Annotated in this window: 43 protein-coding genes (2 of these 43 cut by a window edge); 20 read left to right on the top strand and 23 right to left on the bottom strand. The window is 71.4% G+C overall.

Going from position 1 to position 57,671, the window contains the following annotated elements; all coding sequences use genetic code 11:
* Together AQJ46_RS43025 and AQJ46_RS43020 are read left to right on the top strand one after the other, a co-directional pair.
* Positions 1-1,447, top strand: the 3' portion of a protein-coding gene (locus tag AQJ46_RS43025; protein WP_059210804.1) for a glycoside hydrolase family 15 protein. It extends 374 nt beyond the left edge of the window; 1,447 of the gene's 1,821 nt are visible here — the last part of the coding sequence; its start codon lies beyond the left edge, outside the window; the stop codon is at positions 1,445-1,447.
* Positions 1,448-1,483: 36 nt separating this feature from the next.
* A complete protein-coding gene (locus AQJ46_RS43020; protein WP_059210803.1) occupies positions 1,484-2,362 on the top strand; it encodes a PhzF family phenazine biosynthesis isomerase in 879 nt (292 codons plus the stop codon).
* A gap of 13 nt (positions 2,363-2,375) precedes the next feature.
* On the opposite strand, the gene AQJ46_RS43015 is transcribed toward AQJ46_RS43020, so the two are convergent.
* Positions 2,376-3,347: a hypothetical protein gene (locus AQJ46_RS43015; RefSeq protein ID WP_059210802.1), complete on the bottom strand. Its 972-nt coding sequence runs from the start codon at positions 3,345-3,347 to the stop codon at positions 2,376-2,378.
* Positions 3,348-3,508: 161 nt separating this feature from the next.
* Between AQJ46_RS43015 and AQJ46_RS43010 the strand changes: the two genes are divergently transcribed.
* Complete coding sequence (locus tag AQJ46_RS43010) at positions 3,509-5,749, top strand: heavy metal translocating P-type ATPase (RefSeq protein ID WP_059210801.1); 2,241 nt, start codon at positions 3,509-3,511, stop codon at positions 5,747-5,749.
* Positions 5,750-5,806: 57 nt separating this feature from the next.
* Here AQJ46_RS43010 and AQJ46_RS43005 read toward each other — a convergent pair whose 3' ends face one another.
* The 9 genes from AQJ46_RS43005 to AQJ46_RS42965 all read right to left on the bottom strand — a co-directional run bounded on the left by AQJ46_RS43005 (position 5,807) and on the right by AQJ46_RS42965 (position 14,022).
* Positions 5,807-6,409 (bottom strand): hypothetical protein, encoded by a 603-nt coding sequence (locus AQJ46_RS43005; RefSeq protein WP_059210800.1) that lies wholly within the window; start codon positions 6,407-6,409, stop codon positions 5,807-5,809.
* Complete coding sequence (locus AQJ46_RS43000) at positions 6,406-7,272, bottom strand: carbohydrate ABC transporter permease (RefSeq protein ID WP_059210799.1); 867 nt, start codon at positions 7,270-7,272, stop codon at positions 6,406-6,408. The genes AQJ46_RS43005 and AQJ46_RS43000 overlap by 4 nt, the downstream gene beginning before the upstream one ends.
* Entirely contained in the window at positions 7,269-8,207 is a 939-nt protein-coding gene (locus tag AQJ46_RS42995; protein WP_059210798.1) for a carbohydrate ABC transporter permease, read from the bottom strand. The genes AQJ46_RS43000 and AQJ46_RS42995 overlap by 4 nt, the downstream gene beginning before the upstream one ends.
* The gene (locus AQJ46_RS42990) at positions 8,204-9,487 is read right to left on the bottom strand and encodes an ABC transporter substrate-binding protein (protein ID WP_059210797.1); all 1,284 of its coding nucleotides are present in this window, start codon (positions 9,485-9,487) and stop codon (positions 8,204-8,206) included. Before AQJ46_RS42990 ends, AQJ46_RS42995 begins: the two co-directional genes overlap by 4 nt.
* A 71-nt stretch (positions 9,488-9,558) precedes the next feature.
* Complete coding sequence (locus AQJ46_RS42985) at positions 9,559-10,329, bottom strand: cupin domain-containing protein (protein ID WP_225887552.1); 771 nt, start codon at positions 10,327-10,329, stop codon at positions 9,559-9,561.
* Positions 10,305-11,231, bottom strand: a complete 927-nt coding sequence (locus tag AQJ46_RS42980; RefSeq protein WP_059210796.1) for a DUF6807 domain-containing protein — start codon at positions 11,229-11,231, stop codon at positions 10,305-10,307. The genes AQJ46_RS42985 and AQJ46_RS42980 overlap by 25 nt, the downstream gene beginning before the upstream one ends.
* A complete protein-coding gene (locus tag AQJ46_RS42975; protein WP_059210795.1) occupies positions 11,228-12,340 on the bottom strand; it encodes a Gfo/Idh/MocA family protein in 1,113 nt (370 codons plus the stop codon). Before AQJ46_RS42975 ends, AQJ46_RS42980 begins: the two co-directional genes overlap by 4 nt.
* Positions 12,341-12,566: 226 nt before the next feature.
* Positions 12,567-13,184, bottom strand: coding sequence for a TOPRIM nucleotidyl transferase/hydrolase domain-containing protein (locus AQJ46_RS42970; protein ID WP_059210794.1), 618 nt, complete (start codon positions 13,182-13,184; stop codon positions 12,567-12,569).
* A 52-nt stretch (positions 13,185-13,236) separates the two neighbouring features.
* Complete coding sequence (locus AQJ46_RS42965) at positions 13,237-14,022, bottom strand: class I SAM-dependent methyltransferase (protein WP_059210793.1); 786 nt, start codon at positions 14,020-14,022, stop codon at positions 13,237-13,239.
* A 159-nt stretch (positions 14,023-14,181) separates the two neighbouring features.
* Here AQJ46_RS42965 and AQJ46_RS42960 point away from each other — a divergent pair, with 159 nt between their 5' ends.
* The 5 genes from AQJ46_RS42960 to AQJ46_RS42940 all read left to right on the top strand — a co-directional run bounded on the left by AQJ46_RS42960 (position 14,182) and on the right by AQJ46_RS42940 (position 20,189).
* Complete coding sequence (locus AQJ46_RS42960) at positions 14,182-15,396, top strand: sensor histidine kinase (RefSeq protein ID WP_059210792.1); 1,215 nt, start codon at positions 14,182-14,184, stop codon at positions 15,394-15,396.
* Entirely contained in the window at positions 15,393-16,040 is a 648-nt protein-coding gene (locus tag AQJ46_RS42955) for a response regulator (RefSeq protein ID WP_059210791.1), read from the top strand. The genes AQJ46_RS42960 and AQJ46_RS42955 overlap by 4 nt, the downstream gene beginning before the upstream one ends.
* A 160-nt stretch (positions 16,041-16,200) precedes the next feature.
* Positions 16,201-17,343 carry a GNAT family N-acetyltransferase gene (locus AQJ46_RS42950; RefSeq protein ID WP_059210790.1) on the top strand — a complete coding sequence of 381 codons (1,143 nt, stop codon included), beginning with the start codon at positions 16,201-16,203 and terminating at the stop codon, positions 17,341-17,343.
* 94 nt (positions 17,344-17,437) lie between these two features.
* Positions 17,438-18,667 (top strand): DegT/DnrJ/EryC1/StrS family aminotransferase, encoded by a 1,230-nt coding sequence (locus tag AQJ46_RS42945; protein ID WP_059210833.1) that lies wholly within the window; start codon positions 17,438-17,440, stop codon positions 18,665-18,667.
* A 76-nt stretch (positions 18,668-18,743) separates the two neighbouring features.
* The gene (locus AQJ46_RS42940; RefSeq protein ID WP_059210789.1) at positions 18,744-20,189 is read left to right on the top strand and encodes a glyceraldehyde-3-phosphate dehydrogenase; all 1,446 of its coding nucleotides are present in this window, start codon (positions 18,744-18,746) and stop codon (positions 20,187-20,189) included.
* A gap of 27 nt (positions 20,190-20,216) precedes the next feature.
* Here the strand turns inward: AQJ46_RS42940 and AQJ46_RS42935 are convergent, their stop codons facing one another.
* The 4 genes from AQJ46_RS42935 to AQJ46_RS42920 all read right to left on the bottom strand — a co-directional run bounded on the left by AQJ46_RS42935 (position 20,217) and on the right by AQJ46_RS42920 (position 23,718).
* Positions 20,217-20,837 carry a DinB family protein gene (locus AQJ46_RS42935; protein WP_059210788.1) on the bottom strand — a complete coding sequence of 207 codons (621 nt, stop codon included), beginning with the start codon at positions 20,835-20,837 and terminating at the stop codon, positions 20,217-20,219.
* A 76-nt stretch (positions 20,838-20,913) separates the two neighbouring features.
* Positions 20,914-22,554: a thiamine pyrophosphate-binding protein gene (locus tag AQJ46_RS42930; protein WP_059210787.1), complete on the bottom strand. Its 1,641-nt coding sequence runs from the start codon at positions 22,552-22,554 to the stop codon at positions 20,914-20,916.
* Positions 22,551-23,339 (bottom strand): cyclase family protein, encoded by a 789-nt coding sequence (locus AQJ46_RS42925; protein ID WP_059210786.1) that lies wholly within the window; start codon positions 23,337-23,339, stop codon positions 22,551-22,553. Before AQJ46_RS42925 ends, AQJ46_RS42930 begins: the two co-directional genes overlap by 4 nt.
* A gap of 160 nt (positions 23,340-23,499) precedes the next feature.
* Positions 23,500-23,718 carry a hypothetical protein gene (locus AQJ46_RS42920; protein ID WP_225887551.1) on the bottom strand — a complete coding sequence of 73 codons (219 nt, stop codon included), beginning with the start codon at positions 23,716-23,718 and terminating at the stop codon, positions 23,500-23,502.
* Positions 23,719-24,000: 282 nt separating this feature from the next.
* On the opposite strand from AQJ46_RS42920, the gene AQJ46_RS42915 reads away from it, so the two are divergent.
* Entirely contained in the window at positions 24,001-25,026 is a 1,026-nt protein-coding gene (locus tag AQJ46_RS42915; protein WP_057617812.1) for a LacI family DNA-binding transcriptional regulator, read from the top strand.
* Here the strand turns inward: AQJ46_RS42915 and AQJ46_RS42910 are convergent.
* Complete coding sequence (locus AQJ46_RS42910; protein WP_059210784.1) at positions 25,009-28,962, bottom strand: glycosyl hydrolase; 3,954 nt, start codon at positions 28,960-28,962, stop codon at positions 25,009-25,011. The genes AQJ46_RS42915 and AQJ46_RS42910 overlap by 18 nt on opposite strands.
* Before the next feature lie 240 nt (positions 28,963-29,202).
* Between AQJ46_RS42910 and AQJ46_RS42905 the strand changes: the two genes are divergently transcribed.
* Both AQJ46_RS42905 and AQJ46_RS42900 read left to right on the top strand, forming a co-directional pair.
* Positions 29,203-30,501, top strand: a complete 1,299-nt coding sequence (locus AQJ46_RS42905) for an MFS transporter (RefSeq protein ID WP_059210783.1) — start codon at positions 29,203-29,205, stop codon at positions 30,499-30,501.
* Between the two features lie 25 nt (positions 30,502-30,526).
* Positions 30,527-31,999, top strand: a complete 1,473-nt coding sequence (locus AQJ46_RS42900; protein ID WP_059210782.1) for an L-fucose/L-arabinose isomerase family protein — start codon at positions 30,527-30,529, stop codon at positions 31,997-31,999.
* A 5-nt stretch (positions 32,000-32,004) separates the two neighbouring features.
* Here AQJ46_RS42900 and AQJ46_RS42895 read toward each other — a convergent pair whose 3' ends face one another.
* Positions 32,005-32,715, bottom strand: a complete 711-nt coding sequence (locus AQJ46_RS42895; protein ID WP_225887550.1) for a FadR/GntR family transcriptional regulator — start codon at positions 32,713-32,715, stop codon at positions 32,005-32,007.
* A 288-nt stretch (positions 32,716-33,003) separates the two neighbouring features.
* Between AQJ46_RS42895 and AQJ46_RS42890 the strand changes: the two genes are divergently transcribed.
* Genes AQJ46_RS42890 through AQJ46_RS42865 form a run of 6 tightly spaced genes read left to right on the top strand, consistent with a single transcriptional unit; the run spans position 33,004 to position 39,643 of the window.
* On the top strand, positions 33,004-33,900 hold the full coding sequence (locus AQJ46_RS42890) for a proline iminopeptidase-family hydrolase (RefSeq protein WP_059210780.1): 897 nt from the start codon (positions 33,004-33,006) through the stop codon (positions 33,898-33,900).
* A gap of 18 nt (positions 33,901-33,918) precedes the next feature.
* Positions 33,919-35,640, top strand: coding sequence for an ABC transporter substrate-binding protein (locus tag AQJ46_RS42885; RefSeq protein WP_059210779.1), 1,722 nt, complete (start codon positions 33,919-33,921; stop codon positions 35,638-35,640).
* Positions 35,637-36,653 (top strand): ABC transporter permease, encoded by a 1,017-nt coding sequence (locus tag AQJ46_RS42880; RefSeq protein ID WP_059210778.1) that lies wholly within the window; start codon positions 35,637-35,639, stop codon positions 36,651-36,653. The genes AQJ46_RS42885 and AQJ46_RS42880 overlap by 4 nt, the downstream gene beginning before the upstream one ends.
* Before the next feature lie 2 nt (positions 36,654-36,655).
* Positions 36,656-37,624, top strand: a complete 969-nt coding sequence (locus AQJ46_RS42875; RefSeq protein WP_037707443.1) for an ABC transporter permease — start codon at positions 36,656-36,658, stop codon at positions 37,622-37,624.
* Positions 37,617-38,624, top strand: a complete 1,008-nt coding sequence (locus tag AQJ46_RS42870) for an ABC transporter ATP-binding protein (protein WP_059210777.1) — start codon at positions 37,617-37,619, stop codon at positions 38,622-38,624. The genes AQJ46_RS42875 and AQJ46_RS42870 overlap by 8 nt, the downstream gene beginning before the upstream one ends.
* The gene (locus AQJ46_RS42865; RefSeq protein ID WP_059210776.1) at positions 38,621-39,643 is read left to right on the top strand and encodes an ABC transporter ATP-binding protein; all 1,023 of its coding nucleotides are present in this window, start codon (positions 38,621-38,623) and stop codon (positions 39,641-39,643) included. Before AQJ46_RS42870 ends, AQJ46_RS42865 begins: the two co-directional genes overlap by 4 nt.
* 71 nt (positions 39,644-39,714) lie before the next feature.
* Here the strand turns inward: AQJ46_RS42865 and AQJ46_RS42860 are convergent, their stop codons facing one another.
* From AQJ46_RS42860 to AQJ46_RS42850, 3 genes are all read right to left on the bottom strand, one after another.
* A complete protein-coding gene (locus AQJ46_RS42860) occupies positions 39,715-40,185 on the bottom strand; it encodes a carboxymuconolactone decarboxylase family protein (RefSeq protein ID WP_059210775.1) in 471 nt (156 codons plus the stop codon).
* A gap of 104 nt (positions 40,186-40,289) precedes the next feature.
* Entirely contained in the window at positions 40,290-40,982 is a 693-nt protein-coding gene (locus AQJ46_RS42855; protein ID WP_225887549.1) for a restriction endonuclease, read from the bottom strand.
* A gap of 147 nt (positions 40,983-41,129) precedes the next feature.
* Entirely contained in the window at positions 41,130-42,188 is a 1,059-nt protein-coding gene (locus tag AQJ46_RS42850; protein ID WP_059210774.1) for a glycoside hydrolase family 5 protein, read from the bottom strand.
* A gap of 149 nt (positions 42,189-42,337) precedes the next feature.
* On the opposite strand from AQJ46_RS42850, the gene AQJ46_RS42845 reads away from it, so the two are divergent.
* Genes AQJ46_RS42845 through AQJ46_RS42835 form a run of 3 tightly spaced genes read left to right on the top strand, consistent with a single transcriptional unit; the run spans position 42,338 to position 45,255 of the window.
* A complete protein-coding gene (locus AQJ46_RS42845) occupies positions 42,338-43,384 on the top strand; it encodes a LacI family DNA-binding transcriptional regulator (RefSeq protein WP_059210773.1) in 1,047 nt (348 codons plus the stop codon).
* 47 nt (positions 43,385-43,431) lie between these two features.
* Entirely contained in the window at positions 43,432-43,962 is a 531-nt protein-coding gene (locus tag AQJ46_RS42840) for an AAA family ATPase (protein WP_059210772.1), read from the top strand.
* 33 nt (positions 43,963-43,995) lie between these two features.
* Positions 43,996-45,255, top strand: coding sequence for an MFS transporter (locus AQJ46_RS42835; protein WP_059210771.1), 1,260 nt, complete (start codon positions 43,996-43,998; stop codon positions 45,253-45,255).
* A gap of 3 nt (positions 45,256-45,258) precedes the next feature.
* Here AQJ46_RS42835 and AQJ46_RS42830 read toward each other — a convergent pair whose 3' ends face one another.
* The 4 genes in view from AQJ46_RS42830 to AQJ46_RS51390 are tightly spaced (at most 23 nt apart) and all read right to left on the bottom strand, a layout consistent with a single transcriptional unit that may run on beyond the window.
* A complete protein-coding gene (locus AQJ46_RS42830) occupies positions 45,259-46,479 on the bottom strand; it encodes a cytochrome P450 (protein WP_059210770.1) in 1,221 nt (406 codons plus the stop codon).
* An 18-nt stretch (positions 46,480-46,497) separates the two neighbouring features.
* Positions 46,498-46,710 carry an MbtH family protein gene (locus tag AQJ46_RS42825; RefSeq protein WP_059210769.1) on the bottom strand — a complete coding sequence of 71 codons (213 nt, stop codon included), beginning with the start codon at positions 46,708-46,710 and terminating at the stop codon, positions 46,498-46,500.
* A complete protein-coding gene (locus AQJ46_RS42820; protein ID WP_059210768.1) occupies positions 46,707-50,687 on the bottom strand; it encodes a non-ribosomal peptide synthetase in 3,981 nt (1,326 codons plus the stop codon). Before AQJ46_RS42820 ends, AQJ46_RS42825 begins: the two co-directional genes overlap by 4 nt.
* Before the next feature lie 23 nt (positions 50,688-50,710).
* Positions 50,711-57,671, bottom strand: partial view of a non-ribosomal peptide synthetase gene (locus AQJ46_RS51390; RefSeq protein WP_063803920.1) — the 3' portion only. Its footprint extends 725 nt past the window's final position; the window shows 6,961 of its 7,686 coding nt (coding positions 726-7,686); the start codon falls outside the window, past its right edge; it ends in the stop codon at positions 50,711-50,713.

The raw sequence follows: 57,671 nt of genomic DNA, 5'->3' as shown, positions 1-57,671 counted from the left end.
GTTCCGGACACGCGTGGCCCCGCGTTTCGACTACGGCGCCCAGCCGCACACCCTCCGCATGGTCGGGGACGTCGCGGTCTTCGAGTCCCCCAAGCTGACGCTGGGCCTGACCGCGACCGTGCCGCTGGAGACCGAAGGCCTCGACGTACGCGCCGACTTCAAGCTCTCCGAGGGTGAGTCGACGGTGTTCGCGCTGGACCAGGTCGGCGGCGAGGTGACCCCGCGCCGGTGCGCGCGCACCGAGGCCGAGGAGCAGTTCACCAGCACGGTCGCCTACTGGCGGCACTGGCTGTCCGCCTCCAAGTACCGGGGCCGCTGGCGGGAGATGGTGCACCGCTCCGCCCTCACCCTCAAGCTGCTCACCTACGCGCCCACCGGCGCCATCGTGGCCGCGCCGACGACGAGCCTGCCCGAACAGCTCGGCGGCGAGCGCAACTGGGACTACCGGTACGTGTGGGTGCGCGACGCCGCCTTCTGTGTGTACGCGCTGCTGCGGCTCGGCTTCACCAGCGAGGCCGAGCAGTTCATGGACTTCCTCATCCGGCACGTCAGTCCGGACGGCCACGGCCCCTCCGGGCCGCTCCAGATCATGTACGGCATCGATGGCCGCACCGACCTGACGGAGCGTGAACTCGGCCATCTGGAAGGGCATCAGGGCTCCGCGCCGGTCCGGGTCGGCAACGCCGCCGCCGACCAGCTCCAACTCGACATCTACGGCGCCCTGATCGACTCGATCTACCTGTACGACAAGTGGGCCAAGCCGATCTCCAGCGACCAGTGGGACGACGTGTCCGCGCTGGTGGACTGGGTGTGCGAGAACTGGGACCAGCCCGACGAGGGCATCTGGGAGACCCGCGGCGGCCGCAAGAACTTCCTGTACTCACGGCTGATGTGCTGGGTGGCGATCGAGCGGGCGATCCGCATGGCCAACCGGCGCGGGCTGCCCGCCGACCTGAACCGCTGGCGGGAGTGCCGCGACACGATCTACCGGCGGATCATGAAACGCGGCTGGTCGGAGACCCGGCAGGCGTTCGTCCAGCACGAGGACGGCGATGTGCTCGACGCGGCCGTACTGATGATGCCGCTGACCAAGTTCATCGCGCCGACCGACCCCAAGTGGCTGTCCACGCTGGACGCGCTGACCGAGGAGCTGGTGTCGGACTCCCTCGTCTACCGCTACGACCCCACGGCGAGCCCCGACGGACTGCGCGGGGACGAGGGCACCTTCTCCATCTGCTCGTTCTGGTACGTCGAGGCGATGGTGCACGCCGGCCGGATCGACGAAGCACGGCTGGCCTTCGAGAAGATGCTCACGTACGCCAACCATCTGGGCCTGTACGCCGAGGAGATCAGCAACACCGGCGAGCAGCAGGGCAACTTCCCGCAGGCGTTCACCCATCTCGCCCTGATCAGCGCGGCCTTCAACCTGGACCGGGCCCTCGGCTGAGGAATAGCCGTCGGCCGGTCCCACGTTGCAGCCGGCATGACGACGAACGCGCCGCGGCCCGAGGTCCTGCGATACACCGCCTTCTCCACCACTCCCGAGGGCGGCAACCCCGCCGGCGTCGTCCTGGACGCCACCACCCTGGACGACGGCGACATGCTGGCCATCGCCGCCGAGCTCGGTTACTCGGAGTCGGCGTTCCTGACCCCGCCCCCGGAGGGACTGGACGGGCCGGAGGGACGGACGTTCACCATCCGTTACTTCAGCCCCAAGGCCGAGGTGTCGTTCTGCGGGCACGCCACGGTCGCGACCGCCGTCGCGCTGGCCGAGCGGATCGGCCCGGGCGAGCTGGTGTTCGCCACCCGCGCCGGCACCGTGCCCGTGTCGGTGGCCGAGGAGGACGGGACGGTCAGGGCCACGCTCACCAGTGTCGAGCCGCACGTCGAGGACGTCGCCGAGGCCGACCTCACGGAGGCGCTCGCCGCGCTCGACTGGCCGGCCACCGATCTCGACCCGGCGTTTCCGCCCCGGATCGCGTTCGCCGGCGCCCGCCATCTCGTCCTCGCGGCGGCGACACGCGCCCGCCTCGCGGATCTGGCGTACGACTTCCCGCGCCTCGAAACCCTGATGCACCGACTGGACCTGACCACGGTCCAGCTGGTGTGGCGGGAGTCGGCGACCGTGTTCCACGCCCGTGACCCGTTCCCGGTCGGCGGCGTGGTCGAGGACCCCGCGACCGGCGCCGCGGCCGCCGCGTTCGGTGCGTACGCCCGTGACCTCGGCCTGGTGCCGGAGGACGCCGTCCTCACCCTGCACCAGGGCGAGGACCTGGGCCGCCCCGGCGAACTCACGGTGACCCTGCGCGCGGGCGACCCCCGGGTCCGGGTCGGGGGCGCCGGGGCCCTCATCGGCCAGTGAGCCGCGAGACTCGTCAGTGACCGTGCCCGGCCGACGACTCATGGGGGGCCTCTTCGGAAGCCTCTTCCTCTGTCACCGCTCCGCCCGCACGGACCGTGAACGCGGCGGTGTGCACCTTGCCCTCGTGCTTGAAGTCGAGGAAGAGCCGGTAGGTGCCGCTGCTGGGCGCCGTGGCCGTGAAGGAGATGTCCGGGCCGGGCTCGGTCGAGCCGTCGCCGGGTTCGCCGCCCGGGTGGACGTGGAGGTAGGCGAGGTCGCCGGAACGCAGGGCGACCAGGTGGCCGTAGGCGCCGAGATAGGGCTGGAGATCGGTGACGGGCCTGCCGCCCCGGGAGACCGTCAGCTTCAGCTCGCGGGCGGCGCCGGGGCGCAGGGCTCCGCCCAGCTTCACCTCGTAGCCCTCGGTCGCGGCGGTGGTGTTCGGCGCCGGCAGGTTCTGCGGTGCGTAGGTGCCCGACACGGCCAGATCCGCGCCGAGGGTGAGGTTCTCGGCGCCCTTCTTCTCGGGGGTGAAGTCCGCGAAGACCCGGTAGCCGCCCGCGCGGGGCAGCGACACGGGGATGCTCCAGGTTCCGTCGGCGGCCCGGGTGGGATGCAGATGGCGGTAGGTGTTCAGGTCGCGTGAGGCGACGATGAGGTGGAGTTCCTTGTCGTGCTCCCGGCGGAAGGCGGTGACCGCGCGGCCGTCCTCGCCCCGGATGGCGAAGCGGAGGTCGGCGGTGCGTCCGGCCGTGAGGCGAAGGGTCTGCAGGTCGAGGGTGTAGCCGTTCTCGGAGATCTGGAGTCCGCCGGCCGGGGGCGACTCGTGGCCCGAATGCCCGGGGCTCTCCGAGTGCCCCGACTCGCTGTCGCCCGTGTGCGCCTCATGGGGGGCGGGCGTCTCGTCCTCGGTCACGGGGCCGACGCCCTGGCCCACGCCGTAGGCGGTGCCGAACGTCGCGGCCAGTGCGGCGGCGAATGCGGTGATCCTCAGTCCAGCGTGCATGGTCGGCTCCTCCGGTTCGGTATGCGGCTCTCGATGCGCTTCACCATACCCCCAGGGGGTATCAAGTCAACCCGTCGGACCGACTTGCCCCAGATACCCACTGGGGGTATACAGGAGTCGCGACGCACCATACCCCCACCCGGTATCTACGAGGAGCAGCCGTGACCACCACCGCAGCAGCCGAGACCGAGCTGGCCATCGGCGGCATGACCTGCGCCTCGTGCGCGGCGCGCATCGAGAAGAAGCTCAACCGGATGGAGGGGGTCACCGCCACCGTCAACTACGCCACCGAGAAGGCCAAGGTCACCCACGCCGCCGGTGTCTCGGTCCAGGACCTGATAGCGACCGTCGAGAACACCGGGTACACGGCCCGGGAACCGGCACCGCCCGAGCCGTCCGCTCCCGACGAGGAAGAGCCCGACGAACTGCGCTCCCTGCGCGAGCGGTTGGCGACCGCCGTGCTGCTGGCGGTGCCCGTCGTCGCGATGGCGATGATCCCGGCGCTGCAGTTCGAGTACTGGCAGTGGCTGTCCCTGACGTTGGCGGCGCCCGTGGTGACCTACGCCGGATGGCCCTTCCACAAGGCGGCGTTCACCAATGCCCGGCACGGCGCGGCCACCATGGACACGCTGATCTCGGTCGGTACGACGGCCGCCTTCGGCTGGTCGCTGTGGGCGCTGTTCTTCGGGACCGCGGGCACGCCGGGTATGAAGCACCCCTTCGAGCTGACGATCACCCGCGGTGACGGCACCGGGAACCTGTATCTGGAGGCCGCGGCCGGGGTCACCGCGTTCATCCTGGCCGGGCGGTACTTCGAGGCCCGATCCAAGCGCAAGGCGGGCGCGGCCCTGAAGGCGCTGCTGGAACTGGGCGCGAAGGACGTCACCGTGCTGCAGTCGGGCGGGCACGAAGAGACCGTCCCGATCGCGGAGTTGAAGGTCGGCGACCGCTTCCTCGTCCGTCCCGGCGAGAAGATCGCGACCGACGGGACCGTCGTCGAGGGCTCCTCCGCCGTGGACGCCTCGATGCTCACGGGTGAGTCCGTGCCGGTCGAGGTCACCCCCGGAGATTCCGTCACCGGCGCCACCCTCAACGCGGGCGGACGGCTCGTCGTCGAGGCGACCCGGGTCGGCTCCGACACCCAACTGGCCAGGATGGCCAAGCTGGTCGAGGACGCCCAGAACGGCAAGGCGGCCGCTCAGCGGCTCGCGGACCGGATCTCCGCGGTGTTCGTGCCGGTCGTCATCGCACTCGCCCTCGGCACCCTGGGCTTCTGGCTCGGCAACGGCGCCGGTACGGCCGCCGCGTTCACCGCCGCCGTCGCCGTCCTGATCATCGCCTGCCCGTGCGCCCTCGGCCTCGCCACGCCGACCGCTCTGCTGGTCGGGACCGGGCGCGGCGCCCAACTCGGCATCCTCATCAAGGGTCCTGAGGTCCTGGAGTCCACCCGCAAGGTCGACACCGTCGTCCTGGACAAGACCGGCACCGTCACCACGGGCCGGATGACCCTCCTGGCCGTGCACCCGGCAGACGGCACCGACGAGGCCGAAGTCCTGCGGCTGGCAGGCACGTTGGAGCACGCCTCGGAGCACCCGGTCGCCCGCGCGGTCGCCGACGGGGCTACGGAGAAGCTGGGTTCCCTCCCCACACCGGAGGACTTCGCGAACGTGCCGGGACTCGGGGTGCAGGGCATCGTGGACGGTCATGCCGTGCTCGTCGGCCGCGAGCGTCTGCTCGCCGACTGGTCCTTGGAGCTGCCCGAGGAGCTCCGGCGGGTCAAGTCGGAGGCGGAAGCCCTCGGTCGTACCGCCATCGCGGTCGCCTGGGACGGCGAGGCGCGGGCCGTGCTCGAAGTCGCCGACGCGGTCAAGGACACCAGCCGTGAGGCGATCGTCCGCCTGCGCGCACTCGCCCTCACACCGGTCCTGCTGACCGGTGACAACCGGGCCGTGGCCGAGTCCGTGGCCCGAGAGGTCGGCATCGACCCGGAGCAGGTGATCGCCGAGGTGCTGCCGCAGGACAAGGTGGACGTCGTCAAGCGGCTTCAGGCAGAGGGCCGTTCGGTCGCGATGGTCGGTGACGGCGTCAACGACGCGGCCGCACTGGCGCAGGCCGACCTGGGCCTGGCGATGGGCACCGGCACGGACGCCGCGATCGAGGCGGGCGATCTGACCCTCGTCCGGGGCGACCTGCGGGCCGCGGCGGACGCCATCCGCCTCGCCCGCCGCACCCTGGGGACGATCCGGTCCAACCTCTTCTGGGCCTTCGCGTACAACGTGGCCGCGCTGCCGCTGGCGGCGGCCGGACTGCTCAACCCGATGCTCGCGGGGGCGGCGATGGCGTTCTCGTCGGTGTTCGTGGTCGGCAACTCGCTGCGGCTGCGGTCGTTCCGAGCCGCCTGACCCGGCCGGCCGGGCGGGCAGGGACTCCGAGACCAGGAGCCCCTGCCCGCCCGTCTCTCAGCGGAACGTCTCCCTCGCAGTGAGCCGGACATGTACGGCGGTGAGCGCGAGCGCCAACGGTCCGGGCACCAGGAAGGCCAGCGGCACCAGCATCCAGGCACACAGGGCCGCCGTGGCCACGGCGAGCAGCACCAGGGCGCTGCCGCCGACATCCCGTACCGCGTCCCGGGCCGCCTCCCGCACGGCGGCCGGCCAGTCGGTGAGCGACTCGGGGCGGGCGCAGGCCCGCAGGCCCACCACCAGGGCGACCGCACCGATACCGGCGGCCACCACCGCGAACAGTGGCGCCCCCGGCAGCCCGGCCCCGGCGAGCGCCAGGTCTGCCAGGAACAGCAGCGCGCCGGCCAGGGCGACGGCGCCCGCCCCCAGGTCACCGGCCCGCAGCCGACGCCGTAGGGCCGCGAAGTACCGGCCGGCGGTGGCCGGTTGCCCCTCCCCCGCACCTCGCAGGACCGCGCACGCGGTCGACAGCGCGGCCGGGGCCGTCACCACGGGCAGGCAGACCAGGGCCGTTGCCAGGCCGACGCTCAGCATGTCGGCGAACAGGGTCATCCTGGGGCCGAAGACCTCGCCCGGTTCACGAGCACGCATCCCGCTCATCCCTTGAGTCCCGAGCTCGCCATGCCCTCCACCAGGAACCGCTGGAAGGCGAGGAAGAACAGCACGATCGGCAGCAGTGCGATCACCGACATGGCGAACATCGGGCCGAACGCCGACTGGCTGGAGGCGTCCACGAACGACCTGAGGGCGAGCGTGAGCGTGAACTTGTCCGGGTCGAAGAGGTAGATGAGCTGGGTGAAGAAGTCGTTCCAGGTCCAGATGAAGGTGAAGATCGCCGTGGTGATCAGCGCGGGCCTGGTCAGCGGCAGCACGATCTGGAAGAAGCTGCGGAAGGGCCCGCAGCCGTCGATGCGGGCGGCCTCCTCCAGCTCACGTGGCAGACCGCGCATGAACTGCACGATGAGGAAGACGAAGAACGCCTCCGTGGCCAGGAACTTGGGCAGGATCAGCGGCCAGTAGGTGTTCACCATGCCGAGCTTGTTGAAGATGATGTACTGCGGGATCAGGATCGCGTGGTGCGGCAGCATGATCGTGGCGATCATGAAGGCGAACATCGGGCCACGGAAGCGGAATCGCAGCCGGGCGAAGGCGTAGGCGGCGAGCGAGCAGCTGATCACGTTGCCGAGGACCGCGCCCCCCGCGATCAGCAGCGAGTTGGACAGCAGCCGCCAGATGGAGACGTCGTTGACGCCCTCGAAGGCGGTTTCGTAGTTCGACCACTCCAGGTGGCGGGGCAGCAGGTCGAGGCTGGCGATCACCTCGTCGGCCGGCTTGAGCGAGGTGGCGAGCAGCCAGGCCAGCGGGTAGAGCATCACGAGCAGGGCAGCCAGACAGCCGAGGTGCAGGGCGACCCGGCCCCAGCGAACGGGCTTGCGGGCGGCGGCAGTTGATACGGAGGTCATCGCTCCCCCTCGGACGCGTAGAAGACCCAGGAACGCGAGGTGCGGAACAGCACCGCCGTGACGATGCCGATGACGAGCAGCAGCACCCAGGCCATGGCGGAGGCGTAGCCCATGTGGGAGGCGACGAAACCGCGGTCGTAGAGGTACATCGTGTAGACGAGCGTGGAGTCGGCGGGGCCGCCCTTGCCCGCGCTCACCGCGAAGGCGGGTGTGAAGACCTGGAAGGCCTGGATGGTCTGGAGGACCAGGTTGAAGAAGAGCACCGGGGACAGCATGGGGACGGTGACGGACAGGAACTGGCGCCATGTCCCGGCCCCGTCGACGGCCGCCGCTTCGTAGAGCTCGGCGGGTATCTGCTGCAGACCGGCGAGGAAGATGACCATCGGCGCCCCGAACTGCCACACCGTCAGCAGCGCGACGGCCAGCAGTGCCCAGCCGGGCCTGTTGACCCAGCCGCCGGTGCCGAGCAGGTTGTCCACGGTGCCGCCGTCGTTGAAGACGGCACGCCAGACGAGCGCGATGGACATGGAGGCGCCGAGCAGCGAGGGGGCGTAGAACGCGGACCGGTAGAAGGCCTTGCCGCGTTTCATGGACTTCAGGGCGAGCGCGACGACCAGCGCGAGGGCCAGTTGGAGCGGCACCGCTATGACGACATACATCAGGGTCGTCGTGACGGAACGCCAGTAGCGCGGGTCCTCGGTGAACATCTGGGTGTAGTTGCGCAGGCCCACCCAGTGGGGCGGGTCGAAGAGGTTGTAGTCGGTGAAGGACAGGTACAGCGAGACGGCCATCGGCAGCAGGGTGAGGACGCTCGCGCCGAGGACCCACGGGGAGAGGAACACCCAGGCGGCGCCCTGGCGTTCGCGCTTGGCCCGGCGCCTCGTGGTGGGGGCGGTGGCGGGCTTCTCCCCCGTCGGGATCGCGGTGGTGGTCATGACCTCAGCTCCGCCTTCGCCTCGGTGACGTAGTTCTCGGCCGCCTCGCGGGGCGTCATGCGCTCGTAGGACACCTGGTCGTAGTCACGCTGGAAGGTGGTCTGCAGGGCGTTGTCGCCGGAGGGCGGGGCCTGCGGCGGGTCCTTCAACTTCCCTTCCAGGGACGCCTGGTAGTCGGCGACCGTTTTGTCGAAGTCCTTGAGGAGGGGTGCTGTCTCCTCGCGGATGGTCTCGTTGACGGGGATGCCGCGGGTGGCGCCGAGGATCTTCGCCGCGTCGTGGTCGTTGAGGAGGAAGTCGACGAGCTGGGCGGCGGCCTCGGCGTGGCCGGTGTGGGCGGAGACGCCGAGGAACATCGACGGCTTGAAGTACTGCCCTGGCGTGCCGTCGGAGCCGGACGGCATGGGCGCCAGTGCGATCCCGGTCGGGATGATCGCGAGGTAACCGCTCGACGGGGCGTCCCAGTTGGTGTCGGAGACCGCCTTGTCGCGGCCCAGCGGGGTGTTCTCCACGGAGCCGTCGAGCTGGGTGGTCTGCTCGGCCGGGGAGACGGCTCCCTCGCGCCTCAACGTGTCGGTGAAGGTCCACCACTTGGTGAGATCGGCGGCGGTGAAGCCCAGTCCGCCCTCCTTGGTGTAGAGGGCCTTGCCCTGTCCGCGCAGCCAGACCTCGAAGGCGTCCTCGCTCTGACCGGGATCGGTGGCGCCGGGTTCGCCGGTCTTCTTCTCGAGCGCGCGCACGGCCCGGGCCCAGTCGTCCCAGGTCCATCCCTGCGCGGGGAGCGGCACCCCGGAGGCCTTCCAGGTCTTGACGTCGTAGACGACGGTCTCGGTGCCCCGGCCCTGCGGGATCGCGTACTGGGTTCCGTCCACGCGGCCGGTGGCGAGCAGCCCGGAGTCGATCTCGGAGGTGCGCAGCACGGCCTTCTGCTTCGCCAGGTCGAGCAGGACCCCGCCGGAGGCGTACTGGTCGATCTGGCGGTAGTCGAGCTGCATCACGTCGGGTGCGTCGCCGCCCGTGGCCTGGACGGCGAGCTTCTGCTTGTAGGCGTCGTAACCCGAGAACGACGTCTGCACCTGTACGTTCGGGTGCTGTTTCTCGAACAGGGCGACGGCCTGCTCGGTGCGCTCCGCGCGGTCGGGGTTGCCCCACCACGTGTAGCGGAGCACGACCTTGCCGCCGCCGACCGATTCCCCGGATCCCCCGCAGCCGGCCGCCAGCGCGCAGAGCGCGAGTGCGACGGCCGAAGCGCAGAACCCCTTTGTCCTGTGTCCGGGCATGCCGAGGTCACCTCATCCCTTCCTCGGACTTTCTACGGCCCCCCTCGGAACTCCCCCCAGAACAAACGGTGTTACTCGCCGCCGTACGGCAGCGTCGTCCCCGGCAGGTTGTACTCGTCGCGTCGGCCGCACATCCCGAAGCCGCCGAGCCGGGTCGGCGCGGCCTCGTGGGCGGTCGCCTCGCCGAGGTACGACGGTTCACCGGCCGCCAGCGCGTCGAGCTGGGCGCCGGTGCGCTCCGCGGTGGCCAGGGCCCCGGTCCGCCACAGCTCGCGCCAGGTGGGCACCTTGTCCCGTACCAGGCGGGCGGCGGCCCGCTGGAACTCCCGATACGGGCCGTTGTCTCCGGCGACCAGTGCCTCGCGCAGGCCTAGGTAGCCCTCGACGGCGAGGTCCCGGCGCCGGCGGGCGGCCGCGGCCGTCTCCGGACCCGTACCGGGCGGGAGCCGGGCGGCCTCGGCATACCGCGAGGGGTCGGCGAGCACGTCCGGCGGGAAGGTGAAGACGGCGTCCCCGGCCTCGGGCAGACCGCTGTTCTGCATGAGCACGGTGATGCGCAGATCGCCGCCCTGGACCATGCGGTGCACGGTGCCCGGTGTGAACCAGGCGATCGAGCCCGGCTCCAGGGGGATCTCCCGGTAGCCGTCGGGGCTCAGCGTCTGCACCGCGCCCCGGCCGCCGGTGACGACATAGGCCTCCGTGCACACCAGGTGCAGATGCGGGCTGCCGCCGCAGACGCCGTCGGCGGCCTCCCAGTCGTAGGCGCTCAGGTGGGACAGGCCCACGGCGCCCGGCAGCGGGTGGGGAAGGCCGGGCTTCACCAGGACAGGCCTTCCAGACACGAGGACACGCGTTCCTCGTCCCAGGCGCCGTCGGCCACGACCAGCCGGTAGCGGTACTCGAAGGACTCCCCCGGCGGCAGCTCGAACTCCTCGAAGAACGCCCAGGAGAACGCGACCGTCGGGAAGGGCTCGGAGCGCACGAACCAGTGCGACTCGTGGATCGCGTGCTGCGGGTCGAGGTTCTCGGGGGCGTGCGCGAAGACGAGCGTGGAGTGGGCGTCCACGTCGTCGTGTTCGGTGGTGAAGGCGAGCCAGGGGCTCTGGCTGCCCATCAGCTTGTCCGCGTCGCCGTCCGTGTCCGGGGCGAAGACCGACCCACCGGTGAAGTCGCGGGGGCCGCGCCACTGGAGTCCGGTGTAACCCGCCATCTCACGGCCCGCGGTGGTGGGGGAACCGAAGGCCAGCGGCTCGTCGCGGGTGTTGGTGAGGCGGATCGACCAGTCCAGCGCCCAGGAGCCGGCCTCCTCGTCGACCGAGTGGACGGTGATGCCGCGCACTTCGCGCGCCCACTCGCTGCCGCCGTTCTCCACCCACGTGAGCTCCTCGGCGACGGTGAGCCGGTCGTCCTCGACCGACAGCACCGGGAAACCGTCGTGCCGCATCGAGCCGACGCGCTCCGGCAGGGGCAGATAGCCCTGCCCGTGGACATAGCAGTTGCCGCCCCAGAAGTTCTGCCCCGACAGATGGCTCGCGGTCATCTGCAGACCCTTGTGCCAGCGGTGGTCGTTGGGACGGTAGCCGGTCACCGTGCGGCCGCCGAGGGTGCGCACCGGGTGGGCGTAGGGCTTCTTGGCCTCGAAGGCCTCGGGGTCGGGGCGGTAGACGTAGCGGAGGATCTCCGTGCCGTTCGCCGCCTCGACGGCGATGTGCTCGCCGTGGACGTGGCTGACGCGGATGCTCATGCGCGCTCCTTGGGGGCCCAGTGGGGGTGGTCGCCGTGCATGGCCGGGTAGAAGGGGTCGCCCGGCGCGATCTCGCCGGCGTTCACGGGCCGGCCCGTGAACGCGGACTTGTAGAGCGCGGCGGCGAACTCGAGGGTGGCACGGGCGTCGGCGCCGCTGCCGGGAGGCCTGACACCGTTGTCGTACGCGTCGAGGAGCGCGCCGAGCTGGGCCGCGTGCGAACTGGGCACGTCGGCGGCGGGCGTGCGCCAGGCGTCGACGCGGTCAGCGGCCACGTGGGGGGCGGGTGTGTAGGTCCAGTCCTGGTTGCGGTGCCCGTACAGGTGGGTGAGTTCGACGGTCGCGTCGGCGCAGTCGATGCGGATGCGGCTCACCTCGTCGGGTGACAGCACGCTGTTGACGACGGTGGCGAGGGCGCCGTTCTCGAACCGGACGAGGGCCGTGGAGACGTCCTCGCTCTCGGTGTCGTGGACCAGCCGGGCCGCCATCGCGCGGATCTCCGCCCACGGGCCGAGCAGATGCAGGAGAAGGTCGTACTGGTGGATGCCGTGGCCCATGGTGGGCCCGCCGCCCTCGCTGGCCCAGGTGCCGCGCCACGGTACGGCGTAGTAGGCGGCGTCCCGGTACCAGGTGGTCTGGCAGTGCGCGACGCGGGGGGCACCCAGCTCGCCGCTCGTGATCAGCTCGCGCGCGTGGACGGCGCCGGAGCCGTAGCGGTGCTGGAAGACCACGGAGGCGTAGGCCCCGGACGCCTCCTCGGCCGCCGCGATCTCGTCGTACTCGGCGAGCGACAGGGTCAGCGGCTTCTCGCACAGCGCCCAGGCGCCCGCCTTGAGGGCGGCCACCGTCTGCTCCCGGTGCAGCGACGGCGGGGTGCCGATGAGGACCAGGTCGGGGCGTGCGGCGTCCAGCATCTCGGCCATGGAGGTGTAGCCGGCGACCTCGCCGCCCGCGAGTTCCCGGAAGGCGTCGAGTCTGCCCTGGTCCACGTCGACGGCGGCGACCAGTTCTGTGCGCTCGGCGTGGGCCCTGAGCGCGGACAGATGGCTGCCGCTGACGATGGCGCCGGTGCCGACCACGGCTACGCGGCGGCGGGCTGGACGGGGCATACGGTCCTCCTCGGACGTCCGGCAAGGGGACGCTGACGTGCGGGGAAAGCGCTTGCTCTCCCGGAGTCGACCCTAGATCCCCGGCGATTGTCCTAACAAGACCCCGGGCGGTGATATCGGTGAACACGCCACGCACACGGCTCGTTCACTTGCCTGACGCAAGTAATCGAGCGCGCTCGCCTCCACACACGCCTCACGGCGCTCAGCGCGTGCGGGAGAGCCCTGGTCAGAGAGCCGTGAACAGGTCGTCGAGCGGGGCGGGTACGCGGTCGGGGTCGAGGGCCTCGACGAGGACGCGGCCGTAGTGGATCTTGCGTCCCTTCTTCGTTCCGAGGAAGCGCCGCAACTGCTGCTGAGCCGTGCGGCCCTGCTGAGCGGGCTGGGACAGGAAGGTCTGCAGGGGGCGCAGGTCGCCCTGCTCGCGCACGAGTTCCTTCACCCGTGGCACACCCAGCGCACGGATCAGCTCGTCCTCCAGGTCCGCCGCGCAGACGAAGTACCCGTCCGGTGCCGCGCCGGCCCGCTCCCAGCCCCGGGCATAGAAAGGCCGTTCCCTCTCGTCGCACAGTCCCGTCAGACGCAGGCCCAGGCCCGACGGGCCGAGCAGGCCCGCGAAGCGGCCGACGCTCATCGCCCCGCCCATCGCCAGGACACAGAGCCCCTCGGCGGCCAGGTTCCGGCCACGGCTCGCGGCCAGCGCGTCGACCGCCGCCACGTCACTCGGCCCTTCGAGCAGCACGACGGTCCGGACGGACAGCCGTGCGGCCAGCTCGCGTGCCCGGTCGCCGGGGCCACCGGCCGCCCACGCCGTGACCGCGTCCCGGAACTCCCCCATGTCAGCCATGGGAGGAGTCTGTGCCCTCACCGGCCCCGGCGACAGCAAATTTCCGCCGGCCTCAGCGGCTCGCCTCCCCGTGGGTCACCCGGATCTTGGACTGGCCGTGCGGGAGTTCCTCCCAGTCGTCCATGAACCGGGCCCGCAGGCCGTGCCTCTCTGCCAGCCCGACGAGCGTCTCGACGCGGTAGTAGAAGTCCTCCCGCAGTACGTGGTGCTCCTCGCCCTCGGTGCGGTCGAAGGTGAAGTCGAACCAGCCGCCCGGGGCGAGCACCCGTCCGACGTGGGCCAGACACTCCTCGATCACCGGGAGCGGCGAGTGAGAGAAGACGCTGTGCGCGTGGACGACGTCGAAGTGGGCGTCCGGCAGGAACCGCAGCGTCAGGTCGCGCACCGGGGTGAGGTTCGGCAGCCGCTTCTGAAGAGACATGTCGACGATCGTGTCCTGAGCGGCGAAGAGGATGTCGGGCGAGATGTCGATGCCGTGGTAGTGCCCGGGCTCCAGGTGGCGGATGAACCGCCAGCCGCCGCGCAGGTTGCCGCAGCCGATCTCCAGCATGCGGTGCTCGGGACGCAGCCCGTGGCCGAGGAGGTAGTCGAACTGCATCGCCCCGAGCGCCAGCCAGCGCTCCCGGTTGCGGCTGCCGACGGCCGCGTCCGGGTCGCTCCGGGTGTCGGAGCGCATCACGGCGCGGTAGTAGGAGATGTGGTCCGGGTGCCGGCGGCGCAGCCACAGATCACGGGCGGCGCGGGCCACATGGCGGGGCACGCGGTCGGGGTGCCGCAGGGCGTAGCCGACGCGGTGGCCGAGGGCGGCGCGGTTGGCGGTGAGGTTCTTGGCGGGCATCGTGAGGCCTTTCGCAGATCGTCGCTCTGCTGCCAGCCTGGGTGCGGGGGCCGGCCCTCCGGCTCGGTCAACGGGCTCCAGCTGCCGAGAGGTTCGGGCGACCCGCATGTCAGCCGATCGGTTGATGCGGTCCTGCGTCCGGCACGTTAGACACGGAGCATGAACCACTCCGATCCGGACGAGCGCTGGCTGGGCGCGATCGTGCACGGCGCGTTCTTCCTGCTCCTCGGCTCGTCGTTCGCCCGCTTCCTGACCCGCGACCAGGGCGGAGCACGCACCGGCTGGGTGGTGGCGCTGTTCGCCTTCTTCTGTGTGCTGTACGTCCTCGGGCACCTGGTGGCCCCGCCGCCCCGCCCGGGACTGCCGCCCACCCGGCGTCATCTGGTCTGGCTGGGCTCGGTCACCGCTGTCTGGGTCGTCCTGCTGGTTCTCGCGCCGAGTGCCACCTGGTGTGTGATGCCCCTGTTGTTCGCCGGACTGCACGCGTTGCCGCCGAGGATCGCGGTGCCCGCGGCGGCCGTGCTCACCGCGCTGGTCGTGGTCTCGGAGATACGGGTGGCCGACGGGCCGCTCAACCCGAACATGGTCGTGGCCCCGCCGGCCGTCGCCGCGGTCGCCACGGCCGTACTGGTGCATCTGCAACGGCAGGGGGCCCGGCAGCGCGTTCTGATCGAGGACCTGGTGCGCACCCGGCACGAACTCGCCGCCACCGAACGGCGGGCCGGTGTCCTGGCGGAGCGCCAGCGGCTGTCCGCGGAGATCCACGACACCCTCGCGCAGGGGCTGTCCAGTCAGCGGATGCTGCTCCAGGCCGCGGAGCTGGTGTGGGGCTCGGACCGGGACGCGGCCCGTGACCATGTCCGGGCGGCGGCGGAGATCACCTCGCACAGCCTCGCCGAGGCCCGCCGCTTCGTGCACGACCTGGCTCCCGCGGACCTCGCGGAGCGTTCCCTCGCCGAGGCCCTCGGCGCCCTCGCCCGGCGCGAGAGCGGCCCCGGGCTGACCGTGGAGTTCCGGCTCGAGGGGGATCCGGGTCCGCTGCCGGAGCGGGTGGCGGCGGCGCTGTTGCGGATCGCCCAGGGCGCGCTGGCCAATGTACGGGAGCACGCGGCGGCGACCCGGGCCGCGCTCACGCTCACGTGGCTGGACGATCAGGTCTCTCTGGATGTCGCGGACAACGGGCGGGGGTTCGAGCGCACCGAGGCCCCGGGGTCCGGGTCGTCGACGCGGGGACACGGGCTTCCCGCCATGCGGATCCGGGCCCGCCAGGCCGGTGGCGGGCTCATCGTGGAGTCCACGCCCGGAGAGGGAACCGTGGTGTCGGTCGCCGTCCCGATCGCCGTCCCGATCGTCGTCAAGGAGACCGCCCTGTGAGTACGCCGCCGTCCTCGTCCCCGGTCCGGCTCCTGCTCTGCGACGACCATGCCGTCGTACGCGCCGGACTGCGCGCCCTGCTCGCCGGCGCGGACGGCATCGACGTGGTCGGGGAGGCTGCCACCGGCGAGGAGGTGCTCGCCATGGCGGCACACCTGGGCCCCGATGTCGTACTGATGGATCTTCAACTGGACGACGGCATGGACGGGGTGACGGCGATCCGGCAGTTGACGGCGGGAGGCTCTCGGGGTCCCCGCGTGCTGGTGCTCACCATGTTCGACACGGACGCCGACATCACCCGGGCCATCGAGGCGGGCGCCACCGGTTATCTCCTCAAGGCCGAGCAGCCCGAGGAGTTGTTCACGGCGATCCACGACGCCGCGTCCGGCCGCAGCACGCTGTCCGCCCCGGTGGCCGACCGGCTGCTGACCCGGCTGCGCAGCCCGCGCCCCACCCTGTCCGCACGCGAGCAGGAGATCCTCGCGCAACTCGCCCGTGGCCTCGGCAATCGGGAGATCGCCCGAGCCCTGTTCATCAGCGAGGCGACGGTCAAGACCCATCTGGGGCGGATCTACGGCAAGTTGGGCGTCGAGACCCGGGCGGGCGCGGTGGCCGTCGCCAAGGAACGCCGGCTGCTGCCTTGACCGGCCGCGGGAACCAGGAGTATCCGATCCGCACTCTTCCGTTACGGCAGACACCCTTGACAGCATGCGTACTGTTTGGCGACGTTTGGTCCTTGCCGACACTTCGATCGGCGGGACGCGGACGCCGCGTCGTGGGGGGAATTGGGGGGAACGGTCGCCCATGCGATCCATGAGCAGTGACACGGACATAACGATCCACAGACCCGAGGAGCTCGGCACCTCGCTCCGCGAGGCCTGGCACCGGGCGATGGACGAGTCGCCCGCGTACGCCAATCCGTTCCTGGCACCGGAGTTCGCGGCCGGGATCGGCAGACACCGCCGCGGCGGCGCCCGGGTGGCGGTGCTGCACCAGCGCGGAGAGGCCGTGGGCTTCCTCCCGTACGAACGGGGTTCCTTCGGCGTCGGCCGGGCCATCGGACTCGGACTCTCCGACTGCCAGGGCCTCGTGCACCGCCCCGGGGTCACCTGGGACGCCCGGGCGCTGCTGAAGGCGTGCCGGCTCTCGGTGTTCGAGTTCGACCACCTCGTCGAGGAGCAGAGTCCCTTCGCCCCCTACGTCACCGGGACGTTCGCCTCCCCGGTGATCGATCTGAAGGTCGGCAGCGACAGTTACCCGGAGTGGCTGCGCGGCGCGTACCCGGGGCTCGCCAAGACCACCCTCAAGAAGGAGCGCCGGCTCACGCGCAACCTGGGTGAGATGCGGTTCGTGTTCGACGAGCGCGACCCGAGGGCGCTGCGCACGCTGATGCAGTGGAAGTCCGCCCAGTACCGCCGGACGGGCCGGATGGACCGGTTCGCGCGGCCGTGGATCGTGAACCTGGTGAAAGACCTCTTCCATGTCCGCGAGGAGCACTTCACCGGGCTCCTCTCGGTGGTGTACGCCGGTGACCGGCCGGTGGCCGCGCACTTCGGGCCGACCTCGCGCACGGTGTTCGCCCCCTGGTTCACCGCGTACGACCCCGAGCTGCGGTACTACTCCCCCGGTCTGATCATGCATCTGCGGATGGCCGAGGCGGCGGGCCGGCGCGGGGCGCGGCTCATGGACATGGGGCGCGGCGACAAGGAGTGGAAGGACTGGCTCAAGACCCGTGAGCTGCGGGTGGCGGAAGGATTCGCCACCCGTCCCCATCCGGTCGCGACGGCACACCGTCTGTGGCGCCGGCCCGTGCGGGGTCTGCGCAACACGGTCAACGCCCACCCGGCCCTGCGCGAGCCCGCCGACCGTCTCCTGAAGACCGTCGGCACCCTGCGCACCTCCGGGCACCGCTCGGACTCCGACAGCGCGGGACCGCTGGCGAGCTGAACAGCCCGCACACCTCCGGTTTCCGCGGGAGGTGGCGCCGACGTGTGTTCCCCTCCACGGTCCTTTCCGTGGCCCATCGACACAAGGGGTGCCGATGCCCTATGGCTCGCGGCTGGCCGCGACGATGACCCGGCGACTGGGACGCGAGTGCGTCTACACGCCCTCGGCCCGGCTGGCCCTGTACCTGGCGCTCCGGCGGTGGTGCCGGCCGGGGGCGCGGGTGCTGATGTCACCGGTGAACGACGACGTGATCCTGTTCGTGGTCCTCGCGGCCGGGCTGCGCCCCGTGCAGGCCCCGGTGTCCGTGTGGGACGGCAACATCGACCCGGCCGCCGTACCGGAGTCGACCTGGCGCAACGTGGACGCGGTCCTGACCACCAACCTGTACGGCGTGCCCGACCGGGTCCTCGAACTGCGGCGCCGCTGCGAACAGTTGGGGATCCCGCTGTTCGAGGACGCGGCGCACGCGATCGGCAGCCATGTGGCCGGACAGCCGGTCGGGACCTTCGGCAGGGCGGCGGCGTTCAGCCTGTCCAAGCACGTGGCCGGGATGGCGGGCGGTTTCCTCGCCGTCGAGGACGCGCGCACGCGCCGGGAACTGGAGCTGCTGCGGGACGATCTCCTGACCCCCGGCAAACTGCGCGAGGACCTGGCCACGACCCTGCGCCCGCTGGCCCGGTCCGCCGTCCGCTCGCTCCATCTGGTGCGCCCGGTGTGGCGGACGATGGAGCGTCTGGGGCTGATGGAGCGCGAGGCGTTCCGGATGGACCTGCACGCGCCACGTCTCACCGCCTCCGCGCGGGAGGCGCCGAGCCTGACCGCCTACGAGCGGTGGGTCCGTGTCGATCTGCACGGCTACCGTTCCCGGCACGGCTCGCTGGTCCGCGGCCAGCTGAAGCTGCGGATGGCCCGGCTCGACGAGGACCTGGCCCGGCGCAGGGCCGGGGTCGCCCTGCTGGCGGGCACACCGTGGGCCTCACCGGCACTGCGCGACCGGACTGCGCACGACGGGCCCCTCCCGCTCTTCCGGGTGCCGCTCCTGGTCCACGACCGTGACTCGCTCGTCCAGCGGCTGGTGCGGCACGACGTGGTCTGCGGTTACATCTACGACCCGCCGCTGGACGACTACGCGGGCGCGGAGTTCGTCGAGCCCTCCCCCGATCCGGCGCCCGCCCGCTGGTTCACCGCGCACACGCTCCCGGCCGATCCGCTGCTGGCCCGCAGGATCGTCGGCGCGTTCACGAAGGAACGGGTGGCCGACGCGCACCCCTCGCTGCTGCGGCCGGTTCCGGACGTCACACCGCCCCGGTTGCTGGGGCAGTGAGCTGTGACACCCCGGCGATCGATCAAAACATCAGGGGGTTAGCATATGAGCGCCGCCTAGCTCGAAAGAGAATTCTGTGACTGTCAAGGACGACTCGTTCACCGACTGGAAGAACCGCGAGGAGATCGCGGAATCGATGATCCCGATGATCGGGAGGCTGCACAGGGAGCGGGACGTAACGGTTCTGCTGCACAGCCGTTCCCTGGTGAACAAGTCGGTGGTCAGCATCCTCAAGACCCACCGGTTCGCCCGGCAGATCGCCGGTGAGGAGCTCTCCGTCACCGACACCCTGCCCTTCGTCCAGGCGCTCACGACGCTGGACCTCGGTCCCTCGCAGATCGACATCGGCCGGCTCGCCGAGATCTACCAGGCCGACGACCGCGGGCTGTCGGTGGCCGAGTTCACCGCCGAGGCCGTGGCCGGCGCGACGGGCGGCAACAAGATCGACCGCCGTGAGCCGCGGGACGTCGTCCTCTACGGCTTCGGCCGCATCGGCCGCCTGGTGGCCCGGCTGCTGATCGAGAAGGCTGGTTCCGGCAACGGCCTCAGGCTGCGCGCGATCGTGGTCCGCGGGGGCGGCGACCAGGACATCATCAAGCGTGCCTCGCTGCTGCGCCGGGACTCCATCCACGGCCAGTTCCAGGGCACGATCACCGTCGACGAGGCCGAGAGCGCGATCATCGCCAACGGCAACACCATCAAGGTGATCTACGCGAACGACCCCTCCGAGGTCGACTACACGGCGTACGGCATCAACAACGCCATCCTCATCGACAACACCGGCAAGTGGCGCGACCGCGAGGGCCTCTCCCAGCATCTGCGCCCCGGCATCGACAAGGTCGTCCTGACCGCGCCGGGCAAGGGTGACGTCCCCAACATCGTGCACGGGGTCAACCACGACACGATCAAGCCGGACGAGCAGATCCTGTCCTGCGCGTCCTGCACCACCAACGCGATCGTGCCGCCGCTGAAGGCGATGGCCGACGAGTACGGCGTGCTGCGCGGCCATGTGGAGACGGTCCACTCGTTCACCAACGACCAGAACCTGCTGGACAATTACCACAAGGCCGACCGCCGGGGCCGTTCGGCGCCGCTCAACATGGTCATCACGGAGACGGGCGCCGCTTCCGCCGTCGCCAAGGCGCTGCCCGACCTCAAGGCGCCGATCACCGGCAGCTCGATCCGGGTCCCGGTGCCGGACGTCTCCATCGCGATCCTGAGCCTGCGCCTGGGCCGTGAGACCACCCGCGAGGAGGTTCTCGACCACCTCCGGGACGTCTCTCTGACCTCCCCGCTCAAGCGCCAGATCGACTTCACCACGGCCCCCGACGCGGTCTCCAGCGACTTCATCGGCTCGCGCCACTCCTCGATCGTCGACGCCGGTGCCACCAAGGTCGACGGCGACAACGCGATCCTCTACCTCTGGTACGACAACGAGTTCGGCTACTCCTGCCAGGTGGTCCGGGTCGTGCAGCACGTGACCGGCGTGGAGTACCCGACCTACCCGGCGCCCGCGGTCTGATCCGGCCGTTCGGAAGGGCCGGGTCGGTCAGCGCTGTCGTTCCCGGTACAGGTCGCGCAGCAGGGCGATCTCGGCGCCGTGGTGCAGGACTTCCTGGTTGACCCACCACACGACGTCCAGAAACGGTTCCTCGGCGTCGCTGCCGTGCGGGTAGGTGCACCGGCCGACGGTGTCGAGGTCGGTGTCGGCGGTGTCGATCAGCGCCGTGCGCCAGGCGCCGACGGCCGTCTCGAAGGCGGCGATCGCCTCGGCGGCGGTGCCGCTGACGCGGTAGTCGTCGCGGGTGAGGGTGTGGGTGCCCGCCGTGTGGTCGGCGCGCAGGAAGAGCATGTCGCTGAGGTGGCTCAGGCGCCATGCGAGGGTCGTGAACGGCGGCGGAACGGGGTGCGGGTGGGGCGCGGCGTCCCGGCCCCAGTCGCCGGTCCCGGACAGGAAGGCCGCCCGGGCCCCGGGTCCGTCCGTACGCCGACGGACCGACCAGCAGTCCGGCACCGGCTCCCAGAGGTACTCGTCGTCGGTCAGCGCCCCGACCGGGGTCCGCGAGCCGTCGCCGCTGTCCATGACCGGCCCGGTGAGCCGGCCGGCCAGGCGTTCGCAGGACCAGTCGAACTGGTCCAGCAGCGGGGCGAGGCGAGGTCCTGCGGTCATCCGTGCTCCCCTCGATGGTCCGGTCCGCCAGGCTGGCACAGCGAGGGGAATGCCGCTCCTCCTTTTTCCGGCGCGCCTAGTGCCCCCGGAACGCCTCCTCCAGCCACCACGCCCCACGGTCCCGAACCACCTTGGCGTCGATCAGGAGCGGGGCGGACCGGGGCCCGGTGACCCAGTACTCCACGGCCTTCACATCCGTCCGCGTGTGCACGGTCACCGCCTCGAAGCCGTAACCACGGGCCACGGCCGCGATGTCGGTCGGCGGGAACTCGACCGTGTCGAGCGGGTGTCCGTCGGGGCCGAAGTGGTGCACCTCCGCTCCGTAGGCGTCGTCGTTGTACACGACGACGACCATGGGGAGCCCGAGCCGCCGTACGGTGTCCAGGTCGGCGGCGCCCATCAGCGCGCCGCCGTCGCCGAGCGCGGCCACCGGCAGCCGGTCCGGGCGGGCCAGGGCCGCGCCGATCGCCGTGGCGAGACCGAGGCCGATCGACTGGTAGGCCTGCGTGAAGCAGAAGCCGTCCTGGTCGGGCACCGACAGGAACATGCTCGGATGGCCCATGAAGTTGCCGGAGTCGACGCCGATCACCCGCTCCGCAGGGAGGATGTCGTCGAGCGCGATGCTGAGCGTACGGGGGTCGATCCGGTCACGGGTGCTCGTGTCTTCGTACGGCACGTCACGCCAGCGCACCCGCGTGGCCACGGCCTCGGCGATGCCCGGGGTTCGCAGGCCCTGCCGTTTCCCGCCGTGGGCCGCCAGGACGTGCCGCGCGGTGAGTTCGACATCGCCGGTGACCCCGAGATGCAGCTTCCGGTGCGCGCCGAGTGCCGAGGGGTCGTCGTCGACCTGCACCACGGTCGTGTCCGCACCGATGAGGGCGCCGTGCCGCATGGTCCACATGTTCAGTGCGCATCCCCAGCCGACGATCACGTCGGCCCCGCCGATGAGTTCGGCCGCCAGGGGCGAGGCGAAACCGCCGGACACGTCGAGCGACCAGGGGTTGTCGTGGAACAGCCCACGCGCCACGGCCGAGGTCGCCAGCAGTGCGCCGCAGCGGTCGGCGAGGGCTTCGAGGGCGTCCCGGGCCCCGGGTGAGCGCGCACCACGCCCGGCCACGAAGACCGGCCGCCGGGCCCGCTCCAGCACCCGGGTCAGAGCCGCCACCTCGTCGGCGGACGGCTCGACCGCCGTTCGCCGCGGTGGCGGTGCGGCCTGGGCGAGGGCATCGTCGGGGACGTCCGCCGCCTGCACGTCCAGGGGGAGGTTGAGGAGCACCGTGCGTCGTTCGTGCAGGGCCCGTCGCACCGCCGCGCACGCCTGTCCTACGGCGTCCTCGGGCGACGCGACCCGCATCGGGACCGCGCCCACCGCCGTTCCCAACGCCTCCTGGTCGACATAGAAGTTGGAGGTCGGCCGGGTCACCTCGGCAGCCACCACGACGAGCGGTGTGCGGCTCTTGGCCGCCTCGGCGATCCCCGTCATCGCGTTGGTGAGTCCAGGCCCCTGGTGGACGCTCACCGCGGCCACCGTGCCGCTCACGCGCGCGTACGCGTCGGCCATCGTCGCCGCGCCGCCCTCGTGGCGGGCGGCGACGAAGTGGGCGCCGGCCGCGACCATGGCGTTGGTCAGATGGAAGTTGCCGGACCCCACGACGCCGAAGACCTGCTCGACCCCGGCCGTGTACAGGGCCCGTCCGACGGCCTCCGCGACCTTCATGACCGCTCCACGAGTGCCAGCACGCGCGCGGGCGCGCCGGAGCCCGCGACGATGGGCAGGGGTCCCGCGACGACGACGCTGCCGGTCGCGGGCAGCGCGGCCAGGTTCTGGAGCTGGGTGAGGCCGTACTTGCCGCTCCCCATCAGATGGGAGTGGCAGGGGAAGGCCGGGTCGAAGGAGTGCCCGCGCCCGGCGTCCGTGCCGACCGTCTCCACGCCGAGGCCGATCACGGGCGACTCCTCGGCCACCCAGCGGGCGCACTCCGGGGACAGGCCGGGCGTGTGCGGACCGTTCTCGTCGGCGTTCAGGAAGGCCTCCTGGGAGTGTGAGCGGGCGTCCCAGCCGGTGCGCAACAGCAGCCAACCGCCGTCAGGCAGCGGCCCGTTGTGCTCCTCCCAGGCCTTGACGTGGTCCACCTCCACGAGGAAGTCCGGGTCCTTGGCCGCCTCGGCGGTGAAGTCCAGTACGGCGGCGGGGGCGATCAGCCGCTGCGCCGGGACGGACGCCACGTCGGCGAGATCCCTTCCGGTCACCCAGTGGTTCGGGGCGTCGAAGTGGGTGCCGGTGTGCTCGCCGCTGCGGAAGTTGTTCCAGTACCAGGCCGGACCGCGGTCGTCGTAGCGGCTGATCTCCTCCAGCTCGAAGACGGCCGTCTGGCCGAACTGCGGCGGAAGTTGGATCACGGGTGTGGACGACGACAACGGCGAGGTGAGATCGACGACTTCGATCGAACCCGACCGCAGGGCGGACACCAGGGCGGCGAGAAGGGACGGCTGCTCGTGCATGAGGGCCTCCTGAAACACTCCGAGGCCGACAGCATGTCACCGACCGTCCGGTCGAGGCCCGGCTTCGCGCACCGTGTCCGGCAATCCCACCCGGGCGCCCCGCCGGAGACCACGACGGGCCCAGGATCGTCCGATCCGGGGCCCGGCAGCAGGTGTTCGGTCAGTTGACGCCGACGTGGGCGTTGACGCTCGCCGCGACACCCTCGGTCGAGACGAGGGCGTCGAGGTCGGCGCAGACCTCGAGGTGCGCCACCTGGAGGTGCAGACCGGCGGTGGTCGCGGCGGCGACACCACCGGAGACGTTGTCCAGGTCGGCATCGTTGAGCTCGGCCGCTACGAGGTGGGGGGCGACGTTCATGGCGCGCGGTTCCTTTCGCATGAGCAATCCTCGAGGAGGAGGGACACCGGATGGAAGCACGCCGGACATGAACACGGCCAGTCAGCCGGACACCCTCCACAGGACGTTCCCGTTCCCGGCTTCGCCGATCGCAACATGGTCACCCCATCCGTCGATTCCTTCACAGAATTTGCTGCCGCAGCGACCGACCCTCCATCGCTGTGCCGTTCCGAAGGCGGGCGCTCCACCACCAAAGAGCGGTGCGGAAAACGTTTTATGCGCAGCCGGGGTAGACTTGCGTCGCCCATGTGGAACAGCGAGGGGGTGGACGCCATTTCGGTTCGCCCCGCCCGTATCCAGGACGTCGCGGCCGCCGCCGGGGTCTCGGTCTCCACCGTGTCGAACGTCCTGAACCGGCCCGAGCGGGTCAACGCGCGCACCGCCGAGCGGGTCCGCGACGCGGTCGCCGCCCTCGACTATGTGCCCCATCCGGGAGCCGCCGGACTGCGTACCGGGCATTCCTCGTCGATCGGCCTGGTACTTCCGGACGTGGCCAACTCCTTCTACTCGCGCATCGCGCGCGGCGCCGCGGACGCGGCGTACGAACACGGCTACTCCCTCGTCCTGTGCGACAGCGGGGACGCGCCGGAGCGGGAGCAGGGCTACTTCACGATGCTCGTCGAACAGCGGGCGGTCGGCGCGGTGGTGGTGCCGCTCAGCGCCGACCCCACCCGGCTGTCGCGGCTGCGCGAGCGCGGTATCCCGCTGGTGCTTGCGGACCGCGCGATGCCCGCACAGGAGGGCTGTTCGGTTTCCGTCGACGACATCGCCGGCGGTCGCATCGCCGTGCAGCACCTCCTGGACCGCGGGGCGCGCGACGTCCTCGTCGTGAACGGCGAGCGCACGATCCGTCAGTGCGCCGACCGCTACCAGGGCGCCAGGCAGGCCGTGCGCACCCGGCGCGAGGCCCGCCTCGGCCAGGTCGTCGCCGAGGAGATGACGGTGGCGTACGGCAGCGAAATAGCCCACAGTCTCGACGAGCTGCCCGACGGGGTGTTCTGCACCAACGACTTCCTCGCGGCGGGTCTGTGCCGGGCGCTCGGCGAGCGCGGCGTGAAGATCCCCGAGGACGTCCAGGTGGTCGGCTACGGCGACCTGGACATCGCCAGCTTCGTGGGCACGACCCTGACCACGGTCCGCCAGCCGGTCGAGGAACTCGGCCGGGCGGCCGTGGAGATGCTCCTGGACGAGGTGGAGGCCCGCGCGGAGCACGCCCACGAGGCACGGGTGTTCGCGCCGGGGCTGGTCCTGCGGGACTCCACCCGGGCTTCCTCAGACGCGCCTTTCTAGCGTCACCGGCCCCAGCAGGCCCGAGGGGAGCTGGGAGGGGAAGGCCCACGCGGTCGGCGTGGCTTCGGCGAGATACGGTGCCAGGGTGTTGTGGACGGTCACCTCCAGGCGGACGGTACGCCCGGCGGTCCCGCGCAGTTCGAAGCGGTACGGCGCGCAGAACGCCTCGCCGACGAGCTCACCGTCGGCGCACACGGCGACACTGCCGCGCACCCTCCCCAGATCCAGCACCGGGTCCGGTCCGGCCGGCACCTCCAGCGTCCGCGCGTAGGTCACGCCTCCGCTCCATCCGCCCAGTCCCAGCTCGCCCCACTCCCCCAGCGGCATGGGTGCCGGCACCGTGCGCGCCCGCGCCGGCCCCCGCCAGGCGGAGCCACCGCGCAGAACGGCCGTCGGGGCGGTGACCACCTCGAACTCGGTCACCACGTCGAGTGGTTGATCCAACGTCAGTTCCTGGCCGTCGAAGGCCAGTTCAGGGCCGCCGTCGCTGATCCTCACCCGTGCGGGAAGCTTCAGTGGCAGGTCGAGCGACACGGTCCCCGCCGGGACAACGAACCGGAAGCGCTGCTCGGCCTCCCGGAGGTCGTCGGTGGACCGCAGCGGGAGTACGGCGGACCCGAGCACCGGAGCACCGGCGAGCCACTCGGCGTCGGGCAGCGGGTGCGGTCGTACCGCCGCGCCGCAGTGCTGCAACTCCCCCCACCGGCCCACGTGTTCGATGGTCGGCCCGCTCCACTCCCCCGTCCCGGCCGCCCAACCCGGTCCGCTGACCAGGGCGGTCGTGTCCGCCACGAGGTCGACGTAGACACCGTCCCGCGCGTCGACGCTGTCGGCCACGACGTCGAGGACGTGATCGCCGCCGCTCAGCGTCAGTTCGTGCCGGAAGAACATCGGCACCGCGCCCCAGTCGGACTCGTAGTACTCCGCCTTCTCCTGCCGTGCCACGACGGCTCCGTCGAGCAGGACGGTCACGCCCACCGCGGCACCCACGACGAGGACCGCGTCCGCACCCCGCCCCGGGAGGCTGATCCGGCCGCGGTAGGTCACGCTGCCGTCCGGTCGTACGCCGTCGGGCAGGCGCATGAACAGCGGGCGGGGCGCGAACCCGTCCGGGCGGGACAGACAGAAGTAGCTGCTCAGCGGGGTGTCGGCGGCGCCCGAGATGATCTGCGGCCGGTCCTGGGCGTCGGACAGCTCGTACTCGAGCACATTGCGGGCCCGTTCGACCTCCACCCGGGCCGACGCCAGATAGCCGCCGCCCGTCTCCAGCAGGCTGCCGTTCCACCACACGCGTTTGACCGCCGCCGCTCCGACATGCAGATCGGCGGATCCCCGGTGGTCGGTCTCCACGACGGCCCTGACCCGGGCGACGGTGCCGTTCACGGGTACCGGCACCCGCACGAACTCCTCCGGCACGAGCCCTTTGTTGCCGAGCAGACCGTACGGGTCCGGGATGCCGCGACTCGACGAGTACAGCGAGACGGCCCAGTCCGCGGGCGCCAACTTCCGCTCTTGTTGCAGGACTTGCTCGACGGCGGCACGGTCCAGAGGAGCCGGAGCCTGTGCGGCGGGCACGGGCGCCAGGACGCGGACCCGGTTGCCGTACGTCACCCGCGACTGCTCCCATGAGTCTTCGGTCTCGGTCCACCGCATGGTCCAGATCTGCGGTTCGGCGACGGAGGCTCCGGCGGGCAGGGCAAGGTCGCCCCAGGTGTTGTCCATGGTGGGAGCAAGGCGGCCCTCCCAGCCGGTCGACAGGTCGGTCGTCTCCGGCGGCTCCATGGGCGAGGGGTGCACAGCGCCCGCCGGAGGACCTTCGCGCCATACGACGAGGGCGGCGGGAGCGCCCTCAAGGGGTACCTCGATGGTCGAGACGCCGTCGGCGAGGGTGACGCGTCCCGGGCGGCGGGTGCCGGTCGCCGGGTTCCAGATCTCGGCCTCGGCGACCTGGGCCCGCACGGTGACCGAGGAGGTGCGGGCGTAGCGCGCGGGGTCGATCTCGTGGTGGCCCTTCGGCGGATGCGTACGGGCGTCGGGAAACGCCCCCGTGACCAGCGCGACCGCCGCGTCGCCCTTGCGCCTGACGAGCAGCGGCACCTCGCCCGTCGCGTATCCGGCGGCTTCGGCGACCGCGGTCGCGCCGGCCTCGGCGTCGGCCACCCGCTCCAGACGGGGATGATCCAGAAGTGCGGCCACGACGGAGTCGTCACCGGCGAGCCCGGCCGCCTGTGTCGGCGGGCGGCCGACGACCACGACCCGTCCGCCGGCGTCGAGGAGGTCGGTCAGTCGGCGGGCCGTCTCGTGCTCCAGGACGCCCGCCGAAGGCAGAAGGATCGCGCTGTACGCCAGGTCCCTGATGCGCAGGGACCCGTCGCCCGCCTTGGCCCCCTGGACGGAGGCGTCGTCGATGACGTCGAAGGAGACGCGGTGGCGGTCGAGGGCGCCGACGGAGGGCCTGAGCCAGTTGTTGGTGCCGCACAGCTCCAGGTAGTGGCGCTGCGTCTCGTCGACGTCGGCATGGGTGCCGCCCAGGCGGCCGTCGCCGAAGTGCTGGACGGGGGCGTCGAGGGGGATGAGGGCCTGCATGGTGGCGGTCGGATGCAGGACCGCCACGTCGGCGCTGTAGGTGCCCCAGGACAGGATCGAGCAGATCCGGGCGACGGCCCGGGAGAAGGCGGGGTACTGCCGCCAGTAGGGCTGGCGCCAGTCGGTGGACGGCGGCGCCCACTCGAACCAGCCGCCCGCGGTGCCGAAGTAGCTGGCGTGCGGGTTGTACAGGTTGGCGCCGCTGCGCAGGAACGGCAGCAGCCAGTCGTAGGTCTCCTCCAGGGTGCCGCCCCAGCCGGAGGAGTGGAACGACTCGATCCAGACGCGCTCGTGGCCGTAGAGGTGGGCCATCGAGGAGTGGATCTTGGCGTCGCCGTGATGGTCGCTGCCGGCGGCGCTGTACCAGCGGTGGGTGCGGAAGTAGTCCGTGTAGAGCTGCGTCGACTGGGCCGGGAAGCCGGAGCGGGCGGGGTGGCTCTGGTCGCAGCCCAGGAGCAGGCCGCGCTCGTCGTGCCAGGCGGCGAGGGGACGGAACAGCGCCTCTTCGGTGAGCTCGGCACGGACGGCGTAGTAGTCCGCGCGGATCTTGCGGGCCCGGGTGGTGTCGTCGCCCGTGAAGAGGGCGGGGAGGTGGTCGAGGAGGTCGTAGCCGCGTCGGGCCCGGAACTCCTCGGGGAAGCGGCCGGTCCAGGAGTTGGTGGCGGGCAGTTCGTCCTGGAAGCTGCCGGCGATGACGTTGCCCAGGTACTCGGGCACGCGCCGGTCGTACTCGCGATGGATGGCGTCGAACAGGAGAGCGACAGAGGCCGGGTTCAGGTAGTCGAAGGCGGTGGGGACGGCGAGGACCAGGCGCACCTCGGTGCCGTCGGCGACTTCGAGCCTCGGCGGTCCTTGGCGACCCGCCGGGTCGGGCTGCCCGGAGACCGGCAACCGCGCGCCTGCGCTGTCGTACGCCCCCAGCAGCGTCTCCGCGCCCTGCAGCGTGACCGTGCCGCCGGAGACGACGGCCAGGCGTGACCACAGTGCGCGGCCCGCCGCCTCGGGGTGCTCTCGGGTGATGCTTCCCTGCACGTTGGCGCCGGAGAAGCCGATCTGGTCGTAGAACCACAGGCGCATGCCCAGGTCCCCGGCGATCTCACAGGCGTCCGTGAAGCGGGCCCACCACTCCTCGCCGAACCACACCGGGTCGTCGGTGCGGGCACCGAAGGTCGGGCCGGCCGGGGCCAGGTTGATCACCACGAGGTTGTGGACGCCGCCGTCCGCGAACCGGCGCAGCTGCCAGGCCAGGCGGTCACGGGTGACCTTCGCGCCCGACCACCACCACAGCGGGGTGGGGCCGAAGTCCCGGGGCGGGTTGTCGAACAACTGTTGCAGGGCTGGAGAGATCACGGATAGGTCCTTCCGACGACGGCCCGGACACTCTCACGGATCAAAAACGTTTTACATCAGCCTCACCGTAGGACACCTCCGCGGCGCCCACCAGAGCTGCGGGGCCGTCAGGTCGTCTCCACGGATGGCCGCATGACGTCTTGTTGGAACGTTTTTACCCTCTTATAGTCGCTGGACATCGGCCGAGAACAGCGACGTCCCCCTCCGCTCGGAACCCCTCTCCCCAGACGGAGCCGCATCATGGCCCGAACCTCGCCTGCCCCGAACCAGCCGGAACCCCCCATCGAGAAGCGCCTGTGGAAGGTCGCGACCCTCTCCGGCATGGCGTCCTACCTCGACGCCGCACTCATCGTCAGCATCGGCGTCAACCTGGCCATCTACCGCGACGCCTACGACATGGGTGTCTGGATGGCCGGTGCGATCAGCGCGATCGTCACCATCTGCATCGCCGTCGGCTCCCTGGTCGGCGGACGGCTCGCCGACGTGTTCGGCCGACGCCGCCTCTACAACCTGGACATCCTCTGCTACGCCCTCGGGGCGATCATCATCACCCTCGCGCCCGACGACATCACCCTTGTGGTGGGTGTCCTCCTCGCCGGTCTCGCGGCCGGCGCCGACCTGCCGACCTCCCTGGCCGTGGTCTCGGACGCGTCCCCCGACCACGCCCGCGGCAGGCTCATCGCGTTCACGCAGGTCATGTGGATGCTGGGCATCATCGTGGTGGTCTTCGTCGGCTTCGCCCTGTCGGACACGGGCATGCTCGGCGCACGGCTCATCACCGGCCATCTGGCGGTCGCCGCCCTGGTCACCTGGCATCTGCGCTCGCGGCTGGAGCTGGCCACCGGACCGGACCCGGCACAGGACCAGGTCCCGATGGAGAAGCCGGCCGAGCAGCAGGGTGTCGCGCTCAGGAACGTCTGGACCCGTGCCGCGCTGGTGCCCATGCTCGCGACCTTCGCCTTCTACGTCACCTGGGGCCTGGGCGCCAACACCATGGGGCAGTTCACGACGTATCTGCTGGTCACCGTCAGCGGTGCCTCGCAGAGCGTGGCCACCGGCATCAACCTGGCCTGTCTCCCGATCGGCCTGCTGCTGACGCTCGCCTTCGTCCGGATCGCCGACGGCCCGCGGCGCGACCGGTTGTTCTACGTCGCCACGGTCCTGCAGATCGCGGCCTTCGCGATCGCCTCGCTCACCGTGGGCGCCATCGTCGGCTTCCTCGTCTTCTACCTCCTCTACCAGCTGTGCTATCCCTTCGCGGGCGAGGCGAACTACAAGGTGTGGTCTCAGCTCACGCTGCCCGCGGACACCCGGGGCACCACGCAGGGGATCACCTACGCCGTCTCGCGGGGGGTGTTCGCGGGCGTCGCGTTCGTCACGCCCGCCCTGCTCGACCGGAGCCCCGGTCTGCTGCTCTGGGTGATCACCGGCTGCATGGCGCTGTCGGCGCTCGCGGGTGTGTACATCGTCCGTGTCCTCGTTCCCCGCGCGTCCCCGGCCGCCACCGCTCCGGCGGACCTCAAGGTCGCGCAGACCTGAACCGACCCCCGAAGGAGCGCCGACCATGGCGACGACCGAATCCATCACGCCGCGTGCCGGTGAGCGGGAAGCCGTGCTGGGCGAGTTGCTCCCGCCCTTGGCACGCCGCCGGCCAAGGATCGGGCTGGTCTCCGGCGGGCTCGGCACCTACTGGCCGCAGTTCCCGGGGCTGCTGCCCCAGTTGAAGGAATCGGCCGCCTATGTCGCCGACCGTCTGGGCCAGTTGGACGCGGAGGTGACGGACGCCGGGTTCGTCTCCGACGCGCAGGAGGGCGCGGCCGCCGCCGAGCAACTCCGGCGGGCCGACTGCGATCTGATCGTGCTGTTCCTGACCACGTATCTGACCTCGTCGATGGTGCTGCCGATCGCGCAGCGCACCCACACCCCGGTGCTGGTCGTCGACCTCCAGCCGTCCGAGCGGATGGACCACGCGTCCTTCGACACGGGTGACTGGCTGGCGTACTGCTCGCAGTGCTCGGTGCCGGAGGTCGGCAACGTCTTCCGCCGGGCCGGTGTCCCCTTCCGTTCGGTGTCGGGCTGGCTGCGGCAGGAGTCGGCGTGGCGGCGCGTCGAGCGGTGGGTGCGGGCCGCGCACGTCCGGGCCGCGCTCCGGCACGCCCGGCACGGACTGATGGGGCACGTGTACCCCGGGATGCTCGATGTGCAGACCGATCCGACGCTGCTGTCGGCGACGTTCGGCTCGCACGTCGAGGTGCTGGAGTTCGACGATCTGAGGCACCGGGTGGAGAAGGTGACCGAGGCGGAGACCCGGGAGCGGGTGGAGCTCGCCCGGCGGATCTTCACCGTCGACGACAGCGTGGTCGACGAGGACTTCGCGTGGGGGGCGACCGTGTCGGTGGCTCTCGACCGGCTGGTGGAGGACTTCGGCCTCGACACCCTCGCGTACTACCACCGGGGCCTCGACGGCGAGCTGCACGAGCGACTCGGCGCCGGGATGATCCTGGGCGCCTCCCTGCTCACCGCCCGCGGCGTACCCGCGGCCGGTGAGTTCGAACTGCGCACCAGCCTCGCCCAGTTGGCCTCGCAGAGTGTCGGTGCCGGGGGTTCCTTCACCGAGATCCAGGCGCTGAACTTCGAGGACGGCGTGGTGGAGATGGGCCACGACGGGCCGGCCCACCTGGCGCTCAGTGCCCGGGACCCGCTGCTGCGCGGCCTCGGTGTCTATCACGGCAAGCGCGGCTGGGGTGTCAGCGTGGAGTTCGACGTACGGCAGGGGCCGGTCACGTTGCTCGGTCTCGGTCAGGACGCCGACGGCAGCCTGTCGTTCATCACGTCCGAGGGCACGGTCGTCCCCGGTCCGCTGCTGGAGATCGGCAACACCACCAGCCGGGTCGACTTCGGCCGGGACCCCGGTGAGTGGGTCGACGCGTGGAGCGCCACGGGGGTGGGGCATCACTGGTCGCTGGCGGTGGGGCACCACGGCGCTGATTTCGGGGCGGCGGCGAGTCTGCTGGGGATCGATCACCGGGAGGTGTAGCCCGGTCAGGGAGCGTCGGCCGCCCGCACCCGGGCCAGGACGCCCCGGATCATCTCGGCGCTGATCATGAAATGCTCCCGGGCTGTCCCCTCCGCACGCTCCGGCTCGCCCGCCGCGACCGCCTCGTAGAGCGCCCTGTGCCCGTGACCGGCCTGTTCATGGTGGGAGCGCTCGCCTCTCCCCCAGGGCTCGATCGGGAAGCCCAGGCTGATCCGGGTCAGCAGGTCCCGGCTGAGCTGGGCGATCTGCGGATTGTGGGTGGCCGCGCAGATCGCCCGGTGGAACGCGCTGTCGGCGGCCTGCTCCTCACGGGGTGTGCTCGCGGAGAGGTGCGCCTCCAGCGCCTCGCGCATCGGCTCCAGGTCCTCGGGACGTCGCCGCCGGGCGGCCGTCGCGGCCACCATGCCCTCCACCAGCCCGCGCAGATCGAAGAGCTGCTCGAACTCCTCCCAGCGGGGCAGCAGCGTACGGCGGACCGCGGCGCCGGAGGACTCGGTCCAGCTGTCGCGGACGAACGCTCCGCCGTTGCGGCCCCGGCGGATCTCGATGACGCCCAACGCCAGGAGGCGTGCGACCGCCTCGCGCACGGTGGGTCGGCTGACGTGCAGCAGTGCGGTGAGCTCGCGTTCGGCGGGCAGCCGCTCGCCCGGCAGGAAGTCCCCGACGGCGATCGCGGTGAGCAGCCGGTCGGCGACCTCGTCGACCGCCGAGTTCACCCGGACCGGGCGCAGCGAGGACGACGGACTGTCGCCGAGCAGGACACGGTCGAGAACGCGAGAGAACTCGTCACCGGGTTCAGGTGCGGATGTCAGTTGTCCTCCTGCGAATCGCCGTTTCTGTTAACGCGCACGGGCCACGTGAACCCGCTGTTACGTCTTGCACTCACCCCGCTAAAAGGTCTTGTGGACTGACCTTTTGCCCCCTCACTATCGCATCCATCCGTCACATCCCAACTATTTTCAGACGGCGGTCGGCTGGTTCCGACCGGTCTGGGAGGCTTCCCCGTGGCGATCCCCGAACCGAACCACACCGGAACCGTCGACTTCAACGGCCATTCCACCTGGTACCGGATCACGGGCGAACCGGGCAGGACACCCCTGGTGGTCCTGCACGGCGGGCCCGGCGCCGGCCACCACTACACGCTCAGCATCGCGGGCATCTCCGAGCAGGGCCGCCCCGTGATCCACTACGACCAGCTCGGCACCGGGTTCTCCACCCATCTGCCCGGCAAGGGCGCCGACTTCTGGACCGTCCAGCTCTTCCTCGACGAGCTCGACAACCTGCTCAAGGAGTTGGGCATCGCCGACGGCTACCACATCCTCGGCCAGTCCTGGGGCGGCATGCTCGCCGCCGAGCACGCGGTACGCCGCCCGCCCGGGCTGCGCGGACTGGTCATCGCCGACTCCCCCGCGTCCATGGAGTTGTGGCTCGAGGCGGCCGCCGAACTGCGCGCCGAACTCCCCGAGGAGGTCCAGCACACCCTGGACGCCCACGAGGCGGCCGGGACCACGGACCACCCCGACTACCGGGCGGCCGAACAGGTCTTCAACGACCGCCATGTGTGCCGTCTGACGCCCAATCCGCCCGAGGTGCAGGCCACTTGGGACAACATCGCGGCCGATCCGACCGTGTACCACACGATGAACGGCCCCAATGAGTTCCATGTCGTCGGCACCCTCAAGGACTGGTCGGTCATCGACCGGCTGCATCTGATCGAGGTGCCGACCCTGCTGGTGTCCGGGCGCTTCGACGAGGCCACCCCGGAGACCGTCCGCCCCTTCGCCGACCGCATCCCCGATGTGCGCTGGCACATGTTCGAGCATTCGAGCCACATGCCGCACGTCGAGGAGGAGCAGCTCTACCTCCGGGTCGTCGGCGAGTTCCTCGACGCCACCGACTGACCCCGGGAGTTCCCAGCCATGTCCCGCAATGCCAGACGGGGCGCGCTCGCCGCCGCCACCGTCGCCCTCACGCTCACCGCGGCCGCCTGTTCGTCCTCCTCCGGCTCGGGCTCCTCCTCCGACCCGGGCGCCTCCTCCTCGGGCTCCTCCGCCTTCCAGGCCCAGCACAAGGGCGGAACCCTGAAGCTCGTCGCCCACGCGGCCGCGGGCAGCTTCGACCCGCAGGTCAACTACACGCTCCAGTACTGGCAGTTGTTCCAGTCGATGTACGACGGGCTGCTCGCCTTCAAGAAGGTGGGCGGGCAGGAGTCCTTCACCGTCGTCCCCGACCTGGCCACGGCCATGCCGAAGGTGACCAACGGCGGCAAAACCTACACCTTCACGCTCCGCAAGGGCGTCACCTTCTCCAACGGCAAGGCCCTGACCACCGACGACGTGGTGGCGTCCTTCCAGCGCATCTTCAAGGTCTCCAGCCCCACCGCGGGCACCTTCTACAACGGCATCGTCGGCGCCGACGCCTGTCTGAAGACACCGGCCTCCTGCACCCTGCCCCAGGGCGTGATCGGTGACGCCAAGGCCAACACGGTCACCATCAACCTGACGGCAGCGGATCCGGAGTTCGAGTACAAGCTGGCGGTCCCGCACGCCGTCGTCGTACCGAAGGACTCGCCGACGAAGGACGCCGGGACCAAGCCGCTGCCGTCGACCGGGCCGTACATGGCGGCGTCGTACGACCCCAACCGGGCGCTCAAGCTGGTCCGCAACCCGCACTTCAAGGAGTGGTCGCGCGAGGCGGAGCCGCAGGGCTATCCCGACGCCATCGACTACACCTTCGGCCAGACCGTCGAGTCCGAGGTGACCGCCATCGAGAACGGCCAGGCGGACTGGATGTACGACGCGCCGCCCGCCGACCGCCTCAACGAGATCGGCACCAAGTACGCCTCGCGGGCGCATGTGAACCCGCTGACGGCGTTCTGGTACGCGACGCTCAACGTCAACATGGCTCCCTTCAACAACAAGTTGGCGCGTCAGGCGATCAACTGGGCCGTGGACCGGTCCGCCGTGGTGCGGCTGTACGGCGGCACCAACCTCGCCTCTCCCGCGTGCACGATCCTGCCGCCCGGCTTCCCCGGGCACGTCGAATCGTGTGCCTACACCAAGGGCGGCGGTACGACCTGGAAGGCCGCGGACCTCGCCAAGGCCAAGGAGCTGGTCAAGCAGTCCGGCACGGCGGGGCAGGAGGTCGGCATCGTCACGCAGGACGACGACGTCAACAAATCGATCGGGCAGTACCTGCAGAGCCTGCTCACCCAGCTGGGCTACAAGGCGACGCTCAAGCCGCTGTCGGGGAACATCCAGTTCACCTACATCCAGAACACCAAGAACAAGGTGCAGTTGGCTCTGACGTCCTGGTACCAGGACTATCCCGCGGCCTCCGACTTCCTCAATGTGCTGCTCTCCTGCGCGAGTTACCACCCCGGCAGCGACTCCAGCATCAACATCTCCGGGTTCTGCGACAAGGGCGTCGACGCGAAGATGCAGGCGGCGCTGAAGACCTCGCAGACCGACAAGGCGAGCGCCGACAAGCAGTGGGGTGCCGTGGACCAGTCGGTCATGGCCCAGTCGCCGGTGGTACCGCTGATCAACCCGAAGATGATCGACTTCACGTCGACGCGGGTCGGCAACTACCAGTTCAGCAAGCAGTTCTACATGCTGGTCGGGCAGTTGTGGGTGAAGTGACCCTGTCCCCGTCGCCAGGGGCCCGGCGCTCGCCGGGCCCCTGGCGGACCGCCGCCGGCGACCTGCTGCGCAACAGGACGGCGTTGGCCGCCGCCGCGGTCCTGCTCCTCGTCGTGCTGGCGAGCCTGTGCGCCCCGCTCTACGCGGACCACATCGCTCACACCGACCCCTTCCAGTCCCACGTGTCCGGCACGACGGTCGTGGACGGAAAGACCGTGCCGGTGCTCACCCCGAGCAGCACCGGCCTCGGCCTCGGCGTCACCCCGATCGGCCCCACCTGGGACCCCGCCCACTACTTCCTCGGCGCCGACAACCAGGGCCGGGACGTGCTGGCCCGTCTGCTGTACGGCGGCCGTACGAGCCTGTTCATCGGGTTCACGGCGGCGCTGCTCACCTGCGTCGTCGGTACGCTCGTGGGAGTCGTCGCCGGGTACGCGGGCGGGGTCGTGGACGCCGTCATCTCGCGGGTCCTTGACGTCGTCTGGGCGTTCCCGGTCTATCTGCTGGCCATCTGTCTGTCGGTGGTGCTGCTCACCAACGGGCTCAAGCTGGGCCCTGTCACCGTCGACGCGGGAAGTCTCTGGCTGCCCGTCACGATCATCGCGGCGATCTATGTGCCGTACATCGCCCGGCCGTTGCGCGGTCAGGTGCTGGTGCTGCGCAACAAGGAGTACATCCAGGCGGCCGTCGGCTCCGGCGCGCCCACCCCGCGCATCCTGCGCCGGGAGGTGCTGCCGAACGTGGTGCCGACGGCGATCGTGTTCGTCCCGCTGATGACCGCGCTCGCCATGCTCACCGAGTCGGCGCTGTCCTTCCTGTCCGTCGGCGTCCAGCCACCCGACGCCAGCTGGGGCACGATCATCGAGGACGGTCTGGGGCTCCTCTACACCCGGCCCGCCGTGACGATCGCGCCCGGTCTGCTGATCGCCCTGACCACGGCCGCGCTCAACGTCCTCGGCGACGGGGTGCGCGACGCGCTCGACCCGAGCGCCCGGCTGCGCGGAGGGGTGTGACCATGCTCGTCTTCGCCCTCAAGCGCTTCGCCTCGGCCCTGCTGGTGATGTTCGCGATCAGCGTGCTGGTGTTCCTGATCTTCTTCGCCACCCCGGGAGTCGACCCGGCAGCGCGCATCGCGGGCCGCAACGCCGACCCGGCCACCCTCGCCCAGGTGCGGCACTCCTTCGGCCTGGACCGGCCGATGCCGATCCGCTATCTGCTGATGATGCGTCACCTGCTGATCGACCGGGATCTGGAGTCGTTCGTCAACCGCGGCTCCCGGGTCATCCCGCAGATCATCCAGGCCACCCCCGTGACCCTGTCCCTGGTCATCGGCGCGGCCCTGATCTGGATGACGGCCGGCATCCTCATGGGCACGGCCGCGGCGACGCTGCGCGGCCGGGCCGCCGACCCGCTGATCATGCTGGTGGGCGTGGTCGGCGTCTCGCTCCCGGCCTACTGGCTCGGCGAGGTCGTCAACCTCCTCACCCAGAAACAGCTGCACGACTCGCTCTTCTCCTGGGTACCCCCGCCCGGCTATGTCGGTCTCGGCCAGGACCCCGGCCAGTGGGCGCTCCACATGCTCTTCCCCTGGCTGACGCTCGCCCTGCTGTACGCCGGGATCTACGCCCGGCTGCTGCGCGGCGAGGTCGTCACCGCACTGAACGAGGACTACGTCCGTACGGCCCGCGCCAAGGGTCTGTCCGAGCGGCGGATCCTGCTCCGGCACGCCCTGCGCTGCTCGCTGATCCCGATCGTGTCGCTGTTCGGCCTGGACTTCGGCGCGCTCGTCGGCGGGGCCGCGCTCCTGACCGAGGTGGTCTTCGGCCTGCCCGGTATCGGCAAGCTCACCTTCGACGCCCTGCAGAACCTGGACCTGCCCGTGATCATGGGCACGGTTCTGTACGCGGCGTTCTTCGTGGTCCTCGCCAACGCCCTGGTGGACATCCTGTACGCGCGACTCGATCCGAGGGCCCGCCATGCCTGAACCGCTGCTGGACGTACGTGACCTGCGCGTGTGCTTCCGCACCCGCCAGGGTCTCGTCACCGCCGTCGACGGTCTCTCCTTCTCGGTCGCTCCCGGCGAAGTCCTGGGCGTGGTCGGCGAGTCGGGCTCCGGCAAGAGTGTGTCGATGCTCGCCGTGCTGCGGCTGCTGACCAGCCCGAACGTGACCGTGTCGGGTGAAGTCCTCTTCCGAGGACGTGACTTGCTCGCCCTGCCCGACAAGGAGATGCGTGCGGTGCGCGGCCGGGAGATCGCGATGGTCTTCCAGGACCCGATGACCGCCCTGACCCCGGTGTACACCGTGGGCTGGCAGATCGCCGAGGCGATCCGGGCGCACGAACAAGTCTCCCGCAAGGAAGCACACGCGCGTGCCGTCCGGCTGCTCTCGGACGTCGGCATCCCCGACGCGGCCTCGCGATTGAACGCCTATCCGCACGAATTCTCCGGCGGGATGCGTCAGCGCGCGGTCATCGCGATGGCGCTCTCCTGCAGTCCCTCACTGCTGATCGCCGACGAACCGACCACGGCACTGGACGTCACGGTCCAGGCGCAGATCCTCGATCTGATGCGGGAACTCAACGCAGGGGGCTCCGCGATGGTGCTCATCACCCACGACATGGGCGTGGTCTCCCAGATCGCCGACCGGGTGCTGGTCATGTACGGCGGCCGGGCGGCCGAGGAGGGCCCGCGGCGGGCGGTGTTCCACGGTCCGCGGCACCCGTACACCTGGGGCCTGCTCGACTCGGTGCCCCGGGTGGGCGGTCCCCGGCTGCGGCGGCTGCCCACCATCGCGGGCGTGCCGGTCGCGCCGGGTGGGATTCCGGAGGGGTGCGCGTTCGCGCCGCGCTGCCGGCTGCGGCACGACCTCTGCGAGGAGCGGCCCGTTCTGTCAGGTGACACCCATCTCGACGCCTGCTGGCTGCCTTCCGGCGACCGGGCCGGCCTGAGAGTGAGCGCGAGAGACACGGAGGCGGCGTCGTGACGGCACAGGACATCGTGGCGGTGGACACGGACGCACCGCCCGCCGGGGAGGTCCTCCTCAGGGCCACGGACGTCACCAAGCACTACCCCGTGCGCGGAAGACGCCAGGTGCTGCGTGCCGTCGACGGGGTCTCCCTGGCGGTGCTCGGCGGTGAAACCCTCGGCGTCGTCGGGGAGTCCGGCTGCGGCAAGTCCACGCTCGGCCGGTGTCTGGTCCGGCTCACCGAACTCACCAGCGGGCGCGTCGAGTTCGACGGTCGGGACATCTCGACGCTGTCCGCGCGACGGCTGCGTCCGGTACGGCCGGGCATGCAACTGGTCTTCCAGGACCCGCAGGCCTCGCTCAACCCCCGGCGTCGTGCCGGGGACATCGTGGCCGAGCCGCTGCTCGTGCACCGGTACGGCAACGCGTCCGCGGTCCGCCGCAGGGTCCGGGAGCTCTTCGACGTCGTAGGACTGGCGGCGGCCCATCTGGACCGTTATCCGCACGAGTTCTCCGGCGGTCAGCGTCAACGCATCGGTATCGCACGCGCCTTGGCGACGAATCCGAAGCTGATCGTGGCCGACGAGCCGGTGTCCGCGCTGGATGTGTCGATCCAGGCACAGGTGCTGAACCTCTTCGCCGATCTCCAGGAGGAGTTCGGACTGACGTACGTCTTCATCGCGCACGATCTCGGTGTGGTCCGTCATGTGTCGGACCGGATCGCCGTCATGTATCTCGGTGAGATCGTCGAGCTCGCCGGCACGGAGGCGTTGTACTCGGACCCGGCCCATCCGTACACGCAGGCCCTGCTGTCGGCGGTACCGGACATCGACGACGGGACGTTCGCGGAGGACGGGCCGACCCGGGAGCGCATCGTGCTGACCGGTGAGGTGCCCAGTCCGGCGGACAAGCCGACGGGGTGCCCGTTCCGCACGCGCTGCCCGTACGCCCAGGATCTGTGTGCGGTGGAACGCCCACGGCTCACGCCGAAGGCCTCCGGCCGTCAGGTGGCCTGCCACTTCCCGCTGGCCGGCTGAGGTTCCGGGTCGCGCCCGGGGTCTGCAGCCCCCGGGCCGGTCAGCCGTTCGTCAGGTTCAGGTCCTCAGGCTCAGCCGAACTGACCGACCACGTAGTCGCCGGCCGGCTGCTGGGTCATGACGTTCAGCCGGTTGAAGGCGTTGATGACGGCGATCAGGGAGACCAGGGCGAGGAGCTGCTCCTCGTCGTAGTGCTTGGCGGCGTTCTCCCAGACCGCGTCCGAGACGCCGGTCCCGTCGGCGAGGCGAGTGCCCTGCTCCGCCAGCTCCAGCGCGGCGCGCTCGGCCTCGGTGAAGACCTTGGCCTCACGCCATGCGGCGACCATGTGGAGGCGCTGCGCGGTCTCGCCCGCGGCGGCGGCCTCCTTGGTGTGCATGTCGAGGCAGAACCCGCAGCCGTTGATCTGGCTCGCGCGGATCTTCACCAGTTCCTGGGTCGTCATCGGCAGTCCCGAGTCCGTGACCACCTTCCCCGCCATGGCGAAGTGCTTCAGCAGCTTGCCGGCCAGCGGGCTGGTGAAGACGTTGAGTCGGGCTTCCATGGTGTGCTCCTTCTGCCGTGGTCGATGGCTACACACCTACGACTGAATGGCCCGGCGGATTGTGACAGGCACGGATGTGACCTGCGTCTCCCTGGGACGGGGCCCTATCCGCCGTACGCCTTCTTCCAGCGGGCCCGATGCCGTGCGTCCCCCTGGCCCCGGCCGTTCACCGGGCCCAGCGACACGAGGGAGGCCCCGTTGTTCCACAGGCCGAGGAGGTCGCGGTGCACGGCGAGGATGTCGTGCGCCGGCGCGAACTTCTCGGAGGGGCCGGTGAAGCGTGAGGTCGTCACGAAGACGGCCACGTCGGCGCGGAAGTGCACCCGGGCTCCCAGCAGATCGCGCAGTTCGCGATGGGGGATCGCCCTGCTCGGTGCGTAGCGCTTGCACTGGACGACCATCGTGCGGCCGTCCGGCAGCCGGCCCAGGACATCGGCGCCGTTGTCACCCGCACCTCCCACCCGCCGGACCTCCGTGCACCCGTCCCGCCGGCACAGACCCGCGACCAGCTCCTCGAACTCGGTGCCCGTCATGACGTCCACCTCGGCCAGGGTCCGGCGGCCCGCCTTCACCGCCTCCTCCTGCCGCCAGAGACGATCCCTGCCCCGCAGAAGCCGGTCCGTGTGCCACAGCCGCCACACGATCGCCGCGGCGGCGGCGACCGACAGCACGCCCAGGAGATACGGCCACACGCTCGCCCGGAACAGCACCACGAGGACCAGCCCCACCGCGCCGCCCCACCACCACTGCCGCGCCCGCCGCCCGCGAGCGGCCGTACCCCGTCGTCGCCTGGCCACAGCGCCCTCCCCCCTGTGCTCCTGCCAAGGAGTCTGGGCAGCTCCAGAGGGCGTGAGGAGGGCGCGCGTCGGCCACGTCCGAACACCGCCGCGAACGCCGGTCGGCCGCGGCACCGAAAGGCACCGCGGCCGAAACAAGGAGAGGCGTCAGCCCTTGACGGGCGTTCCGCGGCCCCAGGCCCAGGCGAGGCGGTCGGCGCCCGACTGGTTGGTGGTCTCCAGCCACGGCTTGCTGGGCGGGCCGACGAGCTTCTGCACCGAGTAGATGTCGTCGGTGCGCAGGCCCGGCCAGTACACCGAACCCATCTTCAGCTCGCGGAAGGTGTCGGTGACGGCCTGGATGAAGTTGACGAAGTTGTCGTCCGGGGTCTTCACGTTGTAGTTCAGACCGGTCGTCATCGGCGCGCCGAACTCGTCCGCCACGGTCCGGTTCGCGCAGTCGCCGATGCGCACCTTGAGGTCGGCCACCCACTCGTCGTAGGTGGCGTACGACTTCCAGAAGCCGTAGTGGTGCAGCGACAGGTAGGTGCCCTTCAGGCGCGGGTCGGCGCACACGGTCGTGACGTGGTCGTTGTAGCCGGCACCGCTGACGAAGACCCGGTTGCGCGGCACGGACTTGTAGGTGTCCAGCCACTTCGCGGCGATGTCGGCCCACTGGGTGTCGGTGTAGCCGTGCGGCTCGTTCATCGGCTCGAAGTAGACCCGGGAGTTGCCCTTGTAGGCCTTGACCACGGTGTTCCACATCGGCCAGTAGGTGGCCTCGTCGTCGATGAAGCCGTCCTTGCGGTCGCCCGTGCCCTCCCAGTAGGACACGATGACCTTGAAGCCGTGGGCCGTCGCGGCGTCTATGACGCCCCGGTACGACTTCCAGTAGGAGCCGTTGACGGTGTACGGGTTGATCGGCAGCCGGACGGTGTTGGCGCCGAGGTTCGCCCGGAACGCCGAGATGATGCGGCTCGCCTTGGTGTATGTCTGGGCGTAGGTGTCGGAGGTCGACAGGCCCGACAGTTGGAGCTCGTCGTCGGCGAAGTTGTCCCGCGGGTCGGCCCAGTTGACACCCTTGAACTGGGTCGTGTCGGTGGTCGGCGCGGCGGCGGAGGCGGGGCTGCCGGTGAGGGTGGCGCCGCTGACCGCGGCGATCGCGACGGCGACGAGGGAGGCACGCAGCCTGGGGGCGCGACGGGTGCTGACGGGGGTCTTGCGCATCGACCAAACCCTTTCGGAATGACAGCATGTTTACGTAAACATGACGGCGCCGGAATCGTGGCATCCGCTCCGGCGACCGTCAAGGTTTCCCACACGTAACATCCGGTGCGACACGCAACACGTTTGGTGTGCGGACGGAGGAGGCAGCAGTGGTGGAGCGGGGAGGTTCCGGTGTGCCCGGAGGGCGGCGCAAGCAGCGCGTGTCCATGGCCGACGTCGCCAAGCTGGCGGGCGTCTCCTCGCAGACGGTCTCGCGGGTCTCCAACGGTCACCCTGGGGTGATCCCTGCCACGCGCGAGCAGGTCCTGGCGGCGATGCGGGAACTGGGTTACCGCCCCAACAGTGCCGCGCGGGCGCTGCGGTACGGCCAGTTCAACACCATCGGCGTGATCCTGTTCAGCCTGTCCTCGACCGGCAACAGCCGCACGGTGGAGGCGATCGCCACGCACGCGGCGGCCGAGGGGTACGCGATCACCCTGATCCCCATCGACGTCCCGACGCAGGACAACGTCCTGGGGGCCTTCACACGGATGGGCGAGCTGGCCGTGGACGCGGTCATCGTCATCATGGAGATCCATCTGCTCGACACCGGGACGGTCCAGCTGCCGCCCGGGGTGCATGTCGTCGTCGTGGACTCCGACGCCGGCGACCGCTACAGCGTGGTCGACACCGATCAGGCGGACGGCGCGCGTCAGGCCGTACAGCATCTGCTGGGCCTGGGGCATCGGACCGTCTGGCATGTGACCGGTCCGCAGGCCTCCTTCTCGGGACAGCGGCGGGCCCAGGCCTGGCGTGCGGTCCTCGAGGAGGCCGGGCGGCCGGTGCCGCCCGCGCTGTACGGGGACTGGTCGGCGGAGTCCGGTTACGCGGCCGGGCTCGTGCTCGCCGAGACGCCGGACTGCACGGCCGTGTTCGCCGCCAACGACCAGATGGCGCTGGGACTGCTGCGCGCGTTCCACGAGCACGGGCTGTCCGTGCCGCACGACGTCAGCGTGGTCGGTTTCGACGACACCCCCGACGCGGCGTTCTTCGTGCCGCCGCTCACCACGGTCCACCAGGACTTCGCCGAGGTGGGCCATCGCTGTGTCCAGAAGGTGCTTCAGCAGATCCGCTCGCACGGGAGCGGACAGCCGGGTACGGATCTCGTCCCGACGCGTCTGGTGGTGCGGGGGAGCAGCGCGCCGCCGCGGGGCTGACGGTACTGTCACTCGATCGGCGTTCGTGGGAACAGGGGGAAGCGGCTGTGATCGTCTGGGTGAACGGCCCGTTCGGCAGCGGGAAGACGACTCTCGTGGAGGAACTGCGCCCGCGGTGGCCCGAAGCACTGGTCTTCGACCCGGAGATGGTCGGCTATGTGCTGCGGGAGATCGTGGACGTGCCGACCGGTGATTTCCAGGACCTTCCCCTGTGGCGGCGGCAGGTCGCCGACCTGGCCGTCGGCCTCGTCGAGGAGTACCGGCGCCCGCTCCTGGTCCCCATGACGCTGGTGGACCCCCGCTACCTGGGCGAGATCTTCGGCGCCCTGAAGGCCGCGGACATCGTGGTCCACCACTTCTTCCTCAAGGTCGCGCCGGAGGTCCTGGTGCGGCGGATCGACACACGGAGCTCCTTCCCCGACGATCCCGTCCAGGAGGAACGGGTGCGGGCGTGGTGCAAGGCCCGCATCGAGGCGTGTACGGCCGCGGTCGACACCCTGCCCGGCGACACGGTGTTCCTCGACGGCGAGTCGACCCCGCGGGAACTGGCCGACCAGGTGCTCGCCCACGTCGGTTGACCTTGCCCCAAGGGGAGCCCGCAGCATCGCGCCATGGTGCGAAGCAAACGGGTACTGGTCGATGTACGGCCACTGCGGGCGGGCGCGTTCCGGCGATTGTGGGCGGCCGGGATCGTGGCCGCCCTCGGAGCTCAACTCACGGCGGTCGTCGTGCCGTTGCAGATCTACGAGTTCTCCGGTTCGTCGGCCTACGTGGGGCTGGCCGGTCTGGTGGGTCTCGCCCCGATGGCCGCGGCGGCGCTGTGGGGAGGGGCGCTCGCCGACGTACGCGACCGGCGGCGGGTGCTGCTGACGACCACGATCGGCATCGGGGTGACGTCGTTGCTGCTGTGGGCGCAGGCGTGGGCGAATCTGCGGTCGGTCGCCGTGCTGCTCGTGCTGGTGGCCGTCCAGCAGGCCCTGTTCGGCGCCAACTCCACGGTGAGCAGGGCCGTGACGCCGCGTTTGGTGCGGCCCGAGTTGCTTACGGCCGCCAACGCGCTGCAGTCGACGGTGCTCCTGTCCGCCGGGATCACCGGGCCGCTGCTGGCCGGTGGCCTGCTGCCGGTCGTGGGCAGCAGGACGTTGTATCTGGCGGACGCGGTCGCGGTCTGCGCGACGGTGTGGGCCGTGTGGCGACTGCCGGCTCTTCCCCCGGACGGCGGCGGTGAGCGACGACAGGGCGCGGTTCTACGGCAGATCGCGCACGGCGTACGGTTCGTGATGAGGCGTCAGACGCTGCTGGTGGTCTATCTCGCCGACTTCTCCGCGCTGTCCCTCGGTCTGCCCACGGCGCTGTTCCCGCAACTGGCGGCGGAGACCTTCCACCCTTCGGACATCGGGGTGTTGTACGCCGCCGTCTCGGCCGGCGGTGTGGTGGCGGGGTTGTTCTCGGGGGCCTTCACACGCGTGGGCCGCCACGGTGTCGCGGTGGCCGTGTCGGTCGGCGTGTGGGGCCTGGCGATCGCGGGGTTCGGGCTGGCCCACTCGCTCGTCTCCGCCGTGGCGTGGCTGCTGCCGGCCGGCGGTGCGCTCCTCGCGCTGGGGGTCTTCCGGAAGACCGTGCTGCAGAGCGCCGTTCCCGACGGGATGCGCGGCCGGCTCCAGGGGATCGACACCGTGGTGGCCGTCGGCGGGCCACGGCTGGGCGATCTCCTGCACGGCACGGTCGGCGCCACCCTCGGCGTCACGTGGACCGTCACGGGCGGCGGTGTCCTGACCGTCGTGGCGGCACTCGCCCTCCTCCTGCTCTTCCCGGGGTTCCGGCGCCATCGGGCACCGGCCGGGACCGAGCAGGAGGTGATCAGCGGGTGAGCGTCACTTCAAGGCCAGCGGCAGTGAACCGAGGCCGCTGAGGAAGTTGGAGTAGACCGGCTTCGACGGGCCGGTCTGTTCCATGTCCTCCACCAGATCGCGCAGCCCCTCCAGGACCGCTCCGATCTCCGCGCGGGCCAGGTAGGCGCCCAGGCAGAAGTGCGGGCCGTAGGCGAAGGTGCAGTGTTTGTTGGGGGTACGGTCGAGGCGGAGCCGTCCGGGGTCGTCGAAGACCTGCTCGTCGTGGTTGGCGGAGGCGTTCCACACCGTCACGATGTCGCCGCTGCGGATCGGACGGCCGGCGATCTCGGTGTCGGTCGTGGCCGTGCGGCCCGAGTGCAGCGCCGGGGTCGTCCAGCGAAGGATCTCCTCCACGGCCGTGTCGACACCGGCGTCGCCCCGCTTGAGCGCCCGCCACTGGTCGGGGTGCTCCACCAGGGCCAGGGCCGCGCCGACCATGGACAGCCGGGCCGTCTCGTCACCGCCGAGGATCAGGCTGTAGCAGTTGAGCATGATCTCGTCGTCGTCCAGCGGAAGCCCGTTCACCTTGCTTCCGGCGAGGAGCGCGATGACGTCCGCGTGGCCACTGTCACGGCGGTCGCGGGCAAGGTTCGCGAAATAGAGCAGGATCTCGCTCTTGGCGATCCACGCGTCGGCGGCGGTGCCGTCGGCGTCGTGGGAGCCGAGGGCCGAGGAGGTCAGACTCAGGACATGGGCGCGGTCGCTCTCGGGCACGCCGAGCAGATCGCAGATCGCCCCGAGGGGGATGCCGGCGGCCACGTCGGCGGCGAAGTCGCAGTTCCCCGTGTCGAGGGCCTCGCGCAGCAACCGGTCGACCGTGCGGCGCACGCTCGCCACGACCGGCTGAAGGGCGCCCGGGGTGAACGCGGACATCAGGACGCGGCGCAGTTCCCGGTGCCGGCCCCCGTCGGTGATCGCGAGCATGCGGCCGGCCGCCGAGTCGCCGCCCGCGAGCAGGGTTTCCAGGACGTTGCCGCCCTCGGAGGTGAAGGTGGTGTTGTCGCGGTACACCGACGTCACGTCGGTGTGCCGGGTCACCACCCAGAAGCCGGGAGCCGTTTCGGTGGCCGGGTTCCAGTGGACCGGCTCATGCTCTCTCAAGTGGCGCCACACGGCGGACAGTTCGTTCTCGGCGTGCAGCCGCGGATCCGCCAGGTTCAGCATGTCGAGCTCTTCCGGACCGATGGTCCGCCGTGTGGTCATCGTTCGACTCCCCCTGCTCTATTCGCCCATGGCCCGGATCAGGCTCTTGGGCCGCATGTCGGTCCAGTGCTGTTCGACGTACTCCAGGCACTCCTGGCGGCTCGCCCGGCCGTGGACGGCCGTCCAGCCGGCCGGGATCTCGGCGAAGGCGGGCCACAGCGAGTGCTGTCCCTCGTCGTTGACCAGGACGAAGTGCTCAAGGGTGTCGTCGTCGAACGGATTGGCGGTCATACGGGGTTCCTCCCCAGGGTCGCGGTGTGCAGTGCGGGGCCGATCCGCTCCAGCGGGCCCGGCCGGGTCATCTCCCCGTGGACGCACGGGAGGTCGTGGTTGTCGACGCGTCCGTCGACGTACGGCTGCCAGGCGTGGTGGCGCTCCGGGTGCGTGTCCGGATCCTGTGCGGCCGTGAAGAACAGCAGGTCACCGCGGTACGACGTGGGGGCGAACTCCTCCATCAGACGCCGGTTGCCGGCGGTGACCTCGACCAGGGCGGCGAGTTCGGCGTCGTCGAGGCTCGCGGTCATGTCGGGGACGCGGCGCACGAGTTCGGCGAAGCGGGCGTCGGTGAGGGGCTCCGTGTCGTCGGGCAGGGGGCGGCCCAGGATGCCGAGCAGGCTGCGCAGCAGCGCGGGCCGGTCCGTCACGCGGGCGCCCCGGTCGATCCAGGTCCCGGGGAAGGCGTCGAGCATCGCGAGGAGGGCGACTTCGTGGCCGGCCTTCTGGAGGGTGACGGCGACGTCGTACGCCACCAGGCCGCCCATGGAGTAGCCGAGCAGGTGGTAGGGGCCCTCGGGCTGGATCTCGCGGATGCGGGCGATGTGTTCGGCGACCGTCGCGTGCAGGCTTCCCGAGCGGGGGTGGCCGGGGATCAGCCCCTGCGACTGGAGGCCGTACAGCGGGCGCTCGGGGTCGAGGTGCCGGGCGAGTCCGGCGAAACCCCAGGCGAGACCGGAGGCCGGCGGCAGGCAGAAGAGGGGTTCCTTGTCGCCCCGGGTGCGAAGGGGCAGTACGGCGTCCAGGGGCGCCGCGCCCGACGCGCCGCCCCGCAGCCGCTGGGCCAGCCCCGCGACGGTCGGCGTGTCGAAGACCGCGCGCAGAGGCAGTTCGGTGCCGAGGTCGGTGCGGATGCGGGCGGTGAGGCGGGGGGTCAACAGGGAGTGGCCGCCGAGGTCGAAGAAGCTGTCGTGGATGCCGACGCGGGACGGATCCAGGCCGAGGACATCGGCGACGATCGCCCGCAGCCGCTCCTCGTACGGGGTGCGCGGGGCACTGGCCGTCACGGCCGGTGCGGACGGGTCGGGCAGGGCCGTGCGGTCGGTCTTGCCGCTGGCGGTGCGCGGGAGGGCGGGGAGGGGGACGAACGCGGCGGGGACCATGTGGGCGGGGAGGATGCGGGTGAGGTGGGTGCGCAGGGCGTCCGGCCGCGCGACCGCCGACGGGAACGCGGGGTCTGGCTGCTCACGCGGGACGTCGAGCGGGGCGAGCCCCGACACGACCCCGCGGACCGGCTCCTCGCGCGTCACGGTCTCGGGCGGGAGCGTGACGGAGAAATCTCCGCGCAAGGGGTCCTGGTCGTCCACGCCCACGACGTACGCCACCAACTGCTTCTCGCCGCGGCTGTCCTGATGTACCGTCACCGCCGCCTGGGCGACAGCGGGGTGCGCGGTGAGCGCGGCCTCGATCTCGCCGAGTTCGACGCGGAAGCCGCGGATCTTCACCTGGTGGTCGGCGCGCCCGACGAACCGCAGCCGTCCGTCGCGGCCGCGGACCGCGAGGTCGCCGGTGCGGTACATCCGCTCCCCCGGCACCCCGAACGGGTCGGCGACGAACCGCTCTGCGGTGAGGCCGGGGCGACCGAGGTAGCCACGGGCCGGGCCGCCACCGCCGAGGTGGACCTCGCCGACGATTCCGTCGGGGACGGGCCGCAGAGCCTGGTCGAGGAGGTAGAGCCGGTTGCGGGCGAGCGGGTCGCCGAGGGGTGGTGAGCCCTCCACCGTGTCCTCGTCGGAGCGCCAGGCGGTGGCGTAGATGGTCGCCTCGGTGGGCCCGTAGAAGTTGACCAGCCGGGCTCCGGGAAAGGCGGTCCGGAGATCTTCGCGGAGCTGGGCGGGGATGGGCTCCCCACCCAGGGCCACGGTGTGCGGCGCGGCGAGCGGGCGTTCCGCGGCGACTCCGGCCATCACCGACGGCACTCCGCTGATGAGCCCGGCGTCGGTGCCGGAGGCGGTGAGGGCCAGCAGGTTGTCGACGAGCTCGACGCGTCCGCCGCACAGCAGCGGGGCGAAGAGCTCGAACACCGAGACGTCGAAGTTGAGAGAGGTGGAGAAGAGCACCTCCTTCAGGGCCTCGGGGCCGAAGGCGCGGTGGGTCCACTCCACGAACTCCACGGCGTTGCGGTGGGTGGCGAGGACTCCCTTGGGGCGGCCGGTGGAACCGGAGGTGTACGTGATGTAGGCGAGGTTGTCGGGTTTCGGGGCATGTCGGGCTGTCTGATGCTCCGTCACTTCGCCATCGATCAGGACCAGTTCGGTCCCCTCGGGCAGTACCCCCGCCGTATCCTCCGTGACCAGCACCGCCACCGGCCGAGCATCCTCGACGATGTACGCGAGCCGCTCCTTCGGGTACGCCGGGTCGAGCGGCAGATACGCGGCCCCCGACTTCAGCACGGCGAGGACGGCCACGACCAGGTCGGTTGTGCGCGGCAGGGCGATGCCGACGACCCGTTCCGGACCGGCGCCGAGTGCGGTGAGCCTGAGGGCCAACTGCTCTGCCCGCAGGTCGAGTTCGCCGTACGACAGACTCGTGCCGCCCGCTCGCAGGGCCTCCGCGTCGGGGGTGGCCGTCGCCTGGGCGGTCCAGAGGTCGGTGAGGGTGCGGGTGGCGGGGGCCGGTTCGGTGACCGGGTCGGGGCGGGGGTCGCTCTTGGGGTCCAGGAGGCCGAGGCGGCCGAGCGGGAGTTCCGGGTGGGTGGCGATGCACTCCAGGATGTGGACGAGATGGGCGAGTCGGTCGTCGGCCCAGCCGTCCTCGAAGAGGTCGGCGCGGTGGGCGAGGCGGAAGCGCAGGCGGGGTCCGGGGAAGGCGACGAGGGTCACGGGGTAGTGGGTGGCGTCGCGTCCGCTCGTCCCTGTGATGCGGAGGCTGTCGGCGTCCGCCGCGGCGGCCTCGTCCACCGGGTAGTTCTCGAAGACTACGAGCGTGTCGAAGAGTTCGGGCAGCCCTGTGGTGCGCTGGATGTCGGCCAGGCCTAGATGATGGTGGTCGAGGAGGCCGACGTATCGGTCCTGGACGTCACGCATTAGCTCGCTCAGTGCGCGGTCGGGCCGGAGCCGGACGCGGACCGGCACGGTGTTCACGAACAGCCCGACCATCGACTCGACGCCGGGCAGGGCCGCGGGGCGGCCGGAGACGGTGGCGCCGAACACCACGTCGTTGCGGCCGGTCGTCCTGCTGAGCAGGATCGACCAGGCCGTCTGCACCAGGGTGTTGGCGGTGACGCCGAGCCTGCGGGCGAGTGCGGTGAGGGCCGCTCCGGTGGCTTCCGGCAGTTCGGCGCGGGCCTGGGCGAGCGCTCCGGGGCCGGGGTCGGGCGGGGCCAGGCGGGTCGGCTCTGTGACCTCGTCCAGGGCCGTCCGCCAGGCGGTCTCCGCGGCGGTGCGGTCCTGGCGGCCCAGCCACTCCAGGAAGGTGCGGTAGGCGGGCACGGGCGGCAGCTCGGCGTCGGCCCGGTAGAGCGCCAGGAGTTCACGCACCAGGACGGAGACCGACCAGCCGTCGAGCAGGATGTGGTGGTGGGTGACGAGGAGGCGGTGCCGTCCGTCGCCCAGGCGGGCCAGGGTGCAGCGCAGCAGGGGCGGGGTGGCCGGGTCGAAGCCGCGGTCGCGGTCCGTGTCGAGCAGCCGGGACCACTCGTCCTCGGAGTCGATGTCCGTCTCGGTCCACGGCAGGGTCGCGCGGTGCGGGACGACCTGGACGGGTGCGCCGCCCTTTCGGCGTCGGAAGGCGGCGCGGAGGTTGGGGTGGCGGTCGAGGAGGGCCTGCCAGGCGGCGCGCAGCCGTACGGCGTGGACCGGGCCTTCGAGTTCGAAGACCAGTTGCACGAGGTACACGTCGGCGGCGTCCCGCTCGTGCTCGTACACGGCGTGGAAGAGCAGGCCCTCCTGGAGCGGGGTGAGGGGCAGTACGTCGGCCAGCGCGGGCTGGGTCATCGCGTCGTCTCTTTCGGTCCGGGTCAGCCGTCGAGGCCGGCGGCGAGTTCGTCTAGTTCGTCCGCGTCGAGCTCCGCCGACAGCAGGGTGCCCGGGGCTGCCGGGGCCGTGCGGGCGGCACGGTCGGCCAGCGCGGTGAGGGCGGCGAACCAGGCCTCGGCCAGCTCCCGCACCTCGGTCCCGGTGAGCACGCCGTCGGGCCAGGACCAGTCGGCGACGAGTCGGGGCCCGGCAGGTGTGTCGTGGACGACCGCGTTGAGGTCGAGGGCGTGGGCGGCGGCCAGGCCGGGGTCGGTGCCGCTGCCGAGGGCCGGGGACTCCGGGGCGAACGTCCACGGGGTGACGGTGTCGGCGGCCGGGGCGGTGAACCGGCCCAGGTAGTTGAAGCCGATCATGGGAGCGGGCTGCTGCGCCAACTCGCCCACGGTGTCGGGGTTCAGGTACCGCAGGAGGCCGAACCCGAGTCCACGGTCCGGCAGTTCACCCGTCCGGTCGGCGACCCGGCGCACCACACCGTCGGCGGCGGGACCGGCGGCCAGCGCGTCCCGCAGGTCGACGCCCTCCAGGTCGACGTGGACCGGGTAGAGCGAGGTGAACCAGCCGACCGTACGGGAGAGTTCGAGGCTCGGGGCGATCTCCTCGCGGCCGTGTCCCTCGACGTCGACGAGGACGTACGGGACGTCCTGGCGTGCGGCGACGGCCAGGGCGAGCCCGGCGAGCAGCACGTCCTGGGGTCCGGCGCGGAACGCGGCGGGCACACTGCCGAGCAGCGGGCCGGTCACGGAGGGTTCGAGCGTCAGCCGGAGCTGTTGCGTGGTGGCCGCGGTATCCCTGGCGGGGTCGAGCGGCCGGGCGCCGAACGGGGCGCGCGGGGCGTCGTTCATCCGCCGCCACAGCTTGGCCTCCGCGACCCGGGCGGGCGTACGGGCCGCCTCGGCGAGCTGCGTGGACCAGCGGCGGAACGAGGTCCCGACGGGCGGCAGTTGGGGTTCACGCCCGGCTGTGACCGCCTTCCAGGCCGTCTCCAGGTCGGGTACGAGGATCCGCCAGGACACTCCGTCCACGGCCAGGTGGTGGACGACCAGCAGCAGCCGCCCGGGACGGTCCGGGCCCGCGTCGAGCCATACGGCCCGCAGTATCGCGCCGGTCACCGGGTCGAGCGTGGCGAGCGCGCGGTCGAACTCCTCGGCCACGGCGGTGCGGAGGTCGTCCTCGCCGCTGACGTCCCGGCGGTCCACGACGGCCGCGACCGAGCCCACCGGGCCGACCTCCATGCCGCGCTTCCCGGTGAGCCGGGAGCGCAGCATGTCGTGGTGGTCGACGAGCGCCTGGAGACTGCGGGTCAGCCTGGGCGCGTCGGCGTTCGCGGGCACGGTCAGCAGCACCGACTGGCTGAGCCGGCCGATGGGCCCTCCGCGCTCCACCAGCCAGTGCATCACGGGCGTGAACGGCACCGGTCCGACACCGTCGTCGGTGGCGCCGCCGCTCGACGCGCCCACGGGTCCGCGGGCCACCGCCGCGAGGGCGGCCACGGTCTGGTGCTCGTACACGTCCCGCGGGCTGATCACCACTCCGGCCTCGGCGGCCCGGCTCACCAGCCGGATCGAGGAGATGCTGTCGCCGCCGAGGGCGAAGAAGCCCTCGTCGAGGGTGAGTCCGGGGAGCTTCAGCAGGTCGCGGAAGAGTTCGCCGAGCACCCGCTCGGCGGGCGACCTCGGCTCGCGAGCCGCCGCCTCGACGGCCGACGGTGTCCCGGGGGCGGGCAGGGCCTTGCGGTCCAGCTTGCCGTTGGGGGTCAGCGGGAGGGTGTCCAGGACGACGACGGCCGAGGGCACCATGTACTCCGGGAGCGTCTCCTCGGCGTCCCGGCGCAGTGCGGCCGGGTCGGCCGGCGGATGTCCGGGGCGGGTGGTGACGTAGGCGATCAGGCGCCGCTCCCCCGGCTCGTCCTCGCGCATCACCACGGCCGCCTGCGCGACGGCCGGGTCGCGGGCCAGGGCGGCCTCGATCTCGCCGGGTTCGATCCGGAAGCCGCGGAGCTTGACCTGCTCGTCGGCACGGCCGAGGTACTCCAGCTGTCCGTCGGCCGACCAGCGGGCCAGGTCGCCTGTCCGGTACATCCGGTCGCCGGGGCCGCCGTGGGGGTCGGCGACGAACCGCGCGGCCGTCAGTTCGGGGCGGCCCAGGTAACCGCGGGCCACACCGGCTCCCGCGAGGTACAGCTCGCCGGGCGTGCCGGGCGGCACCGGGCGCAGCCACGGGTCCAGCACGAGGACCCGGGTGCCGGCGACGGGGCGGCCGATGGGCGGGGTCCGCTCGCCGGTGAGCGGGACCGCGATGGTCGCGCAGACCGTCGACTCGGTGGGTCCGTAGGCGTTGGCCATCCGTCGGCCGGGCGCCCAGCGGGCCACCAGCTCGCCGGAGCAGGCCTCCGCGCCCACGATCAGGGTCTCCAGGTCGGGGAGGCGGCTCGGCGGGAGGGTGGCGAGGGCGGTCGGCGGGATCAAGGCATGGGTGATCCGGCCCTGGATCAGCTCCTGTTCGAGTTCCTCGCCCAGCAACGGTCCCTGTACGTCCGGCACCACCAGGGTCCCGCCGGACGCGAACGCCATCAGCAGCTCCATCACGGACGCGTCGAAGCCGGGCGCCGAGAACTGGAGCACCCTGCTGTCGGGGCCGAGCCAGAACCGCTCGATCTGCGTCCGCGCGAGGGCGGCGAGGCCGCGGTTCTCGACGACCACGCCCTTGGGGGTACCGGTCGAGCCGGAGGTGTGGATGACGTAGGCGGCGTGGTGCGGGTGGTGGGCGGTGGGGAGTTCTGCGGGGGTGCCGTCCGTGGGGAGCGCCGTGAGGTCCGCGAGATCCGTGATGACGTGTGCCGGTCGGGCGTCGGCCAGGAGGGCGGCGATGCGGTCGGCGGGGAGCGCCGGGTCGACCGGGAGGAACGCGGCGCCGGACAGGGACACCGCGAGCAGGGCGACGATTCGGTCCGCGGAGCGCGGGAGTTGTAGGGCGACGAGCTCGCCGGGGCCGACGCCGCGTCCGGCGAGAGCACGAGCCAACTCCCGCGCCCGGATGTCGAGTTCGGCGTACGACAGGTCGTTGAGGGCGGGAGCGTCGGGCCTCTCCTGCACCTGTCGGGTGAACATCTCGGCCAGGGACTCGGAAGGCACGGTGCCGGCGCCCGTACTCCACTCGGCGAGACGTTCCCGCTCGTCCTCGTCCAGGAGGTCCACGTCACCGATGCGCCGGTCCGGCTGGGCGGCGACGGCGTCGAGGAAGTGGATGAGCCTCTGAGCCAGCCGGCGCGCCGTCTCCGGCTCGAACAGGTCGGTGCTGAACTCGGCGACACCGTCGATGCCCGCCGGGGAGCCGTCCTCGTGGCGGTGCTCGGTGAGGTAGAGGGAGAGGTCGAAACGGGCCGCCCCCGTCGCCACGGGTTCGCGGGCGACGCTCAGCCCCGGCAGGGCCGGGACGGGGTCCGCGCCGTGTCCGGTGTAGGCCAGCATGACCTGGAAGAGGGGGTGGCGGGAGAGGGTCCGCTCGGGGCTGACGGCGTCCACGAGGAGGTCGAACGGCACGTCCTGGTGGGCGTAGGCGGCCAGGTCGACATCCCTTACGCGAGCGAGGAGTTCACGGAACGTGGGGTTGCCGGAGGTGTCGGTGCGCAGGGTGAGGCTGTTGACGAAGAAGCCGACGAGGTCGTCGAGGTGCTCGTCGCTCCGGCCGGCGACGGGGGTGCCGATGGGTATGTCGGTGCCCGAGCCGAGCCGGGTCAGGACGGCGGCGAGGCCGGCCTGGAGCACCATGAAGAGGGTCACCCGCTGCGCGGCGGCCAGGTCGGCGAGGCCGGCGTGGAGAGCGGGGTCCAGGGCGACGGCCGTACGGTCGCCCCGGCCGCTGGGTTCGGCGGGCCTCGGGTGGTCGGCGGGGAGCGGGAGCTCTTCGGGCAGTCCGGCCAACGCCGTTCGCCAGAAGTCGATCTGATCGACCATCAGGCTGCCGGGGTCGTTCTCGTCGCCGAGCCACTCACGCTGCCAGTGCGCGAAGTCGGCGTACTGGACGGGCAGCGGAGGCCACTCGGGGGCCCGCCCCTCGGACCGGGCCGCGTAGGCGGCCTCCAGGTCGCGGGTGAGCGGGCGCATCGACCAGCCGTCGACGGCGCTGTGGTGGGCGAGCAGGAGCAGGACGTGGGTGTCGTCGCCGAGGTCGTACAGGGTCACCCGCAGGGGCGGTTCGCCGGCGAGGTCGAAGCGGTGGCCGGCCGCCGCCTTGAGCAGTGCGGGGAGTTCCGCCTCGGTGGTGGGGACGAGGTCCGGGCGTGGCCGGGCCTCCTCCGGGGCCAGGATCCGCTGGTACGGGGTGCCCTGGAGGTCGGGCTGGAGGGTGCGCAGCGGCTCGTGGCGGGCGACGAGGTCGGCGAGGGCCTCGGTGAGTGCCCGCCGGTCCAGGGAGCCAGTCAGGCGCAGGGCCGCGGGGACGGTGTAGGTGGTGTGGCCGCCGTCGAGGCGGCTCATGAACCACAGCCGCTGCTGGCCGTAGGAGAGGGGGATCGGGTCGGGGCGGCTCGGCAGCGGGAGGAGTGCGGGCCGGTGCCCGTCGCGTGTCTCGCCCAGACGGGTGACCAGTGCGGCCGGGGTCGGGGCCTCGAAGACGGCGCGTACGGGCAGTGCGGTGCCGAACACGGTCCTGATCCGGTCGGCGAGGCGCATGGCGAGCAGGGAGTCGCCACCGAGGTCGAAGAAGGCGTCGTCCGCTCCGACCTGGTGGGCCTCCAGGCCGAGGACACCGGCGAACAGGCCGCAGAGGATCTCCTCCTGCGGGGTGCGCGGGGCGCGGGTGGTGCCGGCGCCGGTGACGATGGTGGCGGCCGGGATCGGGAGGGCGGCGCGGTCCAGCTTGCCGTTGGCGGTCAGCGGGAGCCGGTCCAGGACGACGATCGCGGAGGGCACCATGTGCTCGGGCAGGGTGCGTGCGGTGTGGGCCCGGAGCGCCACCGGATCGGGCGCCCCTTCGGCCACGGCGTACCCCACCAGCCGCCCCTCACGGACCAGGACGACCGCGCGGGACACCTCCGGGTGGGCCGCCAGGGCCGCCTCGACCTCACCCAGCTCGATCCGGAAGCCCCGGATCTTGACCTGGTCGTCGGCACGGCCGGCGTACTCCAGTTGTCCGTCGGCCGTGCGGCGCGCCAGGTCACCGGTGCGGTACATCCGTTCGCCGGGCGCGCCGAACGGGTCCGCGACGAAGCGGCCCGCCGTCAGGCCCGGTCGCCCGAGGTAGCCACGGGCCAGTCCCGCGCCGGCCACGTACAGCTCACCGGCCGCGCCCGGCGGCAACGGTCGCAGTCCGGCGTCCAGGACGTAGGCGCGCAGATCCGGGATGGGCTCACCGATGCCGTCGCATCGCTCCCGGGTGAGCGGGAGTCCGGTGACGTGGACGGTGGTCTCGGTGATGCCGTACATGTTCACCAGGGCGGGGGCGTCCTGGGCATGCCGGGTGAACCACTCGGCGACGGGCGTGACGTCGAGGGCCTCACCGCCGAAGACGACATGTCGAAGGCTCAACTCTGCGGATATATCCGGCAGTTCGGCGTCGGCCCGCACCAGCTCGCCGAAGGCCGAGGGGGTCTGGTTGAGGACGGTGACCCGTTCCCGGGCGAGCAGGCGCAGGAACTCGTGCGCATCCCGGCTGACTTCGTGCGGTACGACGACGAGAGTGCCGCCGTGCAGCAGCGCTCCCCACAGCTCCCAGACGGAGAAGTCGAAGGCGTAGGAGTGGAACAGCGTCCACACGTCGTCCGGACCGAAGTCGAACCAGTGGCGGGTGGAGTCGAACAGACGGACCACATTGCCGTGCGGGACGGCGACGCCCTTCGGCCGGCCCGTGGAGCCGGAGGTGTAGATCACATAGGCGAGGTGATCACCCGTCAGGGACGGGAGGTCTCCCTCGCGCCCCGGCGCCCCCTCGTCTTCCAGGGTCAGCACGGGTACGGCGGTGGCGGGCAGGCCCGGTGCCACGTCCCGTGTGGTGAGGAACAGGACGGGTGCGGAGTCACCGAGCATGTACGCGAGCCGCTCGCCGGGGTACTCCGGGTCCAGCGGGACGTAGGCCGCACCGGTCTTCAGGACGGCCAGGATCGCGACGACCAGGTCGGCGGAACGGGGCAGGGCGAGGGCGACCAGGCGCTCGGGGGCGGCGCCTCGGGCGACCAACGCCGAGGCCAACTCCGTGGCACGGGTGTCCAGTTCGGCATAGGTGAGCCGGGTGTCCCCGTGCACCACCGCTGTCGCGTCGGGGGTGCGGGCGGCCTGGCGGGCGAAAAGGTCGGTGAGGGCGACGGAGGGCACGGTCGGGTGGGCTGCCTCGCCGCCCTGGATGCCGGCGCCCGTGAGCCGCTCCCGCTCCCCCGGCAGCAGCGCCTCCACCGCACCCACCCGGCGTGACGGATCGCCTGCCAGTTGAGCCAGGACGACGGCGAACCGGTCCAGGAGGGTGCGGGCGCCGGTCTCGTCGTACAGGTCGGGCCGGTAGGACAGACGCAGGGCCAGTCGGCGGGCGGGCAGGACAGCGAGGGTGAGGGGGTAGTGGGTGGCGTCGCGGCCGGTCAGCTGGGTGACGCGGTCCTCGCCGGGGCCGGTGGCCGTGGGGTGGCTCTCGAAGGCCAGCAGGGTGTCGAAGAGGTCGCCGGTGCCGGTGGTGCGCCGGATGTCGGCGAGGCCGAGGTGCTGGTGCGGGAGCAGGGCGGCCTGCCGCTCCTGGAGGTCGGTGAGGAAGCCGGTGACGGTGTCGCCGTCGTCCCAACGCACCCGGGTGGGCACGGTGTTGATACAGAAGCCGACCATCGAGGCCACGTTCCGCAGCTCGGGCGGGCGGACGGTGACGGTCTGGCCGAAGGCGGTGTCGGTGCGGCCGGTGAGGCGGCCGAGCAGCACGCCCCAGGCGCCCTGGACCAGGGTGTTGAGGGTGATACCGAGGTTACGG

The sequence above is a fragment of the Streptomyces canus genome (assembly GCF_001514145.1).
Lineage (GTDB): Bacteria > Actinomycetota > Actinomycetes > Streptomycetales > Streptomycetaceae > Streptomyces > Streptomyces canus.
Note: the sequence above shows the minus strand (reverse complement) of the source record. Positions and strands in the feature narration are given on the sequence as shown.

Excerpts from the sequence above, each read along its gene's own strand:
- AQJ46_RS43020 (WP_059210803.1), top strand. The coding sequence starts at position 1,484 with ATGACGACGAACGCGCCGCGGCCCGAGGTCCTGCGATACACCGCCTTC.
- AQJ46_RS43015 (WP_059210802.1), bottom strand. The coding sequence starts at position 3,347 with ATGCACGCTGGACTGAGGATCACCGCATTCGCCGCCGCACTGGCCGCG.
- AQJ46_RS43005 (WP_059210800.1), bottom strand. The coding sequence starts at position 6,409 with ATGAGCGGGATGCGTGCTCGTGAACCGGGCGAGGTCTTCGGCCCCAGG.
- AQJ46_RS43000 (WP_059210799.1), bottom strand. The coding sequence starts at position 7,272 with ATGACCTCCGTATCAACTGCCGCCGCCCGCAAGCCCGTTCGCTGGGGC.
- AQJ46_RS42995 (WP_059210798.1), bottom strand. The coding sequence starts at position 8,207 with ATGACCACCACCGCGATCCCGACGGGGGAGAAGCCCGCCACCGCCCCC.
- AQJ46_RS42990 (WP_059210797.1), bottom strand. The coding sequence starts at position 9,487 with ATGCCCGGACACAGGACAAAGGGGTTCTGCGCTTCGGCCGTCGCACTC.
- AQJ46_RS42980 (WP_059210796.1), bottom strand. The coding sequence starts at position 11,231 with ATGAGCATCCGCGTCAGCCACGTCCACGGCGAGCACATCGCCGTCGAG.
- AQJ46_RS42975 (WP_059210795.1), bottom strand. The coding sequence starts at position 12,340 with ATGCCCCGTCCAGCCCGCCGCCGCGTAGCCGTGGTCGGCACCGGCGCC.
- AQJ46_RS42970 (WP_059210794.1), bottom strand. The coding sequence starts at position 13,184 with ATGGCTGACATGGGGGAGTTCCGGGACGCGGTCACGGCGTGGGCGGCC.
- AQJ46_RS42965 (WP_059210793.1), bottom strand. The coding sequence starts at position 14,022 with ATGCCCGCCAAGAACCTCACCGCCAACCGCGCCGCCCTCGGCCACCGC.
- AQJ46_RS42960 (WP_059210792.1), top strand. The coding sequence starts at position 14,182 with ATGAACCACTCCGATCCGGACGAGCGCTGGCTGGGCGCGATCGTGCAC.
- AQJ46_RS42950 (WP_059210790.1), top strand. The coding sequence starts at position 16,201 with ATGCGATCCATGAGCAGTGACACGGACATAACGATCCACAGACCCGAG.
- AQJ46_RS42945 (WP_059210833.1), top strand. The coding sequence starts at position 17,438 with ATGCCCTATGGCTCGCGGCTGGCCGCGACGATGACCCGGCGACTGGGA.
- AQJ46_RS42935 (WP_059210788.1), bottom strand. The coding sequence starts at position 20,837 with ATGACCGCAGGACCTCGCCTCGCCCCGCTGCTGGACCAGTTCGACTGG.
- AQJ46_RS42930 (WP_059210787.1), bottom strand. The coding sequence starts at position 22,554 with ATGAAGGTCGCGGAGGCCGTCGGACGGGCCCTGTACACGGCCGGGGTC.
- AQJ46_RS42925 (WP_059210786.1), bottom strand. The coding sequence starts at position 23,339 with ATGCACGAGCAGCCGTCCCTTCTCGCCGCCCTGGTGTCCGCCCTGCGG.
- AQJ46_RS42920 (WP_225887551.1), bottom strand. The coding sequence starts at position 23,718 with ATGCGAAAGGAACCGCGCGCCATGAACGTCGCCCCCCACCTCGTAGCG.
- AQJ46_RS42905 (WP_059210783.1), top strand. The coding sequence starts at position 29,203 with ATGGCCCGAACCTCGCCTGCCCCGAACCAGCCGGAACCCCCCATCGAG.
- AQJ46_RS42900 (WP_059210782.1), top strand. The coding sequence starts at position 30,527 with ATGGCGACGACCGAATCCATCACGCCGCGTGCCGGTGAGCGGGAAGCC.
- AQJ46_RS42885 (WP_059210779.1), top strand. The coding sequence starts at position 33,919 with ATGTCCCGCAATGCCAGACGGGGCGCGCTCGCCGCCGCCACCGTCGCC.
- AQJ46_RS42875 (WP_037707443.1), top strand. The coding sequence starts at position 36,656 with ATGCTCGTCTTCGCCCTCAAGCGCTTCGCCTCGGCCCTGCTGGTGATG.
- AQJ46_RS42870 (WP_059210777.1), top strand. The coding sequence starts at position 37,617 with ATGCCTGAACCGCTGCTGGACGTACGTGACCTGCGCGTGTGCTTCCGC.
- AQJ46_RS42860 (WP_059210775.1), bottom strand. The coding sequence starts at position 40,185 with ATGGAAGCCCGACTCAACGTCTTCACCAGCCCGCTGGCCGGCAAGCTG.
- AQJ46_RS42850 (WP_059210774.1), bottom strand. The coding sequence starts at position 42,188 with ATGCGCAAGACCCCCGTCAGCACCCGTCGCGCCCCCAGGCTGCGTGCC.
- AQJ46_RS42835 (WP_059210771.1), top strand. The coding sequence starts at position 43,996 with ATGGTGCGAAGCAAACGGGTACTGGTCGATGTACGGCCACTGCGGGCG.
- AQJ46_RS42830 (WP_059210770.1), bottom strand. The coding sequence starts at position 46,479 with ATGACCACACGGCGGACCATCGGTCCGGAAGAGCTCGACATGCTGAAC.
- AQJ46_RS42825 (WP_059210769.1), bottom strand. The coding sequence starts at position 46,710 with ATGACCGCCAATCCGTTCGACGACGACACCCTTGAGCACTTCGTCCTG.
- AQJ46_RS42820 (WP_059210768.1), bottom strand. The coding sequence starts at position 50,687 with ATGACCCAGCCCGCGCTGGCCGACGTACTGCCCCTCACCCCGCTCCAG.